The sequence below is a fragment of the Pseudomonas sp. AD21 genome, from assembly GCF_002878485.1.
Taxonomy (GTDB): Bacteria; Pseudomonadota; Gammaproteobacteria; order Pseudomonadales; family Pseudomonadaceae; genus Aquipseudomonas.
In genome coordinates this window covers 369-56,716 of sequence record NZ_NQYG01000029.1, presented here as the reverse complement: position 1 = coordinate 56,716, position 56,348 = coordinate 369, and the positions used below count along the sequence as shown (strand labels likewise).

54 protein-coding genes, 1 pseudogene and 1 riboswitch (1 of these 56 only partly in view) are annotated in these 56,348 nt (G+C 60.4%); of the genes and pseudogenes, 39 read left to right on the top strand and 16 right to left on the bottom strand.

Features of this window, described 5'->3' with window-relative positions:
* The 8 genes from PseAD21_RS17805 to PseAD21_RS17770 form a co-directional block, all read left to right on the top strand.
* Positions 1–1,025, top strand: the end of a protein-coding gene (locus PseAD21_RS17805) for a 2-oxoglutarate dehydrogenase E1 component (protein WP_064117362.1). Its footprint begins 1,807 nt before the window's first position; 1,025 of the gene's 2,832 nt are visible here — the last part of the coding sequence; the start codon falls outside the window, past its left edge; it ends in the stop codon at positions 1,023–1,025.
* Positions 1,026–1,067: 42 nt separating this feature from the next.
* A complete protein-coding gene (gene odhB, locus PseAD21_RS17800) occupies positions 1,068–2,288 on the top strand; it encodes a 2-oxoglutarate dehydrogenase complex dihydrolipoyllysine-residue succinyltransferase (protein ID WP_102356808.1) in 1,221 nt (406 codons plus the stop codon).
* Between the two features lie 97 nt (positions 2,289–2,385).
* Positions 2,386–3,822, top strand: a complete 1,437-nt coding sequence (gene lpdA / locus PseAD21_RS17795) for a dihydrolipoyl dehydrogenase (protein ID WP_102356807.1) — start codon at positions 2,386–2,388, stop codon at positions 3,820–3,822.
* A 182-nt stretch (positions 3,823–4,004) separates the two neighbouring features.
* Entirely contained in the window at positions 4,005–5,171 is a 1,167-nt protein-coding gene (sucC, locus tag PseAD21_RS17790) for an ADP-forming succinate--CoA ligase subunit beta (protein ID WP_007919879.1), read from the top strand.
* Complete coding sequence (sucD, locus tag PseAD21_RS17785; protein WP_003172813.1) at positions 5,171–6,052, top strand: succinate--CoA ligase subunit alpha; 882 nt, start codon at positions 5,171–5,173, stop codon at positions 6,050–6,052. Before sucC ends, sucD begins: the two co-directional genes overlap by 1 nt.
* Before the next feature lie 454 nt (positions 6,053–6,506).
* Complete coding sequence (gene brnQ / locus PseAD21_RS17780) at positions 6,507–7,820, top strand: branched-chain amino acid transport system II carrier protein (protein ID WP_102356806.1); 1,314 nt, start codon at positions 6,507–6,509, stop codon at positions 7,818–7,820.
* A gap of 260 nt (positions 7,821–8,080) precedes the next feature.
* Entirely contained in the window at positions 8,081–8,818 is a 738-nt protein-coding gene (locus tag PseAD21_RS17775) for a DUF599 domain-containing protein (protein ID WP_102356805.1), read from the top strand.
* Positions 8,818–9,219: an MAPEG family protein gene (locus PseAD21_RS17770; RefSeq protein WP_102356804.1), complete on the top strand. Its 402-nt coding sequence runs from the start codon at positions 8,818–8,820 to the stop codon at positions 9,217–9,219. The genes PseAD21_RS17775 and PseAD21_RS17770 overlap by 1 nt, the downstream gene beginning before the upstream one ends.
* Before the next feature lie 90 nt (positions 9,220–9,309).
* Here PseAD21_RS17770 and PseAD21_RS17765 read toward each other — a convergent pair whose 3' ends face one another.
* Positions 9,310–9,546, bottom strand: coding sequence for a hypothetical protein (locus tag PseAD21_RS17765; protein ID WP_102356803.1), 237 nt, complete (start codon positions 9,544–9,546; stop codon positions 9,310–9,312).
* Positions 9,547–9,704: 158 nt separating this feature from the next.
* On the opposite strand from PseAD21_RS17765, the gene PseAD21_RS17760 reads away from it, so the two are divergent.
* From PseAD21_RS17760 to PseAD21_RS17745, 4 genes are all read left to right on the top strand, one after another.
* Positions 9,705–10,181, top strand: coding sequence for a PaaI family thioesterase (locus tag PseAD21_RS17760; protein WP_102356802.1), 477 nt, complete (start codon positions 9,705–9,707; stop codon positions 10,179–10,181).
* On the top strand, positions 10,178–10,630 hold the full coding sequence (locus PseAD21_RS17755) for a PaaI family thioesterase (RefSeq protein WP_102356801.1): 453 nt from the start codon (positions 10,178–10,180) through the stop codon (positions 10,628–10,630). The genes PseAD21_RS17760 and PseAD21_RS17755 overlap by 4 nt, the downstream gene beginning before the upstream one ends.
* A gap of 81 nt (positions 10,631–10,711) precedes the next feature.
* Positions 10,712–12,616, top strand: a complete 1,905-nt coding sequence (gene htpG, locus PseAD21_RS17750) for a molecular chaperone HtpG (RefSeq protein ID WP_102356809.1) — start codon at positions 10,712–10,714, stop codon at positions 12,614–12,616.
* A gap of 67 nt (positions 12,617–12,683) precedes the next feature.
* Positions 12,684–13,412 carry a dienelactone hydrolase family protein gene (locus tag PseAD21_RS17745; RefSeq protein WP_102356800.1) on the top strand — a complete coding sequence of 243 codons (729 nt, stop codon included), beginning with the start codon at positions 12,684–12,686 and terminating at the stop codon, positions 13,410–13,412.
* A gap of 230 nt (positions 13,413–13,642) precedes the next feature.
* Here PseAD21_RS17745 and PseAD21_RS17740 read toward each other — a convergent pair whose 3' ends face one another.
* Complete coding sequence (locus PseAD21_RS17740; protein ID WP_102356799.1) at positions 13,643–14,509, bottom strand: pirin family protein; 867 nt, start codon at positions 14,507–14,509, stop codon at positions 13,643–13,645.
* Between the two features lie 61 nt (positions 14,510–14,570).
* Complete coding sequence (locus tag PseAD21_RS17735; RefSeq protein WP_102356798.1) at positions 14,571–14,987, bottom strand: OsmC family protein; 417 nt, start codon at positions 14,985–14,987, stop codon at positions 14,571–14,573.
* Positions 14,988–15,081: 94 nt separating this feature from the next.
* Here PseAD21_RS17735 and PseAD21_RS17730 point away from each other — a divergent pair.
* Positions 15,082–15,366: pseudogene (locus PseAD21_RS17730) on the top strand (hypothetical protein); the annotation flags it as partial.
* A gap of 98 nt (positions 15,367–15,464) precedes the next feature.
* The gene (locus PseAD21_RS17725; protein WP_102356797.1) at positions 15,465–17,090 is read left to right on the top strand and encodes a methyl-accepting chemotaxis protein; all 1,626 of its coding nucleotides are present in this window, start codon (positions 15,465–15,467) and stop codon (positions 17,088–17,090) included.
* A 182-nt stretch (positions 17,091–17,272) separates the two neighbouring features.
* Here the strand turns inward: PseAD21_RS17725 and PseAD21_RS17720 are convergent, their stop codons facing one another.
* The 3 genes from PseAD21_RS17720 to purM are packed head-to-tail and all read right to left on the bottom strand — an operon-like array spanning position 17,273 to position 19,703.
* Complete coding sequence (locus PseAD21_RS17720; RefSeq protein WP_102356796.1) at positions 17,273–17,986, bottom strand: DUF3108 domain-containing protein; 714 nt, start codon at positions 17,984–17,986, stop codon at positions 17,273–17,275.
* Between the two features lie 8 nt (positions 17,987–17,994).
* Complete coding sequence (purN, locus tag PseAD21_RS17715; RefSeq protein ID WP_102356795.1) at positions 17,995–18,645, bottom strand: phosphoribosylglycinamide formyltransferase; 651 nt, start codon at positions 18,643–18,645, stop codon at positions 17,995–17,997.
* Positions 18,645–19,703: a phosphoribosylformylglycinamidine cyclo-ligase gene (gene purM, locus PseAD21_RS17710; protein ID WP_102356794.1), complete on the bottom strand. Its 1,059-nt coding sequence runs from the start codon at positions 19,701–19,703 to the stop codon at positions 18,645–18,647. Before purM ends, purN begins: the two co-directional genes overlap by 1 nt.
* A gap of 374 nt (positions 19,704–20,077) precedes the next feature.
* Here purM and PseAD21_RS17705 point away from each other — a divergent pair, with 374 nt between their 5' ends.
* The 5 genes from PseAD21_RS17705 (at position 20,078) to PseAD21_RS17685 (ending at position 24,770) form a co-directional block, all read left to right on the top strand.
* Positions 20,078–21,136: a DUF2066 domain-containing protein gene (locus PseAD21_RS17705; protein ID WP_102356793.1), complete on the top strand. Its 1,059-nt coding sequence runs from the start codon at positions 20,078–20,080 to the stop codon at positions 21,134–21,136.
* A 34-nt stretch (positions 21,137–21,170) separates the two neighbouring features.
* The gene (locus PseAD21_RS17700) at positions 21,171–22,244 is read left to right on the top strand and encodes an AI-2E family transporter (RefSeq protein ID WP_102356792.1); all 1,074 of its coding nucleotides are present in this window, start codon (positions 21,171–21,173) and stop codon (positions 22,242–22,244) included.
* Positions 22,245–22,463: 219 nt separating this feature from the next.
* Positions 22,464–23,168: a DnaA regulatory inactivator Hda gene (gene hda / locus PseAD21_RS17695; protein ID WP_025111852.1), complete on the top strand. Its 705-nt coding sequence runs from the start codon at positions 22,464–22,466 to the stop codon at positions 23,166–23,168.
* A gap of 226 nt (positions 23,169–23,394) precedes the next feature.
* Entirely contained in the window at positions 23,395–24,012 is a 618-nt protein-coding gene (locus tag PseAD21_RS17690; RefSeq protein WP_003223044.1) for a C40 family peptidase, read from the top strand.
* 221 nt (positions 24,013–24,233) lie between these two features.
* Entirely contained in the window at positions 24,234–24,770 is a 537-nt protein-coding gene (locus PseAD21_RS17685) for a C40 family peptidase (RefSeq protein ID WP_025111851.1), read from the top strand.
* Between the two features lie 126 nt (positions 24,771–24,896).
* Here PseAD21_RS17685 and PseAD21_RS17680 read toward each other — a convergent pair whose 3' ends face one another.
* Positions 24,897–26,210, bottom strand: coding sequence for a sorbosone dehydrogenase family protein (locus tag PseAD21_RS17680; protein WP_102356791.1), 1,314 nt, complete (start codon positions 26,208–26,210; stop codon positions 24,897–24,899).
* Positions 26,211–26,276: 66 nt separating this feature from the next.
* Positions 26,277–26,861, bottom strand: coding sequence for a hypothetical protein (locus PseAD21_RS17675; protein WP_102356790.1), 585 nt, complete (start codon positions 26,859–26,861; stop codon positions 26,277–26,279).
* A 163-nt stretch (positions 26,862–27,024) separates the two neighbouring features.
* A riboswitch (cobalamin riboswitch) is annotated at positions 27,025–27,256 on the top strand.
* Positions 27,257–27,336: 80 nt separating this feature from the next.
* Here PseAD21_RS17675 and cobO point away from each other — a divergent pair.
* The 14 genes from cobO to PseAD21_RS17610 all read left to right on the top strand — a co-directional run bounded on the left by cobO (position 27,337) and on the right by PseAD21_RS17610 (position 38,911).
* Entirely contained in the window at positions 27,337–27,948 is a 612-nt protein-coding gene (cobO, locus tag PseAD21_RS17670) for a cob(I)yrinic acid a,c-diamide adenosyltransferase (protein ID WP_003223053.1), read from the top strand.
* The gene (locus PseAD21_RS17665) at positions 27,945–29,348 is read left to right on the top strand and encodes a cobyrinate a,c-diamide synthase (protein ID WP_102356789.1); all 1,404 of its coding nucleotides are present in this window, start codon (positions 27,945–27,947) and stop codon (positions 29,346–29,348) included. Before cobO ends, PseAD21_RS17665 begins: the two co-directional genes overlap by 4 nt.
* Positions 29,345–29,995: a 5,6-dimethylbenzimidazole synthase gene (bluB, locus tag PseAD21_RS17660; protein ID WP_102356788.1), complete on the top strand. Its 651-nt coding sequence runs from the start codon at positions 29,345–29,347 to the stop codon at positions 29,993–29,995. Before PseAD21_RS17665 ends, bluB begins: the two co-directional genes overlap by 4 nt.
* Complete coding sequence (cbiB, locus tag PseAD21_RS17655; RefSeq protein ID WP_102356787.1) at positions 29,992–30,900, top strand: adenosylcobinamide-phosphate synthase CbiB; 909 nt, start codon at positions 29,992–29,994, stop codon at positions 30,898–30,900. The genes bluB and cbiB overlap by 4 nt, the downstream gene beginning before the upstream one ends.
* The gene (cobD, locus tag PseAD21_RS17650; RefSeq protein ID WP_102356786.1) at positions 30,893–31,885 is read left to right on the top strand and encodes a threonine-phosphate decarboxylase CobD; all 993 of its coding nucleotides are present in this window, start codon (positions 30,893–30,895) and stop codon (positions 31,883–31,885) included. Before cbiB ends, cobD begins: the two co-directional genes overlap by 8 nt.
* Positions 31,882–33,333 carry a cobyric acid synthase gene (locus PseAD21_RS17645; RefSeq protein WP_102356785.1) on the top strand — a complete coding sequence of 484 codons (1,452 nt, stop codon included), beginning with the start codon at positions 31,882–31,884 and terminating at the stop codon, positions 33,331–33,333. The genes cobD and PseAD21_RS17645 overlap by 4 nt, the downstream gene beginning before the upstream one ends.
* A gap of 122 nt (positions 33,334–33,455) precedes the next feature.
* On the top strand, positions 33,456–33,977 hold the full coding sequence (gene cobU, locus PseAD21_RS17640; RefSeq protein WP_102356784.1) for a bifunctional adenosylcobinamide kinase/adenosylcobinamide-phosphate guanylyltransferase: 522 nt from the start codon (positions 33,456–33,458) through the stop codon (positions 33,975–33,977).
* The gene (gene cobT / locus PseAD21_RS17635) at positions 33,974–35,029 is read left to right on the top strand and encodes a nicotinate-nucleotide--dimethylbenzimidazole phosphoribosyltransferase (RefSeq protein WP_102356783.1); all 1,056 of its coding nucleotides are present in this window, start codon (positions 33,974–33,976) and stop codon (positions 35,027–35,029) included. The genes cobU and cobT overlap by 4 nt, the downstream gene beginning before the upstream one ends.
* Complete coding sequence (cobC, locus tag PseAD21_RS17630) at positions 35,026–35,601, top strand: alpha-ribazole phosphatase family protein (RefSeq protein WP_102356782.1); 576 nt, start codon at positions 35,026–35,028, stop codon at positions 35,599–35,601. Before cobT ends, cobC begins: the two co-directional genes overlap by 4 nt.
* A 1-nt stretch (position 35,602) precedes the next feature.
* Positions 35,603–36,334 carry an adenosylcobinamide-GDP ribazoletransferase gene (locus PseAD21_RS17625; RefSeq protein WP_102356781.1) on the top strand — a complete coding sequence of 244 codons (732 nt, stop codon included), beginning with the start codon at positions 35,603–35,605 and terminating at the stop codon, positions 36,332–36,334.
* Positions 36,335–36,509: 175 nt separating this feature from the next.
* The gene (locus PseAD21_RS17620) at positions 36,510–36,914 is read left to right on the top strand and encodes a MarR family winged helix-turn-helix transcriptional regulator (RefSeq protein WP_102356780.1); all 405 of its coding nucleotides are present in this window, start codon (positions 36,510–36,512) and stop codon (positions 36,912–36,914) included.
* A 53-nt stretch (positions 36,915–36,967) separates the two neighbouring features.
* A complete protein-coding gene (locus PseAD21_RS17615) occupies positions 36,968–38,176 on the top strand; it encodes an MFS transporter (RefSeq protein ID WP_102356779.1) in 1,209 nt (402 codons plus the stop codon).
* A complete protein-coding gene (locus tag PseAD21_RS30060; protein ID WP_256214716.1) occupies positions 38,173–38,298 on the top strand; it encodes a hypothetical protein in 126 nt (41 codons plus the stop codon). The genes PseAD21_RS17615 and PseAD21_RS30060 overlap by 4 nt, the downstream gene beginning before the upstream one ends.
* Before the next feature lie 52 nt (positions 38,299–38,350).
* Positions 38,351–38,911, top strand: a complete 561-nt coding sequence (locus PseAD21_RS17610) for a glutathione peroxidase (RefSeq protein WP_102356778.1) — start codon at positions 38,351–38,353, stop codon at positions 38,909–38,911.
* A 193-nt stretch (positions 38,912–39,104) separates the two neighbouring features.
* Here PseAD21_RS17610 and PseAD21_RS17605 read toward each other — a convergent pair whose 3' ends face one another.
* From PseAD21_RS17605 to PseAD21_RS17595, 3 genes are all read right to left on the bottom strand, one after another.
* A complete protein-coding gene (locus PseAD21_RS17605) occupies positions 39,105–40,376 on the bottom strand; it encodes an OmpP1/FadL family transporter (RefSeq protein ID WP_102356777.1) in 1,272 nt (423 codons plus the stop codon).
* 146 nt (positions 40,377–40,522) lie between these two features.
* Complete coding sequence (locus tag PseAD21_RS17600; protein WP_025111983.1) at positions 40,523–41,005, bottom strand: hypothetical protein; 483 nt, start codon at positions 41,003–41,005, stop codon at positions 40,523–40,525.
* Positions 41,006–41,278: 273 nt separating this feature from the next.
* Entirely contained in the window at positions 41,279–41,503 is a 225-nt protein-coding gene (locus PseAD21_RS17595) for a hypothetical protein (protein ID WP_007950419.1), read from the bottom strand.
* Positions 41,504–42,512: 1,009 nt separating this feature from the next.
* On the opposite strand from PseAD21_RS17595, the gene PseAD21_RS17585 reads away from it, so the two are divergent.
* A complete protein-coding gene (locus tag PseAD21_RS17585; protein ID WP_102356776.1) occupies positions 42,513–42,836 on the top strand; it encodes a hypothetical protein in 324 nt (107 codons plus the stop codon).
* A 175-nt stretch (positions 42,837–43,011) separates the two neighbouring features.
* Positions 43,012–44,376 (top strand): DNA recombination protein RmuC, encoded by a 1,365-nt coding sequence (gene rmuC, locus PseAD21_RS17580; RefSeq protein WP_178082140.1) that lies wholly within the window; start codon positions 43,012–43,014, stop codon positions 44,374–44,376.
* Between the two features lie 113 nt (positions 44,377–44,489).
* On the opposite strand, the gene PseAD21_RS17575 is transcribed toward rmuC, so the two are convergent.
* Complete coding sequence (locus tag PseAD21_RS17575; protein WP_102356774.1) at positions 44,490–47,960, bottom strand: PAS domain-containing hybrid sensor histidine kinase/response regulator; 3,471 nt, start codon at positions 47,958–47,960, stop codon at positions 44,490–44,492.
* Between the two features lie 222 nt (positions 47,961–48,182).
* Positions 48,183–48,725: a TetR/AcrR family transcriptional regulator gene (locus tag PseAD21_RS17565; protein ID WP_102356772.1), complete on the bottom strand. Its 543-nt coding sequence runs from the start codon at positions 48,723–48,725 to the stop codon at positions 48,183–48,185.
* 91 nt (positions 48,726–48,816) lie between these two features.
* Here PseAD21_RS17565 and PseAD21_RS17560 point away from each other — a divergent pair, with 91 nt between their 5' ends.
* From PseAD21_RS17560 to PseAD21_RS17545, 4 genes are all read left to right on the top strand, one after another.
* Entirely contained in the window at positions 48,817–50,004 is a 1,188-nt protein-coding gene (locus PseAD21_RS17560; RefSeq protein WP_102356771.1) for an MFS transporter, read from the top strand.
* A gap of 52 nt (positions 50,005–50,056) precedes the next feature.
* Positions 50,057–50,368, top strand: coding sequence for a cupin (locus tag PseAD21_RS17555; RefSeq protein WP_102356770.1), 312 nt, complete (start codon positions 50,057–50,059; stop codon positions 50,366–50,368).
* Positions 50,369–50,473: 105 nt separating this feature from the next.
* Positions 50,474–51,625 carry a TDT family transporter gene (locus tag PseAD21_RS17550; protein ID WP_102356769.1) on the top strand — a complete coding sequence of 384 codons (1,152 nt, stop codon included), beginning with the start codon at positions 50,474–50,476 and terminating at the stop codon, positions 51,623–51,625.
* A gap of 97 nt (positions 51,626–51,722) precedes the next feature.
* The gene (locus tag PseAD21_RS17545; protein WP_102356768.1) at positions 51,723–53,597 is read left to right on the top strand and encodes an MFS transporter; all 1,875 of its coding nucleotides are present in this window, start codon (positions 51,723–51,725) and stop codon (positions 53,595–53,597) included.
* Positions 53,598–53,694: 97 nt separating this feature from the next.
* On the opposite strand, the gene sugE is transcribed toward PseAD21_RS17545, so the two are convergent.
* The 3 genes from sugE to rdgC all read right to left on the bottom strand — a co-directional run bounded on the left by sugE (position 53,695) and on the right by rdgC (position 56,160).
* Entirely contained in the window at positions 53,695–54,009 is a 315-nt protein-coding gene (sugE, locus tag PseAD21_RS17540) for a quaternary ammonium compound efflux SMR transporter SugE (RefSeq protein ID WP_003223093.1), read from the bottom strand.
* 119 nt (positions 54,010–54,128) lie between these two features.
* Entirely contained in the window at positions 54,129–55,094 is a 966-nt protein-coding gene (locus PseAD21_RS17535; protein WP_102356767.1) for a bile acid:sodium symporter family protein, read from the bottom strand.
* 145 nt (positions 55,095–55,239) lie between these two features.
* Positions 55,240–56,160, bottom strand: a complete 921-nt coding sequence (rdgC, locus tag PseAD21_RS17530; RefSeq protein ID WP_003223096.1) for a recombination-associated protein RdgC — start codon at positions 56,158–56,160, stop codon at positions 55,240–55,242.
* Positions 56,161–56,348 lie beyond the last annotated feature (188 nt).

Here is a 56,348-nt window from a genome sequence, read left to right as displayed (position 1 = left end):
ACGCCGAAACCATGGCGTACGCGACCCTGGCGTTCGAAGGTCACCCGATCCGCATGACCGGTCAGGACATCGGCCGCGGTACGTTCTCGCACCGTCACGCTGTGTTGCACAACCAGAAAGACGCGGGCACCTACATTCCGCTGCAGCACCTGTACGACGGTCAGCCACGCTTTGACCTGTACGACTCGTTCCTGTCGGAAGAAGCGGTACTGGCATTCGAATACGGTTACTCGACCACTACGCCGGATGCGCTGGTGATCTGGGAAGCCCAGTTCGGTGACTTCGCCAACGGTGCACAGGTTGTAATCGACCAGTTCATCACCAGCGGCGAGCACAAGTGGGGCCGTCTCTGCGGTCTGACCATGTTGCTGCCACACGGTTACGAAGGTCAGGGCCCTGAGCACAGCTCGGCACGTCTTGAGCGTTACCTGCAACTGTGCGCCGAGCACAATATTCAGGTTGCCGTACCGACCACGCCAGCACAGATCTACCATTTGCTGCGTCGTCAGGTGATTCGCCCGCTGCGCAAGCCGTTGATCGTTCTGACTCCAAAGTCGCTGCTGCGCCACAAGCTGGCCATCTCGACCCTGGAAGATCTGGCCGAAGGTTCGTTCCAGACCGTGATCCCGGAAATCGATACTCTGGACCCGAAAAAGGTCGAGCGTGTTGTTCTGTGTAGCGGCAAGGTCTACTACGACCTGCTGGAAAAACGCCGTGCCGAAGGCCGTGAAGATATTGCCATCGTGCGTATCGAGCAGCTGTACCCATTCCCTGAGGACGACTTGAAAGAAGTCCTGGCTCCGTACACCAACGTCAAAAATGCCGTTTGGTGTCAGGAAGAGCCGATGAACCAGGGCGCCTGGTACTGCAGCCAGCACCACTTGCGTCGCAGCATCGGGAACCTCGACAAGTCTCTCGTACTTGAGTACGCGGGCCGTGAGGCTTCTGCTGCCCCAGCTTGTGGTTACGCATCGATGCACGCCGAGCAGCAGGAAAAACTCCTGCAAGACGCGTTTACCATTTAACGCCTTCGCGCACCTGAAACCGAATTTAAGGAACCACAGATAATGGCTATCGAGATCAAAGCCCCCACTTTCCCGGAATCGGTTGCCGATGGCACCGTTGCCACCTGGCACAAGCAACCGGGCGACGCCGTCAAGCGCGACGAACTGATCGTTGACATCGAAACTGACAAAGTCGTACTGGAAGTTCTGGCTACCGCCGACGGCGTGCTGGGTGCAATCGTCAAGGGCGAGGGCGAAACCGTCCTGTCCGACGAAGTCCTGGGCTCCATCGTTGAAGGCGGCGCGGCTGCTGCTCCAGCCGCCGCTGCTGCTCCGGCCGCTGCTGCCGCTGCACCAGCTGCTGGCGAAGGCGAAGACGATCCTGTTGCTGCTCCGGCTGCGCGCAAGCTGGCTGAAGAAAACGGCATCAACATCGCTTCCGTTGCCGGCACCGGCAAAGGCGGTCGTGTGACCAAGGAAGACGTGGTGGCTGCTGTTGCCGCGAAGAAAGCCGCTCCGGCTGCCGCACCTGCCAAGGCTGCTGCTCCGGCTGCCGCTGCTCCTGTGTTCGCCGCTGGCGACCGCATCGAGAAGCGCGTGCCGATGACCCGCGTTCGTGCCACCGTCGCCAAGCGTCTGGTTGAAGCTCAGTCGAACATGGCGATGCTGACCACTTTCAACGAAGTCGACATGACCGAAGTCATGGCGCTGCGTTCGAAGTACAAGGATCTGTTCGAGAAGTCCCACAACGGCGTACGCCTGGGCTTCATGTCGTTCTTCGTGAAAGCAGCTACCGAAGCGCTGAAGCGTTTCCCTGCTGTCAACGCGTCGATCGACGGCGGCGACATCGTTTACCACGGCTACGCTGACATCGGCGTTGCCGTTTCCAGCGACCGTGGCCTGGTTGTACCGGTCCTGCGTAACGCCGAGCTGATGAGCCTGGCTGAAATCGAAGGCGGCATCGCCACTTTCGGCAAGAAAGCCCGTGACGGCAAACTGTCGATGGACGAGATGACCGGTGGTACCTTCACCATCACCAACGGTGGTACCTTCGGTTCGATGATGTCGACCCCGATCGTCAACCCGCCGCAGGCAGCGATTCTGGGCATGCACAACATCATCCAGCGTCCAATGGCCATCAACGGTCAGGTCGTGATTCGTCCGATGATGTACCTGGCACTGTCCTACGATCACCGTCTGATCGATGGCAAAGAAGCTGTGACCTTCCTGGTGACCATCAAGAACCTGCTGGAAGATCCGGCTCGTCTGTTGCTGGATATCTGATAGAAGCAGCTGCGAGCTTCAAGTTTCAAGCTGCAGGAAAAGGCAGCTTGGCTTGGAGCGCGCGGCTTGAAGCTTTTCGCTAAAGAGGATTTTTTGAATGTCGCAGAAATTTGACGTAGTAGTGATCGGTGCCGGCCCTGGCGGCTATGTGGCTGCCATCAAGGCCGCGCAGCTGGGTCTCACCACTGCCTGCATCGAGAAGTACACCGACGCTGAAGGCAAGCAAGCCCTCGGCGGTACTTGCCTGAACGTCGGCTGCATTCCGTCCAAGGCGCTGCTGGACAGCTCCTGGAAGTACAAGGAAGCCAAAGAGAGCTTCAACGTTCACGGTATCTCGACCGGCGAAGTCAAAATGGACGTCGCTGCGATGGTTGGCCGCAAGGCTGGCATCGTCAAGAACCTGACCGGCGGCGTTGCTACCCTGTTCAAGGCCAACGGCGTTACTTCGATCCAGGGTCACGGCAAACTGCTGGCTGGCAAGAAAGTCGAAGTCACCAAGCCGGACGGCTCGGTTGAAGTCATCGAAGCTGAAAACGTCATCCTGGCTCCAGGTTCGCGTCCGATCGACATTCCACCGGCTCCGGTCGACCAGAAAGTCATCGTTGATTCGACTGGTGCACTGGAATTCCAGACCGTACCCAAGCGTCTGGGCGTGATCGGCGCTGGCGTGATCGGTCTGGAACTGGGTTCGGTGTGGTCGCGTCTGGGCTCCGAAGTGGTTGTCCTGGAAGCACTGGACACCTTCCTGATGGCAGCGGACACCGCTGTTTCCAAGGAAGCGCTGAAAACCCTGACCAAACAAGGTCTGGACATCAAACTGGGCGCTCGCGTGACCGGTTCGAAAGTCAACGGCGACGAAGTCGTTGTTAACTACACCGATGCCAACGGCGAACAGACCATCACTTTCGACAAGCTGATCGTAGCCGTTGGTCGCCGTCCGGTGACCACTGATCTGCTGGCTGCCGACAGCGGCGTGACCCTCGACGAGCGCGGTTTCGTGCACGTTGACGATCACTGCGCGACCACCGTACCGGGCGTTTTCGCCATCGGTGACGTGGTTCGCGGCATGATGCTGGCTCACAAGGCTTCGGAAGAAGGCATCATGGTTGTCGAGCGCATCAAGGGCCACAAGGCTCAGATGAACTATGACCTGATCCCTTCGGTTATTTATACTCACCCGGAAATCGCGTGGGTTGGCAAAACCGAGCAGGCCTTGAAAGCCGAAGGCGTTGAAGTTAACGTCGGCACCTTCCCGTTCGCCGCTTCCGGCCGTGCCATGGCTGCCAACGATACCGGTGGTTTCGTCAAGGTCATCGCTGATGCCAAGACTGACCGCGTATTGGGCGTGCACGTGATTGGCCCGAGCGCTGCAGAACTGGTTCAGCAGGGCGCGATCGGTATGGAATTCGGCACCAGCGCTGAAGATCTGGGCATGATGGTTTTCTCCCATCCGACCCTGTCTGAAGCCTTGCACGAAGCCGCTCTGGCTGTGAATGGCGGCGCCATCCACATTGCCAACCGCAAGAAGCGTTAAGACATAATAAGAAACCACGGCGGTAACGGCCCGTCGTGAGCCTTGCGAGCAAGTCTCACCGCGGAATGTCCGCTGGACGCAGTCTTGCGTAGCTCAGCTACGCAAGCAGCAGTCACAGGTGGCGCGGCACTCAAACGAGCGCAGCGCCGAATGCGCAGTACCTAACGAAGACGGTAAAAAGCATGAATCTTCACGAGTATCAGGGTAAGCAGCTGTTCGCTGAATACGGCCTGCCAGTTTCCACTGGTTACGCAGTAGACACCCCGGAAGCAGCAGCAGAAGCTTGCGACAAAATCGGCGGCAGTGAGTGGGTTGTCAAAGCCCAGGTCCACGCTGGTGGTCGCGGTAAAGCGGGCGGCGTCAAGCTGGTTCGCAGCAAAGAAGACGCCAAAGCCTTCGCACAGCAGTGGCTGGGCAAGCGTCTGGTGACTTACCAGACTGACGCCAATGGCCAGCCAGTCACCAAGATCCTGGTTGAATCGTGCACTGATATCGCTAAAGAGCTGTACCTGGGCGCTGTCGTTGACCGTTCGAGCCGTCGCATCGTGTTCATGGCTTCCACCGAAGGTGGCGTGGACATCGAGAAAATCGCTCACGACACTCCAGAAAAAATTCTGAAAGCCACTATCGATCCACTGGTTGGCGCTCAGCCATTCCAGGGTCGCGAGCTGGCATTCCAGCTGGGTCTGGAAGGCAAGCAGGTTGCTCAGTTCGCCAAGATCTTCGTAGGTCTGGCCAAGCTGTTCAAGGATCACGACCTGGCTCTGCTGGAAGTGAACCCGCTGGTGATCAAGGCTGACGGCGATCTGCACTGCCTGGACGCCAAGATCAACATCGACGCCAACGCAATGTACCGTCAGCCTAAGCTGAAGACTTTCCACGATCCGTCGCAAGACGATCCGCGCGAAGCGCACGCTGCCAAGTTCGAACTGAACTACGTGGCACTGGAAGGCAACATCGGCTGCATGGTCAACGGTGCTGGCCTGGCCATGGGTACCATGGACATCGTCAACCTGCATGGCGGCAAGCCAGCCAACTTCCTCGACGTAGGTGGTGGCGCTACCAAAGAACGCGTAACTGAAGCGTTCAAGATCATTCTGTCCGACACCAACGTCGCTGCAGTACTGGTCAACATCTTCGGCGGCATCGTTCGCTGCGACATGATTGCCGAAGGCATCATCGGCGCTGTGAAAGAAGTCGGCGTGAAAATCCCGGTTGTTGTTCGCCTTGAAGGCAACAACGCTGAGCTGGGCGCTAAAGTACTGGCAGAAAGCGGTTTGAACATCATCGCTGCTACCAGCCTGACCGACGCTGCTCAACAAGTTGTCAAAGCTGCGGAGGGCAAATAATGAGCGTCCTGATCAATAAAGACACCAAAGTTATCTGCCAGGGTATTACCGGTTCGCAAGGTAGTTTCCACACTCAGCAAGCCATCGAATACGGCACCAAGATGGTGGGTGGCGTTACTCCTGGCAAAGGCGGTACCGAGCACCTGGGTCTGCCAGTGTTCAACACCGTCAAAGACGCAGTAGCCGCCACTGGCGCTACCGCCAGCGTGATCTACGTTCCGGCTCCTTTCTGCAAAGATTCGATCCTGGAAGCGGCATTCGGCGGCATCAAGCTGATCGTTTGCATCACCGAAGGCATTCCTACCCTGGACATGCTGGACGCTAAAGTTAAGTGCGACGAGCTGGGCGTAGTCCTGATCGGCCCTAACTGCCCAGGCGTGATCACCCCAGGCGAATGCAAGATCGGCATCATGCCAGGTCACATTCACTTGCCAGGCAAGGTCGGTATCGTTTCGCGTTCCGGCACCCTGACCTACGAAGCTGTGAAGCAGACCACTGACGCCGGTTTCGGTCAGTCGACTTGCGTCGGCATCGGTGGTGACCCGATCCCGGGTTCGAACTTCATCGACATCCTGAAACTGTTCCAGGAAGACCCGAAGACCGAAGCGATCGTAATGATCGGCGAGATCGGCGGTTCGGCTGAAGAAGAAGCGGCTGCCTACATCAAGGCACACGTGACCAAGCCGGTTGTTTCCTACATCGCTGGTGTGACTGCTCCTGCGGGCAAGCGCATGGGCCATGCTGGCGCAATCATCTCTGGCGGCAAAGGCACTGCAGACGAGAAATTCGCTGCTCTGCAAGACGCAGGCGTTAAAACCGTGCGTTCGCTGGCAGACATCGGCAAGGCCCTGGCCGAGCTGACCGGTTGGGCTGTCAAGTAAGCCTCGCGCTTAGCTGACGCTATACCAAACAAAGGCCACCTTCGGGTGGCCTTTGTCGTTTCTGGTGTTCGGTTGGCTTTTGTGGTGAGGGGATTTATCCCCGATGGGCTGCGAAGCGACCCCAAAGCCATTCAATGGGGCATGTCTGAACAATTGCGTTGACTGATAGGGGCCGCTCCGCGCCCCATCGGGGATAAATCCCCTCATCACAGGGTTCTCTGTAGGAAAAATTGATGCGTAAACGCGACACAGACACGTCGCGTATCGGATAGTTCGCCCTCAAACAGTGCGTTTGTCAGACAAATTCGTTAGGCTAGCAGCCATTTTTGCGTCTGCCGCCCACAAGGTATGCGACGCGCTAAACGGGTCAGTCTCATACGGACTGACAGCATTTCCCTAACCCCACAGGGAAATCCCCCTCTAAATTCCGATTCAGTAGTGTGGTATTTCCTTAATGAAAGTTTTGAAAGGTCAGGACATCCTGGCACTTGGTTTTATGACATTTGCCCTGTTCGTCGGGGCCGGTAACATTATCTTCCCGCCTATCGTCGGTTTGCAGGCCGGACCTCATGTCTGGATGGCGGCGCTGGGTTTTCTGATCACGGCGGTTGGTCTGCCGGTGATCACCGTCGTTGCCCTGGCCAAGGTCGGCGGCGCGATGGATACGCTGAGCAGCCCGATCGGCAAGATCGCCGGCGGTGTGCTCGCCGCGGCCTGCTACCTGGCGGTCGGCCCATTGTTCGCCACTCCACGTACCGCGACCGTATCGTTCGAAGTGGGTCTGGCACCACTGACTGGCGAAAGCCCGCTGGCGCTGTTCCTGTATAGCTCGGTGTACTTCCTGCTGGTGTTCTTCATCTCGCTGTATCCGGGGCGGCTGCTGGACACCGTGGGGCGTTTCCTCGCGCCGTTGAAGATCATCGCACTGGCGGTGCTCGGTATCGCTGCATTCGCCTTGCCGGCGGGGGACATTGGTCAGGGCACGCCGGAATACGTGGCGGCACCGTTCTCCCAGGGTTTCATCAATGGTTACCTGACCATGGATACCCTCGGCGCTCTGGTGTTCGGCATCGTCATCGTCAACGCAATCCGTTCCCGTGGCGTCGATTCGCCTGCGCTGATCACCCGTTACGCGATCATTGCCGGTCTTATCGCCGGTGTCGGTCTGGCGCTGGTCTATATCAGCCTGTTCCGCCTCGGTTCCGGCAGCCATGAAGTGGCGGTCGGTGCCACCAACGGCGCGGCGGTGCTGCACGCTTACGTGCAACACACCTTCGGTTCGCTGGGCAGCGGTTTCCTCGCGGTGCTGATCTCGTTGGCATGCCTGGTGACGGCGGTCGGTCTGACCTGCGCTTGCGCTGAATACTTCAGCCGCGTGCTGCCACTGTCCTACAAGACGCTGGTGATCATTCTGGCGGCGTTCTCGCTGCTGGTGTCGAACCTGGGCCTGACCAAGCTGATTGCCTTCTCGATTCCGGTACTGACCGCGATCTACCCACCGTGCATCGTGCTGGTCGGTCTGAGCTTCTGCAAAGACTTCTGGCATGAACACGGCCGCATCCTCGGCCCGGTGATGCTGGTGTCCTTCGTGTTCGGCAGCATCGACGCCCTCAAGGGCGCCGGTCTGGCCGACTGGATGCCGTCGCAGCTGTCCCACCTGCCGCTGAGCGAGCAGGGCCTGGCGTGGCTGGTGCCGTGCGTCATGACCCTGGTGGTCGCAGTGGTCTGCGATCGCCTGCTGGGCAAGCGCAGCGAAGCAGTTGCCTGACGTTGTCTGACCCGCCAAAAGCGGGTCTTCAACGCTTAAACAGAAATGCCCCGTATCAATCGATACGGGGCATTTTTTATGCGCGTCAGGCAGTGTCTTTTTCCTTACGCTAACGTCGAAGGGGTGCGTCGCTTTTAAGTAGGAGTGAGCCTGCTCGCGATAGCAATTTGTCAGCCGACTTCTCAATGGCCACTGACACTACGCTATCGCGAGCAGGCTCACTCCTGCAGGTACTGTGCTCACTGCTCACAAGGAACCGCATGTCGTTCATCCAAGCCAACCTGATCCACCTGCTGGCCGCGCTCTGGTTTGTCATCTGCTGGGGCGGCTATACCCGTTATGCGTCCTGGAAGGCCCGCGACACCGCGTGCCTGGCCAGTGTGCTGCACCTGTACCGCGAAGACTGGATGCGCCGCATGCTGCTGCGCGACAACCGCATCGCCGATGCCAGCGTGATCGGCAATCTGGAGCGTAACGCCTCGTTCTTCGCCTCCAGCACCCTGATCATTCTCGCCGGCATTCTGACCGTGCTGGGCGCGTCCGAGCGCGCCGTGTCGTTGCTGGCGGACATTCCGATGGTCCAGCAGGCGTCGCAGGGCATGTCGGAGATCAAGTTGCTGTGCCTGGCGCTGGTGTTCGTCTATGCCTTCTTCACATTCAGCTGGTGCATGCGCCAGTACAACTTTGCCGCAGTACTGGTCGGTTCGGCGCCGATGATCGGCGAGCGCCAGGTTTCCGAGCAGGAGCGCAAGGCATTCGCGCTGCGGGCGGCACGGGTGATTTCGATGGCGGCCAACCAGTTCAACTTCGGTTTGCGTTCTTATTACTTCGGCATGACCATGCTGGCGTGGTTTGTCAGCCCATGGCTGTTCATGTTGATGAGTGCTGGCGTGGTGCTGGTGTTGTATCGCCGCGAGTTTCATTCCGACGTGCTCGATGTGATGGTCTATACCCCTACCGAGGCGACGTTGCCCGAAACCAATAAAGAGGCCGCTTGATGAGTATTCCGTTCTGGTGTGTGTTTATCAGTGCATTGTTGATTTACATCGCGCGTATGCCGGTGGGTAAAGCCATGAAAGAGCAGGGCGATTACAACAACCACCTGCCGCGCCAACAACAGGCGCAACTCACCGGTTATGGCGCGCGGGCACTGGCGGCGCACCAGAACAGCATTGAAGCGTTCATCCTGTTTGCGGTGGGCGTGCTGATGGCGCACACCACGCAAACACAAGGCTGGTTGATCGATGCATTGGCGATCATCTTCGTGATCGCGCGGATTCTCTACTTGTGGTTGTACCTGGCTGATAAGCCATCCCTGCGCAGCCTGGTGTGGCTGGTCGGCCTGATCTGTAGTTTGCTGCTGATGATTAGTCCGACTTTTAGAACCCTTCTGCTCTAGAAACAGCCTCTAAGCCGACATTGCCAAAAAATCCCAGGCAAAAGAAAACCCGCACTTGGCGGGTTTTCTTTTTTCTGCATCAAGTCGCAATTATTGCTTCTTGGCAGCTTCGTCTTGAGCAGCCTGATTCGATTCAGCCTGATCTTTGGCGGCTTCAGCGTTTTCTTTCGCTGCGTCGTTCACTTTATCCTGAGCTTCATTCATTTTCTGCTGAGCTTGTTCAGCATGTTGGTTGGCATCTTGAGCTTTGTCCTCGGATTTTTTATCGCAGGCAGCGAGACCGAGGGAAGCGGTCAACATCAAGGCAATAGCTAAAGTCTTACGCATGGGGTGTTTCTCCTTATGGAAAATAACTACTGGCCTTAAGAACGCTGGCCTCAAGGTTAAGTTCCTCATTTCGTTCAGATATATAAGTTTGTTTTTAAATGGAACTTTTGCCGTTCCGTCTGCTACCGAAAACAGACACTAACAAGAGTAATTATCAAATGGTCGAAAACCCCGTTTTTGAGCGTGCGACGCGATTTCTTACGGCGTTGCGCCACTGTCAGGTGCTCGGTTTGACGGTGCACAGCGCCAGCACTGAAGGGCTGACGGTAAAGTTGCCGTACAGCGCGAAAATAGTCGGCAATCCGCAGACTGGCGTGATCCATGGCGGGGCAATTACTTCGTTGATGGACACCGCATGCGGCATGTCGACACTGTGCGTGCTGCCGGAATTCGAAGTCTGCCCGACGCTGGATCTGCGCATCGACTACATGCACGCTGCTGAACCGAACAAGGACGTCTACGGCTTCGCCCAGTGTTATCGGGTCACCACCGACGTGATCTTCGCGCGCGGCTTTGCCTATCAGGACGACCCGCAGCAGCCGATCGCCCATGTCGTTGGCACATTCATGCGCATGGGCAAGGGCCTGAAGGGCACTCAGGGATTTGGCGGCAAGATCAAAGGAGAGCGTCCATGAGTGATGACTGGAAGCAACAGTTGCAGCAGGCTCACGCTCAGGGCGATTACGCGCCGCTGCTGCAGATAATTCCCTACGCCGGGCTGATCGGCATCGAATGCTCGCGAGTCGGCGATGAATTGCTGTTCAAGCTGCCGGCGAACAAGGACAACATTGGTAACCCTTTATTGCCGGCCATCCATGGCGGGGTGATTGCCGGGTTCATGGAGCTGGCGGCCGCGTTGCATTTATTGATCTTCACCGGGGCGCCCGGGGTGCCGAAGATCATCGACTTCTCCCTTGATTACCTGCGTGCCGGGCAGTTTCGCGACACTTGGGCCAAGTGTCAGGTCTGTCGTCAGGGCCGCCGCGTCGCCAACGTTGCGATCACTGCCTGGCAAAGCACCGAGAGCGAGCCGATTGCCACCGCCCGTGCACACTTCAAAATCGATGAGCCCTTGAAATCCTGAACGCTGCCCCCAACTCAGTGAACAACCCGCCGCAGACCATCTGGGTCGCGGCCAATGCCATCTGATTGGAGTTTGATGACCATGAGTGTGGAAACTCAAAAGGAAACCCTGGGCTTCCAGACCGAGGTAAAGCAGCTGCTGCACCTCATGATCCATTCGCTGTATTCCAACAAGGAAATTTTCCTTCGCGAATTGATCTCGAACGCCTCTGACGCTGTCGACAAGCTGCGCTTCGAAGCCCTGGCCAAGCCTGAGTTGCTCGAAGGTGGCGCTGAGCTGAAAATCCGTGTGAGCTTCGACAAGGACGCCAAAACCGTCACCCTCGAAGACAACGGTATCGGCATGAACCGTGACGATGTGATCACCCACCTGGGGACCATCGCCAAATCGGGCACCGCCGATTTCATGAAGAATCTCTCGGGCGATCAGAAGAAAGATTCGCACCTGATCGGCCAGTTCGGTGTGGGCTTCTACTCTGCCTTCATCGTTGCCGACCAGGTTGACGTGTACAGCCGTCGCGCCGGCACTCCAGCCAGCGAAGGCGTGCACTGGTCGTCGAAAGGCGAGGGCGAGTTCGAAGTCGCCACCATCGACAAGCCAGAGCGCGGTACCCGCATCGTCCTGCACCTGAAAGCGGCTGAAGACGAGTTCGCCGATGGCTGGCGTCTGCGCAACATCATCAAGAAGTACTCCGACCACATCGCTTTGCCGATCGAGCTGCCGAAAGAAGCGGCTGCTGCCGAAGGCGAAGAGGCCCCTGCCGTTGAATGGGAAACCGTCAACCGCGCCAGCGCCCTGTGGACCCGTCCGCGCACTGAAGTGAAGGACGAGGAATACCAGGAGTTCTACAAACACATTGCTCACGACTTTGAAAACCCGCTGGCCTGGAGCCACAACAAGGTCGAAGGCAAGCTCGAGTACAGCTCACTGCTGTACGTGCCGGCCCGTGCACCGTTCGACCTGTACCAGCGTGAAGCGCCGAAAGGCCTGAAGCTGTACGTGCAGCGTGTGTTCGTGATGGACCAGGCAGAGTCGTTCCTGCCGCTGTACCTGCGCTTCATTAAAGGCGTGGTCGATTCCAACGACCTGTCGCTGAACGTGTCGCGGGAAATCCTGCAGAAAGACCCGATCATCGACTCGATGAAGTCGGCGCTGACCAAGCGTGTGCTGGACATGCTGGAAAAACTGGCGAAGAACGAGCCTGAGCAATACAAGGGCTTCTGGAAAAACTTCGGTCAGGTCATGAAAGAAGGCCCGGCAGAAGATTTCGCCAACAAAGAAAAAATTGCCGGTCTGCTGCGCTTCGCATCGACCCAGGGCGATGACGGCGAGCAGATCGTCGGTCTGGCTGACTACCTGGCCCGCGCCAAGGAAGGTCAGGACAAGATCTACTACCTCACCGGCGAAACCTACGCGCAGGTCAAGAACAGCCCGCACCTGGAAGTCTTCCGCAAGAAAGGCATCGAAGTGCTGCTGCTGACCGATCGCATCGACGAGTGGCTGATGAGCTACCTCAGCGAATTCGACGGCAAGACCTTTGTCGACGTGGCACGCGGTGACCTCGATCTGGGCAACCTGGACTCGGAAGAGGACAAGAAGGCTGCGCAAGAAGTCGCCAAGTCCAAAGAAGGTCTGGTTGAGCGTCTGAAAACCGCGCTGGGCGATTCGGTTGCCGAGGTTCGCGTATCCCATCGCCTGACCGACTCGCCAGCCATTCTGGCCATCGGAGAACAGGATCTGGGTCTGCAAATGCGCCAGATCCTCGAAGCCAGCGGCCAGAAAGTGCCGGATTCGAAGCCGATCTTCGAATTCAATCCAAGCCACCCGCTGATCGAGAAACTCGACGGCGAGCAGAGCGAAGAGCGTTTTGGCGACCTGTCGCACATTCTCTTCGATCAGGCAGCCCTGGCTGCCGGCGACAGCTTGAAGGATCCGGCCGCGTACGTGCGCCGTCTGAACAAGCTGCTGGTTGAACTGTCGGTTTAATCACGTTGTATAAAAACCCGCTTCGGCGGGTTTTTTCATTCTGGTGTTTACCCTTCAGGAGTCAGAAATGAGCCAAGTCACTGTACGTTCCGTGGTCTATCAGCTTGATGGCCAGCCTTATGAAGGTCGTCTGGCGTTCGACGCCGAGCACAAGGGCGCACGCCCGGGCCTGTTAATGGCGCCGAACTGGATGGGCGTCAGCGCCGGTGCCGAGGAGATCGCCAAGTCGGTCGCGGCCAAGGGCTACGTGGTGTTGATCGCTGACGTTTACGGCCAGGCTGTGCGCCCGCAGAACGCGGACCAGGCCGGCGCGGCGATGATGCCACTGAAGAACGACCGTGCATTGCTGCGCAAGCGCATGCAGGCAGCGTTCGAGCAGTTGCAGAAGCAGGGCGAAGCGGCGGTCGATACGTCGAAACTGGCAGTGTTCGGTTTCTGCTTCGGCGGTTGCTGTGCACTGGATCTGGCCCGTACTGGCGCCCCGGTGAAGGCTGCCGTGTCGTTCCACGGCACGCTGGATTCGCCGAACCCGGCGGACGCGAAGAACATCAAGGGCTCGGTGCTGGTGCTGCATGGCGCTGCCGATCCATTGGTGCCGAAAGAGCAGTTGCCGGCATTTGAAGACGAGATGAATGCGGCGAATGTGGATTGGCAGTTGCTGAGCTACGGTGGTGCGGTGCATTCGTTCACCGATCCGCATGCCAATGTACCGGGCAAGATGATGTACGACGCCAAGACCGCGAAGCGCGCGTTCAAGTCGATGCATGATTTGCTGGATGAAGTGTTCAAGGGCTAAAGCCTGAAAAGCAAAAGCCCCTCACCCTAACCCTCCCGAAACGTCGGACCGCCCGGAGGGAGAGGGGACTGATTGGGGGATGCTTGAGGGTTACGCCGACCTGAAAGTGTCTTGGTGAATCCATAATCGCCAAGATTTTTCAGGTCGATGTATGACGCAAGACACCTCGGTCGGCGCCCTCTCCCTCCGGGCGGTCCGACGTTTCGGGAGGGCTGGGGTGAGGGTGCTTTTCAGCGCGGCAACTCGATCCGTTCAACTTCCCCCGGCACCGTCGGCCAATCCCCGGCCGCCCATTTGCGTCGCGCTTCATCGATCACCGCCGGATCGCTCGCGACAAAATTCCAGTTGATCCGCCGTGGCCCGTCCAGCGGCGCGCCGCCGAACACCACTGCATGCACATCACTCTCGGCAAACAGGCTCATCTCTTCCCCGGCCGGCAACACCATCAGCGCATGCGGCTCGATCGTTTCGCCGTTCAACTGGGCATCACCACTGAGCACATAAATCGCCCGTTCCTCGTGCTCGGTCGGGATCAGCAGTGTCGTTGCTGTCTGCATCTTCACTTCGGCGTACAGCGTTGGAGAAAGCACTGGCACCGGCGATTCCAGACAAAAGCCTGAACCGGCAATCATGCGAATCTGCACGCCGAGGTTATCGCTGACCGGTAGCGTTGCCGCGGGGTGATGGCTGTAATGACCCGGGCCTTGCTCGTGGTCCTTGGGCGAAGCCAGCCAGATCTGCAAGCCGTGCATCGTGAAGCTCTGCTCCCACAACGGCTCGGGCGTGCGCTCGACGTGGGCGATGGCGCTGCCCGCAGTCATCCAGCTGACATCACCGGCGCTGACCACTTGATCGGAGCCGAGGCTGTCCTTGTGCTGGATCTGTCCTTGGAACAGGTAGGTGAGGGTCGACAGACCAATGTGCGGATGCTGTCGGATGTTCATGCCTTTGCCCGTCGGATAAACCGTCTCGAGCATGTGGTCGAAAAACACGAAAGGCCCGACGCTGCGGCATTTGGCTGACGGCAGCGGGCGCAGGATCGGCTGGCCTTCGACGTCTTCGGCGCGCGGGCGGATGATCAGAGGTTGCGTGTCCATGGTGCATTCCAGACTGAGCGGGTGATGCCAGAAGCATAACCCGCCGCTGGCGCGAGGGGGATTACTGGCTATCGAAGCCTTGCGGGGCGTGGGTTTCGATGCTGACGTCGGTCGTGGTCATCAGTTTGTGGATCGGGCAGCGGTCGGCCACTCGTAGCAACTCTTCGCGTTGCGCGTCAGTCAGCACGCCCTTGAGCGTGAGGGTGACGTGTAGCACGTATTTGCCTTTCTGTTCCTCGCTACTGTCACGTTTGACCTCGACACCGACGCCGGTCAGCGGGATGTCTTTCTTCTTCGCGTACATCTTCAAGGTCAGGGCCTTGCAAGCGCCAAGGGCCGCGTCGAAGTAGTCGTGCGGCTCAGGCGCGGTGCCTTCGCCACCGGCCGACTTCGGTACGTCGGCAAACAATTCGTGCTCGTCGATCTTTACGGTGTGACGAAAACCTTCGGCGGAGACGGTGTTGACGGTAACAGTCATGGCAACCTCACTGGCAGTAGGAAAAGTCGTGTGATCAAAAAAGACCTTGCAGTTATAGAGCATTCCCACAAGCACGCGTTCCACTTTCTCACGCCCTAATCTGTTGGACGAGTTGGGCAAGCCGCGCCAGGAATGACTGGCATAGGTGGAGAAATACCCGGAGCGCTTCATGATCGGCTCGGATGTTGTAGGCCAATTCAACAAACTTGGTCAGGAAATGCACAGCTTCACGCCGTTTTTCGATGCCTTGCCCGAAGACGTCGCGCGTAAAGTCGCCCGGGACAACTTCCTGGCGATATTGCCGCGAACAGCGCTCAAGTCCTGGAAAAGCCCCGCTGAATCGTTAATGCCAAGGGTTAGAAGTATCAAGGCCTTTTGATATCACCTTTTCGTCTTACGCAAATTTACGCTGGGCCGATACCTTCTAAGGCAACCAGCTGCAGGGTTGATGCAGCGCTTTTGGAAGGAACCAGAGTAATGAGTATCCGTAGTCTCAATATCGCGCCGCGTGCCGGCCTGGGTTTTGGTGTGCTGGCGCTGATGGTGTTTGCCCTGGGGGCGTTCGCCCTGCAGCAGATGTCGAACATGCGCGCGCAGTCTGATGAGGTTGATAACAACTGGCTGCCGAGCGTGATGGCGGTTGGCGAGATGAGTCAGGACATGCTGCGCCTGCGGGCGCTGACCATGCGCCTGCTGCTCAATCGCGATCCGCAGGCTCTGGAGCAGAATGTCACCAAGCTCAACGAGCTGCGCAGTGTGTTGAGTGAGGCCCAGCAACGCTATGACGTGTTGATTGTGTTGCCCGAGGAGCGAAGTCTGTTTGATCGCTTCAAGGTCGCCGAGCACAAGTATCTGGAGCTGCAGGCGCAGGTCATGACGTTGTCGGCGCAGAACCGGGTGGAGGAGGCGGCGGCAATTCTCAACGGCCAGATGAGTCCGTTGGCGGACGACATCGCTGTGACCTTGCGCGACCTGGTCGAGCTGAACAAGCACAACGCTAATCTCGCGACCGAAGCAGCGCGGTTGGTGTTTATCAATTCGCGGGTGTGGGTCGGTGTGATGATCGGCATCACCGCGCTGATCACCATCGGTCTGGCGCTGCTGCTGACCCGCAGCATTGTCCTGCCGCTGGCGCAATCGCTGGGTGTGGCGCAAGTGGTGGCCGGTGGCGATCTGACGGGCGATATCAGTATTTCCGGCAAGGACGAACCGGCGCGGCTGCTGCAGGCGCTGAAAAGCATGCAACACAATTTACGCGACACTATCCGTCAGATTTCCGAGTCGTCCAGTCAACTGGCGTCGGCCTCGGAGGAACTCAGTTGCGTCACCGAAGACGCCACGCGCGGGCTGCATCAGCAGAGCCTGGAGATCGAGCAGGCCGCGACAGCGGTCAATCAGATGACCGCTGCAGTGGAAGAGGTGGCGAGCAATGCGGTGGCGACTTCCGAGGCATCGCGCGAGTCTGACCGCATTGCCCAGCATGGGCGCGAGCAGGTCAAGCAGACCGTGACGTCAATCGAATCCCTGGCCGAGGATGTCACGTCCAACGCCACGCAGGTGGAAGACCTGGCGCAGAAGGTTCATGGCATCAGCAAGGTGCTGGACGTGATCCGTTCGATTGCCGAACAGACCAATCTGCTGGCGCTGAACGCCGCGATTGAAGCGGCGCGTGCCGGGGATGCGGGGCGTGGTTTTGCGGTGGTGGCCGATGAGGTGCGGGCGCTGGCGCATCGTACCCAGCAGTCGACCCAGGAAATCGAGCAGATGATCGGCGGCATTCGGCAGGGTACTGATTCGGCGGTGAGCTCGATGCAGCAGAGCAACATTCGTGCGCATTCGACCCTGGAGTTGGCGAAGGCAGCGGGTATGGCGCTGGAGGAGATCGCCTCGGCGTTCACCTTGATCAACGAGCGCAACCTGGTGATCGCCAGCGCCTCGGAGGAGCAGGCGGCGGTGGCGCGGGAGGTGGACCGCAATCTGATGAACATCCGCGATCTGGCGATGCAGACGTCGGCGGGGGCCAATCAGACCAGCGCGGCGAGTCAGGAACTGTCGCGGCTGGCGGTGGATTTGAACAATATGGTGGCGAAGTTTTCGGTCTGAGCGGTGCTATACCCTGTAGGAGTGAGCCTGCTCGCGATTGCTGTCTGACATTCACTGCATGTGTTGTCTGACAGTCCGCTATCGCGAGCAGGCTCACTCCTACAGGTCTTGCATCCATTTCCGGTTGGATTGCAGGCACAAAAAAGCCCCGCATTGGCGGGGCTTTTCGTTGTTGCGTCGGATCAGCTGCCTTTAACGGTTTTGCCGTTGACCGTGCCGTCCTGGAGCATGATGTTGTACTCCTTGCCGTCGGTTTCAACTTGTTGCAGGCGAACCAGCAGGTAATCCCAGTCCTTGGCGAACCACAGGACGGTGATGCGCTTGCTTTGTGTCGGATCGCGCACGCGCTCGACTTTGATCGCGTCGATCTTGCCGGCTTTCGTTTCGACTTTTTCGGTACCCAGTACGCGGAAGTCGTAGGTATCGACATCGCCGCCGTCGACCACTTGATAGCTCATGGTCTTCTTGCCGGACGCCAGGTCGTGTTGCAGTGCCAGTTGATACGTGGACTTGTCGACCATGCCGCGGTTGAGTGGAACCTTGACCGCGTCACCACGATCGATACCGGTGACCATCTTGGCGTTCCAGTCGAAATCCAGGTCAGACTTCTTGGCCTTGCCCAAACCACCCCGTTCGAAGTGGTAGGACTGTGGCAGCAACGTGTCCTTGTCGACGGTCAGGGTGCTTTCTTCGGTCAGGTTGGCGATCATCATCGACGCCTTGAAGCTGAGTTTCCAGACGCCGTTGGCTTCCTTGGTCAGGCTGCGTTCGGCGGTGCCGCTCATGGGCAACTGCTTCCAGTCGGCGGTGTAGCTGGCGGAGAACGGTTGAAGGTCTGCCGCCTGCGCGAAGGGCAGGGCGAGCAAGGCGCAAGCGAAAAGCAGGGCGCGACGCATAAAATCTCCTAGTGTCGAATCAAGTGGCCGCTGGCCGCGAGTAACTGGCCATCCAGTAAAGCACCTTGCTCACCGAGTGCCAGTCGCCCTTCGGCAAACCAGCGTACAGCCATCGGGTAGATCAGGTGTTCCTGAACATGGACTCGCTGCGCCAGACTCTGCGGCGTGTCGTGCAACTCTACCGGTAATACTGCCTGTACGACCAGTGGTCCGCCATCGAGTTCCTCGGTGACGAAGTGCACTGAGCAGCCGTGCTCGGCGTCGCCGGCCTCCAGCGCGCGCTGATGAGTGTGTAACCCTTTGTATTTGGGCAGCAGCGACGGGTGGATATTGAGCAGGCGACCCTGGTAGTGGCGAACGAAATCAGCGCTGAGAATGCGCATGAAGCCGGCCAGTACCACGAGTTTCGGTTTGAATTCGTCGATCAGTTCGATCAGGGCAGCATCGAAGGCCTCGCGACCTTCGAATGCCTTGTGATCCAGCGAGCGGGTGGCGATACCCGCGTCACTGGCGCGTTGCAGGCCGTAGGCGTCGACGCGGTTGGAAATCACCGCAGCGATGCGGACCGGGCTGTCGCCGGTCCGCGTGCTGTCGATCAGAGCCTGCAAGTTACTGCCGGTGCCGGACAACAGCACCACGACATCACAGGTTGCGGACATTAATGAGCCTTAAGGTTCTGCAGATCAACCTGAGCTGCACCTTCGGCGGCAGCGGCGATCTGGCCGATGACCCAAGGCTGTTCGCCAGCGTCGCGCAGGGTCTTCAGAGCAACGTCTACGTGCTCCTGAGCCACGCAGATCACCATGCCGACGCCGCAGTTCAGCACGCGGTGCATTTCGGTTTCGTCGACGTTGCCTTGCTCTTGCAGCCAGTCGAAGACGGCCGGGCGAGTCCAGCTGGCCACGTCAACCACGGCCTGAGCACCTTTTGGCAGAACGCGCGGGATGTTGTCCAGCAGGCCGCCACCGGTGATGTGGGCCATGGCTTTGACCGCGCCGGTGTCTTTGATCAGCTTGAGCAGCGGCTTCACGTAGATGCGGGTCGGGGCCATCAGCAGGTCGGTCAGTGGTTTGCCGTCGAGCTGGATGTTTTCGATGTCGGCGCCGGACACTTCGATGATCTTGCGGATCAGCGAGTAGCCGTTGGAGTGCGGGCCGGACGATGGCAGGGCGATCAGCGCGTCACCGGTGGCGACTTTCGAGCCGTCGATGATTTCAGCCTTTTCCACCACGCCGACGCAGAAACCGGCCAGGTCGTAGTCTTCGCCTTCGTACATGCCAGGCATTTCAGCGGTTTCACCGCCGACCAGCGAGCAACCGGACAGTTCGCAGCCGGCGCCGATGCCGGTTACAACCTGGGCTGCGGTGTCGACATTCAGTTTGCCGGTGGCGTAGTAATCGAGGAAGAACAGTGGCTCTGCGCCGCAAACGACGAGGTCGTTGACGCACATGGCAACCAGGTCGATGCCGATGCTGTCGTGCTTGTTCAGGTTCAGCGCCAGGCGCAGCTTGGTGCCGACGCCGTCGGTACCGGAAACCAGCACAGGCTGCTTGTAGCCGGCCGGGATTTCGCAGAGGGCGCCGAAACCGCCCAGGCCGCCCATGACTTCCGGGCGCGCAGTGCGCTTGGCGACGCTCTTGATGCGTTCGACCAATGCTTCACCGGCGTCGATGTCTACACCGGCGTCCTTGTAGCTCAGGGAGGGTTGCTTGCTCATGATCCAGGCCTTTAGGGGAGGGGATTCAGGGGTAACGACCGAGTTCAGCGGGAACGCCAAAACCGGTGGGGCGATAGCCTCACGCGAATTTCGGGGTGCCCGGCTGTTGCCGGTCTGCGAAGGCGCGCGATTTTATCAGGCTTGAGGGGCAGCGGCCATCCTTGCGCCGACGGGCAGAGACATAATCGACCGAATTTTTTTGCAATTGTGCTGACTGGGTGCCTGTATAAGGTGTGCCGATTAACCGTCTATCGTTATCACTGTGCAAAAACTTACCGCTACCGTGTGAATGTTTTGCGATGGCAGATTGTCACAGCCTTGCTTAACCGGTTCACGCGGCCTGTTCCAGCCGCTCCTGTCGACGGGAATTTTCCATGCGTTTTTGTAAATTGTTGGTTGTGGGTTGTTTGTCTGTGGTCAGCCTGGCGAGTCACGCCGAAAACCTCAAAGGTCTCTATCAAGTACGCCAGCCGGTCAGCAGCCAGGCACCCGAAGAGCGTGATCGCGCCACACAGGCTGCGCTGGATACGCTGGTGTTGCGTCTGACCGGCGACCCGAAGGCGCCGCAGAGCCCGGGTCTGGCGGCGATTCGCAAGGATCCGCAACAGATCATCAGCCAGTTCGGTTTCGATGCCGGGCCGCCGGAAGTGCTGAAAGTCGATTTCGATCCGGCCACCACCGAGCAGGCGCTGCGTCGCGCGGGGCTGTCGTTGTGGGGCGCGAGTCGACCGTCGATCCTGAGCTGGTGGCTGAACGATTCGACTGAAGGTTCGAGCCTGGTCGGTGACGGTCAGGCCGCTGCTGCGCCGTTGCGTGCGGCGGCCCAGCATCGTGGTCTGCCGTTGCGCTTGCCTCTGGCGGATCTGAGTGAACAACTGGTGGCCACCGCGCCGGTGCTGGACGGCACCGATCCTGCGCCGTTGCACGGGGCTTCGGAGCGTTACGGCGCGGATGCCTTGCTGGCGGTGCATGCGCACGAAGAAGGTGGGCAGTGGCAGGCCAAATGGCATCTGTGGCTGGGCGATCAAAAAGAGGCCGGCAGCGTGCAGGGCGCTGATCAGGCTGCAGTGGCCGATGCGGTGATGCTGGCGGTGGCCGAGCGTCTGGCGCCGAGGTTTGTTGCCAAGCCTGGGGTGTCGGGTCAACAGACCCTGGAAGTGCAGGGCATGAATCTTGAGCATTATGCCGCGCTGCTGCGGTTACTCGAACCATTCGGTGTGCGTCTGCAAAGTGTCGAGGGTGATCGCATCGTGTATCGGGTCAGCGGCAGCGCCGATCAGTTGCGCGCGCAATTGTCGCTGGCGAAGTTGCAGGAGTTGCCGGCTGAAGCGCCGGCACTGGTGGCGCCACCACAACCGGCCGTTGCCGGTTCTGCGCCGGTTGTCGCTGCGGCCCCGGCACCTGTGGCGCCATCGTTGCGGTTTCGCTGGTAAGTCTTTCTTTATATATAAGCAACAGGAGTGGTACATGGCCGATTCGCGGCGTTGGTTCTGGCTCGGTGGGGTAGTCCTGCTTTGCGCGTTTGTCTGGTTGCTGCACCCGATCCTCACGCCGTTTCTGGTGGCGTTGCTGCTGGCGTATCTGTTCGATCCGCTGGTGGATCGCCTTGAGCGACTCGGCCTGTCGCGCACTTGGGGCGTGATCGCGGTGTTTGCCTTGTTCACGTTGATCGTCACGACCCTGTTGCTGGTGTTGGTGCCGATGCTCGCCAAGCAGTTGCTGCGTTTGTATGAACTGGCGCCGCAGATGCTCGACTGGCTGCAGCACACCGCATTGCCGTGGGCGCAGTCGAAACTGGGCTTGTCGGACGGCTTCTGGAAGTTCGACAAGGTCAAGTCAGCGATCAGCGAGCACATGGGCCAGACCACCGACATCGTCAGTGTGGTGTTGAGTCAGGCGACAGCTTCAAGCCTGGCGCTGATTGGCTGGCTGGCGAACCTGGTGCTGATTCCTGTGGTGAGCTTTTACCTGCTGCGCGACTGGGACGTGATGATGGCCAAGATTCGCAGCCTGTTGCCGCGCGATCGCGAAGAAACCATCGTCTCATTGGCTGGCGAATGTCACGAGGTGCTAGGTGCGTTCGTGCGCGGGCAATTGCTGGTCATGCTGGCGCTGGGTGTGATCTACGCCGCAGGCCTGATGATCGTCGGTCTGGAGTTGGGGCTGTTGATCGGCCTGATCGCGGGACTGGCAGCGATCGTGCCGTACATGGGCTTCGTGATCGGGATTGGCGCGGCACTGATTGCCGGGTTGTTCCAGTTCGGTGGCGATCTGTATCCGATGATCGGGATTGTCGCGGTGTTCATGGTGGGGCAGGCCCTGGAAGGCATGGTGCTGACGCCACTGCTGGTGGGCGACCGGATCGGTCTGCATCCGGTGGCGGTGATCTTCGCGATTCTGGCCGGTGGCGAGCTGTTCGGTTTCACCGGTGTCTTGCTGGCATTGCCGGTGGCGGCGGTAATCATGGTGCTGGTGCGTCACGTGCACGATTTGTACAAGGACTCTGATATCTACAGCGGGGTCGACGACCCCGAGTTGTAGCCTCATCGCGGGCGGCCCGGTATTGCACCGGGTTGGCCCGTGTTTTGCGGTGAGTTTGTTCGGCGCCGCGTCAGAGAAACTGTCATAAAACCAGCGCGTTAACGCAAACCTTTGATTTTGCTTGGGGTCTGTCGCATTGTGCGCTCAGCTTCACGGGTATAAACTTCGCAAACTTTACACAGAGGCCACTAACGGTTCCTTGAGAACTGTTCAGTCAGCATGAAACCGATTCAGCTGCCCCTAGGTGTGCGTCTGCGTGACGACGCCACCTTCATCAACTACTACCCAGGCGCCAATGCCGCTGCACTCGGCTATGTCGAGCGCCTATGCGAAGCCGACGCTGGCTGGACCGAAAGCCTGATCTATCTGTGGGGCAAGCATGGCGTAGGACGTACGCATCTGTTGCAGGCTGCGTGTCTGCGTTTCGAGCAGATGGGTGAGCCGGCAGTGTATCTGCCGTTGGCCGAGTTGATGGATCGCGGCATCGAAATTCTCGACAACCTTGAACAGTACGAGCTGGTCTGCCTGGATGACTTGCAGGTGATTGCCGGCAAGCCGGACTGGGAAGAGGCGATGTTTCATCTGTTTAACCGTCTGCGTGACAGCGGTCGGCGCCTGCTGATCGCCGCGTCCACCTCGCCGCGCGAGCTGCCGGTCAAACTGGCCGACCTCAAATCACGCCTGACCCTGGCGCTGATCTTCCAGATGCGACCGCTTTCTGATGAAGACAAATTGCGCGCGCTGCAGTTGCGCGCTTCGCGTCGCGGTCTGCACCTGACCGATGAGGTCGGTCATTTTATTTTGACCCGCGGTACCCGCAGCATGAGTGCATTGTTCGACTTGCTCGAACAACTGGATCAGGCCTCGTTGCAGGCGCAGCGCAAGCTCACAATTCCGTTCCTCAAAGAAACTCTCGGTTGGTAGTCCAGCCCTTGAAATACGCGGCTTGCAGCCGGTTTCGACATATTTCAGGCGCCAGAAAATCCGCTTTTCCGCACCGTGTGCAGACCGCGTATCGATTCAAATGGGCTTAAGCGCTTAGATGTAAACGAGAAACCGGGAAGTCACAAAAAGATCGATTGAATTTGCAAATGAGGCTGATAGCGGGCATAGTCTCGGCTTCTTTACAACTTCAGCCACGGTCGTGCCCATGCTAAATCGCTTCGCACCCCTCGTGCCTCTCGCACTCGTCACCCTGTTGTTCGGTTGCGCTGCTCATTCTCCAGTTCAAGAGCAGCCTCAACAGGTTAAAAATTCTGCTACTGCCCAGTCTTCCGTTATTTATCAGGAAGAGCTGGCTACTGAAAAAGAACTCGCCGATTTCAACGGCAAGAAGCCTTACGAGCTTCCGGTTCTGGCCGACAGCATCCTCGAACGCGGCATGTCCCTGATCGGTACCCGTTACCGTTTCGGCGGTACCTCTGAAGCCGGTTTCGACTGCAGCGGTTTCATCGGTTACCTGTTCCGCGAAGAAGCCGGCATGAATCTGCCGCGCTCCACCCGCGAAATGATCAATGTGGATGCCCCGCTGGTCTCGCGCAGCAATCTGGAGCCGGGTGATCTGCTGTTCTTCGCCACCAATGGTCGTCGCGGTCGTGTAAGTCACGCCGGGATCTACCTGGGCGACAACCAGTTCATTCACTCCAGCAGTCGTCGCAGCGGCGGTGTTCGCATCGACAGCCTGGGTGACAGCTACTGGAGCAAGACCTTCATCGAAGCCAAGCGCGCCCTCGCGATGGCGCCGACCGTGGTCACCGCTCGCAAGTGATTCCCCCGTTGTCGCCACGTCCGTGGCGACCAAAACGGCCCTCGGCAACGGAGTAGACCTAGACTTTACAAGGTGAAGTTAAAGTCTTACTTGAAGTTTGTCGTATAGCCGCTAGAATCCTGTATCTATATTGATGGCAAACCGCCTGCGTGCTCCGCAGGCGGTTTTGTTTTCTGTCCATTCGGCAGAGAAAGCCGCAGCCAGATCAGGATGTTCTGCTTATGACGATGTCGGCCCGCCTTGCTTTGATCTTCTTCGCAGCGCTGCTCAGCGCCTGCGCCAGTCGCACACCGCCGCCTGCGCCCGTCGTACGCGCCCCGGTGGTGTTCGGACCTTCCCAATCATTCTCCCCCGCTGCTGAAGACGTGCTGTTTCGCGCGCTCGGCCTGGTTGGTACACCTTACCGCTGGGGTGGCAACACGCCTGATTCGGGGTTCGACTGCAGTGGTCTGATCGGTTTTGTTTACCGCGACGCGGCCGGTATCAATCTGCCTCGCTCGACGCGTGAGCTGATCGTGATGCAGGCGCCGAACGTTGGCAAAGAAGGCTTGCAGACCGGAGATCTGATCTTCTTCGCCACCAATGGCGGCTCGCAAGTCAGCCATGCAGGGATCTACGTCGGGGAAGGGCGCTTCGTGCATGCGCCGGCAACCGGCGGCACGGTGAAGCTCGATAGTCTGTCGAAGGCGTATTGGCAGAAAGCCTATCTGAGTGCCAAGCGGGTGTTGCAGCCTGAGCATCTGGCGCATAACCCTTAGTCGCTGAAATCCAATGTGGGAGCGGGCTTGCTCGCGAATGCGGTGTGTCATTCAACTACGATGTTGATGACCTGACGCTTTCGCGAGCAAGCCCGCTCCCACATTTGTTATGTGTTGGGCGCTAAATTATTTGGCGGACGACACCCGCCACACCTTGTTGCCCACATCATCGGCCACCAGCAAGCCACCTTGCTGGTCGATCACCACGCCCACCGGGCGACCCAACGCGTTCTCATCCTTGTCGAGGAAGCCGGTCAGCACATCCACCGGTGCCCCGTTTGGCTTGCCTGCCGCGAACGGTACGAAAATCACTTTATAGCCACTGTGCGGTTTGCGGTTCCATGAACCGTGCTGGCCGATGAACGCGCCTTGCTGGAATTGCGCCGGCAAGCTGTTGCCTTCGGCGAAAGTCAGGCCCAGGGAGGCGGTGTGTGGGCCTACGGCGTAGTCCGGCGCGATGGCCTTGGCCACCAGGTCTAGGTTTTGCGGTTTGACGCGCACATCCACGTGTTGGCCGTAATAGCTGAACGGCCAGCCATAGAAGCCGCCGTCCTTGACCGACGTGATGTAGTCCGGCACCAGGTCGCTGCCGATTTCGTCGCGCTCGTTGACCGCCGTCCACAGTGCGCCGGTGGTAGGTTCCCACGCGAGACCGTTGGGGTTGCGAATGCCCGAGGCGAAGATCCGGTGGTTGCCGGTGGCGCGATCCACTTCCCAGATCGCCGCGCGACCTTCCTCTTTATCCAGCCCGTTTTCGCCAACGTTGCTGTTCGAGCCGACGGTGACGTACAACTTGCTGCCGTCCTTGCTGGCGATGACGTTCTTGGTCCAGTGATGGTTCAGAGTGCCGCCTGGCAGGTCGGTGACTTTGATCGGCTGGGTCTTGATCTCGGTAGCGCCCGGCTCGTAGTGGAAGCGCAGCAGGCGATCGGTGTCAGCGACGTACAAATCGTTGCCGACCAGGGTCATGCCGAACGGCGAATTGAGATTCTGCAGAAACACCGTGCGGGTCTCGGCCACGCCGTCGTGGTCGGCATCGCGCAGCAGAGTGATGCGATTCGGGCTCGGCACACCAGCGCCGGCCTTGCCCATGACTTTCTTCATCACCCAGCCGCGAATGCCGCTGCTGTCGTCAGGCTTGGGCGGGGCGTTGGTTTCCGCCACCAGCACGTCGCCGTTGGGCAGCACGTAGAGCCAGCGCGGATGGTCGAGGCCTTCGGCAAACGCTGCGACTTGCGTACCGGCCGCTGCGGTCGGTTTGCCGCCCGCAGGCCAGCCGACCGCCGGTGCGATATTCACTGTCGGGATCAGAGTGTTGTTGGGTTCGGGCAGTTTCGGTGACGGACCGGTGCCGTCGGAAACTTGCAGGCTGGAGGACTCACCGCAGGCGGCGAGTCCTCCGGCGAGGGCGATGACGAGAGCGAGTTGGGTTTTGCGCATTACTGATCTTCCCTATGAATGCATGCCTAATCATAGAGGAGCCTGCGCACCCGATGGTTCAACCGCTCAGCCACGGGCCTCTTTGAACAGCACGGCAATGCCGGGATGGTAGTTGCCCGCTTCGCTGCGCAACTTGCGGTAGGCGTAGGGGAAATACCAGGCGACCGCGCAGCAGTGTTCCTTTTGCAGGTCGTCGACCATGTCTTGCAGCTCTTCGGGGCTGGCGCTGTGCTGGGCCTTTTGCGGGGCGACGAACAGGCAGCCGAGCTTGAGGTCGCTGGCAAAGCTGATGCGTTTGGCATCGCTGGTGATGTCCTGCAAGGCCTGGGTCAGGTTGAGGTTGTTGACTCGCGGCCAGCGCTGGGTGGCCTGGAGGTAGGCGCGGTCTTCGGCGCCGGCGAGGAACAGGTCGGCGCGGGCATTGCGCTCGCCGTCCTCGTTCTGCTTGCGGGTGGTGGTGTCGCAAAGGGTCACCAGCTCGGCCATCCATGCCGCAGCGGAGAGCAATCCGAGATTGGCTTTCTCGTCATGCCAGTAAGGCGTGTCGTTGTCGCCGCGCACGGCGTTGTAGCGGTCGATACAGTCAAACCAGCGTTCAAGCATCGGGCGCAGGAATTCCAGGCGCGGGTTGCTGATGATCATGCCTTGCATCGTAATCATCCTTATTGTTGTGATGGGCTTTTTCGAGAAAAGCATGGCTCTTTGATATCATTTGTAACAGTGTGGCACAAGATTGGCGCCAGATAATTGATCGGCGGCAGTTATTCGCCCGACGGCCGCCTCTTTAATTGACGCTCCACCCCCAACCCTCTAACCTTCGCGGCTTGTTTCAGGTGCTCTGTGACGTGTGTCGACAGAGTGAAACAGGGAAGCCGGTGAGGGTTGTCTTCAGGCGAAGAACGATCACGATCCCGGCGCTGCCCCCGCAACGGTAAATGAGTAAAAGCTGCACATTCAGCCACTGCCTCGAAAGATGCGGGAAGGCGTGCAGCCAGGCGATGCGCCGCTCATGAGCCCGGAGACCGGCCTGATCCATCCAGCGGCATCACGGTGGGCGATGCCAGGCTTTTTGCCGTCTATTCTTGTGCCCGCCCGCCGTTACCCAGCCTCAACGGAGAGCTCCCCCATGACCGATTCCCCCGAGCGTGACGAACGCCATCTGGCGCGTATGCAGCGCAAAAAAGCCGTGATCGACGAACGCATCGCCAACTCGCCTGACGAGTGCGGCCTGGTGCTGGTGCTGACCGGCAATGGCAAAGGCAAAAGCAGCTCGGCGTTCGGCATGCTCGCTCGCGCCATGGGCCACGGCATGCAGTGCGGCGTGGTGCAGTTCATCAAGGGCCGCAACAGCACCGGCGAAGAACTGTTCTTCCGCCGTTTCCCGGAGCAAGTGCGCTTTCACGTGATGGGCGAGGGCTTCACCTGGGAAACCCAGGATCGTCAGCGCGACATCGCCGCCGCCGAAGCCGCGTGGGCAGTGTCCCGTGAGCTGTTGCGCGATCCGTCGATCGGCCTGGTGGTGCTGGATGAACTGAACATCGCCCTCAAGCATGGCTACCTCGACCTGGATCAGGTGCTCAGCGATTTGCAGGCGCGTCCGCCGATGCAGCACGTGATCGTCACCGGTCGCGCGGCCAAGCCGGAAATGATCGAGATGGGTGACACCGTCACCGAAATGGGCATGCTCAAACACGCCTTCCAGGCCGGCATCAAAGCGCAGAAAGGCGTCGAACTTTGAATCAACCACGTCACTGCCCGGCGGTGCTGATTGCCGCGCCGGCCTCCGGTCAGGGCAAGACCACGGTCACTGCCGCGCTTGCTCGATTACATCGCAATCAGGGACGTAAAGTGCGCGTCTTCAAGTGCGGCCCGGACTTTCTCGACCCGATGATTCTCGAACGCGCCAGCGGTGCGCCGGTGTATCAACTGGACATGTGGATGGTCGGCGAACAGGAAAGTCGACGCCTGCTGTGGGAAGCCGCCGCCGAGGCCGATCTGATCCTGATCGAAGGCGTGATGGGCCTGTTCGACGGCACGCCATCGAGCGCCGATCTGGCGCGGCATTTTGGTGTGCCGGTACTCGGTGTGATCGACGGCACGGCGATGGCGCAGACCTTTGGTGCGTTGGCGCTGGGTTTGGCGAAGTATCAGCCGGACCTGCCGTTTGCCGGCGTGCTGGCCAATCGTGTCGGCACCTTGCGCCATGCGCAATTGCTGGAAGGCAGTCTCACGGAAGGTCTGCGCTGGTACGGCGCGTTGTCGCGCGAGACTGGCATCGAACTGCCGAGCCGCCATCTCGGCCTGGTGCAGGCCAGCGAACTGAATGACCTCGATGTGCGTCTCAACGCCGCTGCCGACGCACTGGCCAGTAGTTGCGAGGTAGCGCTGCCGCCAGCGGTTGAGTTCGCCGCGCCTGACGTCATCGCTGTCGAGCCGCTGCTGAAGGATGTGCGCATTGCCGTTGCGCGTGATGAGGCGTTTGCCTTCACCTATGGCGCGAGTCTCGATCTGTTGCGGGCGATGGGCGCCGAGTTGAGTTTCTTCTCGCCGATTCGCGATATGCAATTACCTGAAGCGGACAGCTTGTATCTGCCCGGTGGTTATCCGGAATTGCATCACCTTGCGTTGTCGCAAAACACCGAGATGCTCGATGCGATTCGTGCCCATCATGCGGCAGGGAAACCGTTGCTCGCTGAGTGTGGCGGGATGCTGTATTTGCTCGATTCGTTGACGGATGTTGAAGGCGCGCGTGCTGAACTGGTCGGGTTGCTCAAGGGCGACGCGGTGATGCAAAAGCGTCTGGCGGCGTTGGCGTTGCAGGCGGTGGATCTGCCGGAAGGTTCGTTGCGTGGGCACACTTATCATCATTCGCTGACCACCACCGAGCTGACGCCGATTGCTCGAGGGCTGAGCCCGAATGGTGGGCGCGGCGCCGAGGCGGTTTATCGGGAAGGGCGGATGACGGCTTCTTATGTGCACTTCTATTTTCCGTCGAATCCTGCGGCTGTCGCTGCACTGTTTGCGCCGCCCCTTGAGGACGCTATCGCGAGCAGGCTCACTCCTACATTAGTGGGCGATGGTGTGCCTGACGAAACGCAATCCCCTGTAGGAGCGAGCCTGCTCGCGATGGGGCCATGACCGACAACGCATTCTCCGAAGCCGAGCGCCAAGCGGTCTATAAAGCCATCGCCGAACGCCGCGACATGCGCCACTTCATCGGTGGGGTGGTTGAGCCCGAGTTGCTGCGCCGACTTCTGGAAGCCGCGCATCAGGCCCCAAGCGTCGGCCTGATGCAGCCCTGGCGCTTCATTCGTATCAGCGACCGAGCTTTACGTGGCCAGATCCAGAACCTCGTCGAAGAAGAACGCATCCGCACCGCTGAAGCGCTCGGCGAGCGCAGCGACGAGTTCATGAAGCTCAAGGTTGAAGGCATCAATGATTGCGCCGAAGTGCTGGTCGCGGCGCTGATGGACGATCGTGAAAAACACATTTTCGGTCGTCGCACATTGCCGGAAATGGACATGGCGTCGTTGTCCTGCGCGATCCAGAACCTGTGGCTGGCGTCCCGTGCCGAAGGACTGGGCATGGGCTGGGTCTCGCTGTTCGACCCGCAGGCACTGGCCGATCTGCTGCAACTGCCGGCCGGGGCCAAGCCGTTGGCGGTGTTGTGCCTGGGCCCGGTCAAGGAATTCTATCCGGCGCCGATGCTGGTACTCGAAGGGTGGGCGCAAGCGCGTCCGCTCAATGAGTTGCTGTATGAAAATTATTGGGGAGTGAGTCAATGAGTGTGGCGTTGTTGAGTGTCGCCGCAGTCGCGCTGGATGCGCTGCTGGGTGAACCGAAACGCTGGCATCCGCTGGTGGCGTTCGGCAATTTTGCCGGACGCATCGAGCGACGTTTCAATGCGGGCGGCCGTGGCTGGCGCAGTCACGGGGTCACCGCGTGGGTGATTGCGGTGCTGCCGCTGACCTTGCTCGCCACCGCGTTTTCCTGGGCGCCCTACGTGGGCTGGATTGTCGAGATTCTTGCGCTGTATTGCGCCCTCGGCATGCGCAGCCTTGGCGAGCACGTCGAGCCTGTGGCCAAAGCCCTGCGCAGTGATGATCTGGAAGAGGCGCGCAAGCGCGTCGGTTATCTGGTCAGCCGTCAGACCAGTGAACTGGACAGCACCGCCGTCGCACGCGCCGCCACCGAATCGGTGCTGGAAAACGGCAGTGATGCAGTGTTCGCCGCGCTGTTCTGGTTTGTCGTGGCCGGTGCGCCAGGCGTGGTGCTCTATCGCTTGAGCAATACACTCGACGCAATGTGGGGTTATCGCAACGAACGCTTCGAGCGGTTCGGCTGGTGCGCGGCAAAAATCGACGACGTGCTCAACTACATTCCTGCACGACTGGTGGCGCTGACCTACGCGCTGCTGGGCAACACCCGGCTCGCCTGGAAATGCTGGCGCACCCAGGCGCCGCAATGGGACAGCCCCAACGCAGGTCCAGTGATGGCCGCTGGTGCCGGTGCGTTGAATGTCGAGTTGGGCGGTCCGGCGATCTATCACGGTGAACTGCACGAGCGTCCGCAACTGGGCGCAGGCGCGCCGGCGGATGCCGATTCGATTGATCGCGGCTGGCAATTGGTCCAGCGCGGGGTATGGTTATGGCTGCTGATTCTCTGCGTGGGGGCTGAATTCTATGCTTGAGCACGGTGGCCGGCTGCGCAAGGCGGCACTCGAATACGGGATTGCCGAGGCCGACTGGCTCGACCTGTCCAGTGGCCTGGCGCCGTGGCCATTTGCGGTGCCGGAGATTCCGTTGCGTGCCTGGGCACGGTTGCCGGAAACCGACGACGGACTGGAGCAGGCCGCGTGCGATTACTACGGCGCCTCCCAGGTGCTGCCGGTAGCCGGTTCGCAGATGGCGATCCAGTTGCTGCCGCGTCTGCGCCGCGCCGGCAAGGTCGGCGTTTTGTCGCCGTGTTATGCCGAGCACGCCGAAGCCTGGCGCCGCAGCGGCTACATCGTGCGCGAAGTGCTGGAGCAGGAAGTCGAATTCTTTCTCGACAGCCTCGACGTGCTGGTGGTGGTCAACCCGAACAATCCCACCGGCCTGAGCCTGACGCCGGCGCGGCTGCTCGACTGGCACGCGCGGCTGGCCCAGCGTGGCGGCTGGCTGGTGGTCGATGAAGCGTTCATGGACAACACGCCGCACCTGAGTCTGGCGTCGTACACCCATCAGGTCGGCTTGGTCGTGTTGCGCTCGTTTGGCAAGTTTTTCGGTCTGGCCGGCGTGCGCCTGGGCTTTGTGCTGGCCGAACGCAAGCTGCTCAGATTGCTCGCCGAACAGGTCGGGCCATGGGCGGTCAGCGGGCCGACACGGGTGCTCGGGCAAACCTGCCTGCAAGACACCGAAGCGCACACCCGCCAGCGCATTCGCAGCGACGAGGCCAGTGAACGCCTGGCACGGCTGCTGGAGCGCTACGGCTTCAAACCCCAGGGCGGTTGCGCGCTGTTTCAGTGGCTGATCACCGAACACGCGCCTGCGTTGCACGAATTCATGGCCCGACGCGGCATCCTCCTGCGCATCTTCACCCACAACAGCAGTCTGCGTTTTGGCCTGCCCGCCAACGCGGCTGAAGAAGCGCGTCTCGAACAAGCGCTGCAAGCCTTTGCCAAGGAATCGACATGACCACCCTGATGGTGCAGGGCACCACTTCCGACGCCGGTAAAAGCACGCTGGTGACGGCGCTGTGCCGCTGGGCCACCCGTCAGGGCGTGGCGGTGGTGCCGTTCAAACCACAGAACATGGCGCTCAACAGCGCAGTGACCGCTGACGGCGGCGAGATCGGTCGCGCGCAAGCGGTGCAGGCGCAAGCTGCGCACCTCGAACCGCACACCGACATGAACCCGGTGCTGCTCAAGCCCAACAGTGACACCGGCGCACAAGTGATCATCCATGGCCGTGCCGTCACCAGCATGAACGCCGTGGCTTATCACGACTACAAAGCCATCGCCATGCAAGCGGTGCTGGCTTCGCACGAGCGGCTCAGCGCGGCGTATCCATTGGTGATGGTCGAAGGCGCAGGTTCGCCAGCGGAGATCAATCTGCGTGTCGGGGACATCGCCAACATGGGCTTTGCCGAGGCGGTGGATTGCCCGGTGCTGCTGATCGCCGACATCAATCGCGGCGGGGTATTTGCGCATCTGGTCGGCACCCTTGAGTTGCTGTCGCCGAGCGAACAGGCACGGGTCAAAGGTTTCATCATCAACCGTTTTCGCGGCGACATCGCTTTGCTGCAACCGGGCCTCGACTGGCTGGAACAGCGCACCGGCAAACCGGTGGTGGGCGTGCTGCCGTACGTGATGGATCTGCACCTGGAAGCCGAGGACGGTATCGACCAGCGCCAGACCGACAAGGCCGAGCAAGTGCTCAAAGTAGTCGTGCCGGTGCTGCCGCGCATCAGCAACCACACCGATTTCGATCCGCTGCGTTTGCACCCGCAAGTGGACCTGCAATTCATCGGCCCGGGGCAGGCGATTCCTGCCGCCGATCTGATCATCCTGCCGGGCTCGAAAAGCGTGCGCAGCGATCTGGCGTATCTGCGTGCCAATGGCTGGGACGCGGCGATCAATCGGCACCTGCGTTACGGCGGCAAACTGTTGGGGATCTGCGGTGGTCTGCAAATGCTCGGCGAGCAGGTGCATGACCCGCTGGGGCTGGAAGGCGCGCCCGGTTCGAGTGCCGGGCTCGGTTTGCTGGCGTTCGAAACGACGCTGGAAGCCGAGAAGCAATTGCGCAACGTGCGCGGGCATCTGGCGCTGGAAGAGGCCGAGGTCAGTGGTTATGAAATCCATGCCGGGGTCACGGTGGGGCCGGCGCTGGAGAATGCGGCGGTGCATCTGGAAGACGGTCGTTGCGACGGCGCGCAGAGTCCGGATGGGCAGGTGTTCGGCACATATCTGCATGGCTTGTTCGAATCGCCGGCGGCGAGTGCGGCGTTGCTGCGTTGGGCCGGGTTGAGCGATGTGCAGGACGTGGATTACCACGGCTTGCGCGAGCGCGATATCGAACGTTTGGCGGATCTGGTGGAGAAGCATCTGGATACCGGTCTGTTGCGCCGGCTCTGTGGGATTTGAATCGTCTGTGCGGACCTCTTCGCGAGCAAGCCCTCCCACATTGGATCACCTAACCCCTGTGGGAGCGGGCTTGCTCGCGAAAGCGTCAGCCGCCCCAACACACAAAATTCAGGATGTCTCCCATGCTCCAACTGATCCTCGGCGGCGCCCGCTCCGGCAAAAGTCGCCTCGCGGAAAAACTCGCCAGCGACAGCCAACTGGCCGTCACCTACATCGCCACCAGCCAACCGCTGGACGGCGAAATGAACGACCGCGTCGCGCATCACCGCGCCCGTCGCCCGGCCGAATGGGCGTTGATCGAAGAGCCGCTGGAACTGGCTCGCGTCCTGCGTGAAAACGCCAGCGCCGAGCGTTGCTTGCTGGTGGATTGCCTGACCCTGTGGCTGACCAATCTGCTGATGCTCGATGACGCCGAACGTCTCGCCGCTGAGCGCGAAGCCTTGCTGGACTGCCTGGCGTTATTGCCGGGGGAAACCATTTTTGTCAGCAACGAGACCGGAATGGGTGTCGTGCCGCTGGGCGAATTGACTCGCCGCTACGTCGATGAAGCCGGTTGGCTGCATCAAGCTCTGGCTGAGCGCTGTCAGCGTGTCGTCTTGACCGTCGCCGGCCTGCCCCTGACCCTGAAAGGACCTGCGTTATGACTCAAGCGTGGTGGTTGAACCCGTGCAAACCGGTGAATGCCGAGATCGTTGAACAAGCGGCGGCGCGCCAACAGCAACTGACCAAACCGGCCGGGTCTCTCGGTCGCCTCGAAACGGTGGCGGTGCAGTTGGCGGGATTGCAGGGCCAGGTCAAACCGAGCGTTGATCAGTTGTGGATCGCGATTTTCGCCGGTGATCATGGCGTGGTCGCGGAAGGTGTTTCGGCGTTCCCGCAGGAAGTCACCGGGCAGATGCTGCTCAACTTCGTCAGCGGTGGCGCGGCGATCAGCGTGCTGGCGCGCCAGCTCGATGCACAACTGGAAGTGGTGGATCTGGGCACCGTGACACCGTCGCTGAACCTGCCCGGCGTACGGCACTTGAAGGTCGGCCCGGGCACGGCGAATTTCGCCAAGGGCGCGGCGATGACCCGGGCGCAGGGCGAGCTCGCTTTGCAGGCCGGTCGCGACAGTGTGCTGCGTGCCAAGGCAGCAGGCGCGCAGTTGTTTATCGGTGGCGAAATGGGCATCGGCAACACCACCGCCGCCAGTGCGCTGGCCTGCGCCTTGCTCGATTGCCCGGTGGTGCACCTGACCGGCCCTGGCACGGGTTTGAATGCCGAAGGCGTCAGCCATAAGGCGCAAGTGATCGAGCGCGCGCTGGCCCTGCATGCGGCGCAACGGGGTGATGCGTTGCAAACCCTGCTCAATCTTGGCGGTTTTGAAATCGCCGCACTGGTCGGCGCGTATCTGGCCTGTGCCCAGGAAGGCGTCGCGGTGCTGGTCGACGGATTTATCTGCACGGTCGCCGCGTTGGTCGCGGTGCGGCTGAATCCGGCCTGTCGCGAGTGGCTATTGTTCGGCCACCGTGGCGCCGAACCGGGCCATCGTCATGTGCTCGAAGCCCTCAATGCCGAGCCGTTGCTGGAGCTCGGTTTGCGTCTGGGCGAGGGCAGTGGAGCGGCGTTGGCCGTACCGCTGTTGCGTCTGGCGTGCGACCTGCACGGGCAGATGGCGACGTTCGCTGAAGCCGCAGTGGCGGATCGTCCGGCATGACTTTGCGCCTGGACCTGTTGCGTCACGGCGAGACTGAACTGGGCGGTGGTTTGCGCGGCAGCCTCGATGATGCGCTGACGGAAAACGGTTGGGCGCAGATGCGTGCGGCGGTGATCGCGGGCGGGCCCTGGGATCGGCTGGTCAGTTCGCCGCTGCAGCGTTGTGCGCGGTTCGCCGCGGAGCTGGGTGAGCAACTGAATTTGCCGGTGAATCTGGACAAGGATCTGCAGGAGCTGCATTTCGGCGCCTGGGAAGGGCAGAGCGCTGCGGCGTTGATGGAGACTGACGCCGAGGCGCTGGGGCTGTTCTGGGCTGACCCGTATGCCTTTACGCCGCCGCAGGGTGAACCGGTCAGCGATTTTGCTGCGCGTGTGCTGGGCGCGGTTGCGCGGTTGCATCAGGCGTACGTCGGCGAGCGTGTGTTGCTGATCAGTCACGGCGGCGTGATGCGCCTGTTGCTGGCGCAAGCGCGTGGTTTGCCCCGTCAGCAGTTGCTCAATGTCGAAGTCGCGCATGCTTCGTTGTTTTCCCTGACCGTAGAGGCCGATGGCTCGCTCAAGGAAGGTCACTGACATGCTGCCACTGTGGATCGCCCTGCAATTTCTCAGCAGTTTGCCGATTCGTCTGCCGGGGATGCCTCAGCCGGAGCAACTCGGGCGCTCGTTGCTGTTTTATCCGCTGGTGGGGTTGCTGTTCGGGGTGATCCTCTGGGCATTCAACCTGGCGTTGGCCGGCGCACCATTGTTGCTGCATGCGGCGCTGTTGCTGACGGTGTGGGTGCTGCTCAGCGGCGCGCTGCATCTCGACGGTCTGGCTGACAGCGCTGACGCCTGGCTCGGTGGTTTCGGTGATCGCGAACGCACGCTGACGATCATGAAGGATCCGCGCAGCGGGCCGATCGCGGTGGTGACGCTGGTGCTGGTGTTGTTGCTCAAGTTCTGCGCGTTGCTGGCGCTGATCGAGCAAGGGCATGGGCTGGCGCTGATCATCGTGCCGCTGCTGGGGCGTGCGGCGTTGTTAGGATTGTTTCTGACCACACCGTATGTGCGGGCGGGTGGGTTGGGGCAGGCGCTGGCCGATCATCTGCCGCGCAGGGCGGGGTGGTGGGTGCTTGGGTTCAGTGCGCTGGGCTGTGTGCTGATCGCAGGGGCTAAAGCGATTGTTGCGCTGGCTGTCGCGTTAGGGGTGTTTGTCTGGCTGCGGCAGGTGATGATGCGGCGGCTGGGCGGGGCCACGGGCGATACGGCGGGGGCGTTGCTCGAATTGCTGGAGATGGCGGTGTTGATTGGGGTGGTGTTGGTCTGAGATATCTTTATAACCGTGCTGGCCCCGTCGCGAGCAAGCCCGCTCCCACAGGGGGAGCGCATTCCAAGGGTGGGAGCGGGCTTGCTCGCGAAGGCGGTGTGTCAGACGCCACAAACCTTATTGATAAACTCACGTGTAACTTGATTTAACACAGTCCCGGGTATATACACGCATCATGCTTCCTTCTCAGTGTTTGTGCACCAACCTGCGTCGCGCCGCTCGTGGCGTCAGCAGGCATTACGACGGCGCTCTCGACGGCTTCGGGATCAACGTTGCCCAGTATTCTTTGCTGTGCAACCTGCAGCGCCTGGATCAACCAAGCATTTCCGAACTGGCCGAAGCCATGGGTCTGGATCGCAGTACCCTGGGACGCAATCTGCGGGTGCTGGAAGGCGAGGGCCTGGTGGCGCTGGCCGAGGGCAAAGACATGCGCAACCGCATCGTCAGGCTCACCGAGGCCGGTGTGCAGCGCTTGGCGGCGGCCCTGCCAGCCTGGGAAGCGGCGCAACAGCGATTGATTGATCGCCTGGGCGCCGAGAAGCGTGAAACCTTGCTCAGATTGCTGGATGAACTGGCCTGAGGCCGGTTTTTTCCAAACTCAAGCGGGTATATACCCGCAAGCGGAGAATAACAATGACATCGATGTGGCGTACGTGCGGTTGGGTGTTGCTGGGAAGTGCGCTGATTCTGGCGTTGTCATTGGGCGTGCGGCACGGCTTCGGTCTGTTCCTGTCGCCGATGAGCGCACAGTTCGGCTGGGGGCGCGAAGTGTTTGCCTTCGCCATCGCCTTGCAGAACTTGATCTGGGGGCTGGCACAGCCGTTCACCGGGGCTTTGGCTGACCGTTTCGGTGCGGCCAAAGTGGTGCTGGTCGGCGGTGTGTTCTACGCCTTGGGCCTGGTGTTCATGGGGCTGTCCGATTCGGCACTGAGCCTGTCGTTGAGCGCCGGTCTGTTGATCGGCATCGGCCTCTCCGGTACGTCGTTCTCGGTGATCCTCGGCGTGGTCGGGCGTGCCGTGCCGCCGGAAAAACGCAGCATGGGCATGGGTATCGCCAGCGCCGCCGGCTCGTTCGGCCAGTTCGCCATGCTGCCCGGCACCCTGGGTTTGATCGGCTGGCTCGGCTGGTCGGCTGCGCTGTTGGTGCTCGGCCTGCTGGTGGCGCTGATCGTGCCGCTGGTGAGCATGCTCAAGGACAAACCGCTGCCGGTGCTGGGTCATGAACAGACCCTGCCTGAAGCGTTGCGTGAAGCCTGTTCGCATTCCGGCTTTTGGTTGCTGGCGTTCGGCTTTTTCGTCTGCGGTTTTCAGGTGGTATTCATCGGTGTGCATCTGCCGGCCTATCTGGTCGATCAGCATCTGCCGGCCACGGTCGGCACCACGGTGCTGGCGTTGATCGGGTTGTTCAACATCTTCGGAACCTACACCGCCGGCTGGCTCGGCGGGCGCATGTCCAAACCGCGTCTGCTGACCGCGTTGTACCTGCTGCGCGCAGTGGTGATTGTGCTGTTCCTGTGGCTGCCGGTGACGACCACTTCGGCCTATCTGTTCGGCATGGCCATGGGCTTCTTGTGGTTATCGACGGTGCCGTTGACCAACGGCACGGTGGCGACCTTGTTTGGCGTGCGCAATCTGTCCATGCTCGGCGGTATCGTGTTCCTGTTCCACCAGCTCGGCTCGTTCCTCGGCGGCTGGCTGGGCGGGGTGGTGTATGACCGTACCGGGAGTTATGACTTGATCTGGCAAGTGGCGATTCTCTTGAGCCTGCTGGCGGCTGCGCTGAACTGGCCGGTGCGTGAGCGTCCGGTGGCGCGCCTGCAACCGGGTGTGAGCGCCGCATGAAGCGTTCCTGGCCGCGATTCGCCTTCGCCGCACTCGGCGCCCTGTTGCTGGCGCTGGTGTGGTGGGGCTGGCATCAGGGCGGCCTGGCGCTGATGCAACTGGGTATGGGCGCTTGCCTGTAGGCTTTGATGGCGAGTAACGTCGGGGTCTGATGACTGCTCAAGGATGCCCGACATGCTCATGCGCTGGTGTGTTGTACCCGCGTTGCTGATGGCGTTGACCGGATTGGCCCAGGCCGCTGATTGTCCGGATGCGCTGCAAGGTTCGCTGCCGAAGTTGCGCGCCAAGGAATCCATCGACCTCTGTCAGCGCTACGCCGGCAAGCCGCTGGTGGTGGTCAATACCGCGAGCTTCTGTGGCTTCGCTCCGCAGTTCGAGGGCCTCGAAGCGCTTAATCAGCGCTACAAGGCACAAGGTCTGGAGATGCTCGGCGTGCCGTCCAACGACTTCAAGCAAGAGTCCAAGGACAGCGCTGAGACCGCCAAGGTCTGCTATGCCAGCTACGGCGTGACGTTCACCATGACCGAGCCGCAGAAGGTCCGTGGCGATGGCGCTACCCACCTGTTCAAGGTGCTGGCGGAGCAGAGCAGCGCGCCGAAGTGGAATTTCTACAAGTACGTGATCGACCGTCAGGGCAAGGTGATTGCGAATTTTTCCAGCCTGACCAAGCCGGATGATCCGGAATTTATCGCCGCCATCGAGAAAGCCATAGCCTCAAACCCCCTGGCTGACTGAAACACGGTCTTTTTGTGGGAGCGAGCCTGCTCGCGAAGACGGTCTGACCCGCGACATAATGTTTGTCTGATCCAGCGCTTTCGCGAGCAGGCGCGCTCCCATATTGATGTTCATGCAGGCACAAAAAAGCCCCGCTTTCTGTAAAGAAAACGGGGCTTTTTTGTGGGCGAGGGATCAGCCTCGCCGTGCAGCATCAGAAGCGATAGGTCGCGCCGACACCGAAACCGTTTGCCGAGTTTTCATACTTGGCGTCGTAGGTCTGGCCACGATCGTTTTGGTTGTGGACTTTGACCGACTCTTCCTTCAAGTACGAGTAAGCCACGTCGATGGTCAGGTCTTCGGTCGGGCTCCAGCCGGCACCGAGGCTGAAGATGGTCCGGTCGCCGGTCGGGATGCGTGGCGAACGGTCGACGTTGTTGGTCGGCGACTGGTCGAAAGTCAGACCGGTGCGCAGTACCCATTCCTTGTTCAACTGGTACGAAGTACCCACGGCGTAAGCCCAGGAGTCGTGCCAGTTCTGGTCTTCGGTGATCTCGCCGAACTGACCGGCCAGCAGCGGCTGGACACCCGAGTTTTCGACGGTGATCTTCTTCAGCTGGCTCCAGCGGGTCCAGGTCGAACCGGCATAGACGTTCCAGCGGTCGTTGATCGCTTGAGTGACCGAGAAGTCCACGGATTCAGGCGTGGTGATCTTCAGCGAAGCGTCGTACTTCTGCTCGGCACCCAGGCCGACTGCGCCCAGCACACCGTAGTTGACCTTGGTGTTGCCTTCGAGCTTGTAGTCGACTTTCGAGTGGTAGGTCAGACCCAGGCGAGTGGTGTCAGTGGCCTGTACCAGCACGCCAATGTTGTAACCCAGCGCGGTGTCGTCACCCTTGATCTTGACCTTGCCATCCGGAGCGGCCTGGGTGATCGACAGGTTGGATTCCAGCGTACCGTCGATACGGTTGATGGTCGGACCGAAACCGACCGACACCACGTCGTTGAACTTGTAGCTGACAGTCGGCTGGAAGGTGATGACTTGCACTTCGGACTTGCTGCCGAAGTAACGGCCGCCAAAGCCTTTTTCGTAGTCGGTAATCAGGCCGAACGGCACGTATACGCCGAGGCCGAATGCCCAATGCTCATCGATCGGTTTGACGTAGAAGCCCATAGGTACGGAGGTGAAGGGCACCATGTCGCCTTTGTTGCTGCCGCCGTTAGGGCTGGAGCTGGCGTCTTTGATATCGGTCTTGGCATCGAGGAATGCAACACCGCCAGTGACTTGTTCGCGCGTGATGCGCGACATGCCGGCAGGGTTGCCATAAACAGTGCTTGCGTCGTCGGCAGAAGAAGATCGCCCAGCGTAACCAGTACCCATCCCGCTGATGCTGTGTTCGTTGATGGCAAAGCCAGCTGCGAAGATCTGGGTGGATGCCATGGTCACGGCGAGGCTAAGGGTGGTTTTGAGCATTACTTTTTTCATTATTAGAACTCCTGGTGATCACCGGGGCGAAAATTACCAACATTTTCGTTCCAGCGCTATAGTCCCTATGGCTTGAGTTAGAGCGGTTTTGTAGGACAATCCGACCAGATTCGCGACCTGTTGGGCGATTTTGTGAAACCGCTTGGTCAGCACGCGACCTGATTCACCGGTGAAACACAAGTTTGCCAGGCGTAAGTGAAGTCGCGCAGACGCCCTTGCGGCTGGAAGGTCTGACGCCAGATTCGCGCCATGCCCAACAGATCATTCGGGTCGGGGAGGGTGGGGTTTTGTTCTTCGACCAGCAGCCAGGCGATGGCGGTGGCGTAACGCAGGTTGACGGTCAGTTCCAGGTGCGGGCCACTGAGAAAAGCATGCTGACTGGCGAGGCCGCGAACCAGGCTGGCACGCTCCGGATCAAGCGCCAGATAGTGATCCCAGAGGGCCTGGTGGCGATGTTCGGCGATCCGGTAGAGGCCGTGGCCACGGCGGTCATGCAGGGCGGAACCGAGGGCGGACTGGCTGGCGGCGATCCCCAGCAGCAGGGATTCGGCGGTTGCGCAGTGACGTCCCAGATAAATCAATGTGGGACGGATCACGTAGCGACACAGTTCGCTGGCAGCGATACCCATAATGCCCTCGATTCTTGTAATGGGCGGCGATACCTGAAGGGGCCTTGGCAGCGGTGGATCGACTCAGGCTCGCCGGAAGCGGATCAAGCCGCTTGAGTTGAAGTGTAGTGTCATATTCACGACGTAAAGGCCTGTTTTTAAAATATTTCCGGCTGCGAGCCAAAAGCGTTATATCCGATGGTGCTTAGGCGCGCAGGGCTAAAAGCGAAACATCGGGCAATAAAAAGCCCCGCATTTTGTGCGGGGCTTGTGCTTTTGCGGCCTTTTCGGCTCTCAGGCAATCAATGCCTGACGTGTACGGTCGATCACGGCCTGCAGCGGCTCGGCGCTGGAGTATTGATCGGGGTACAGACGCTCGCTGTGGCGGGCGATTCCGTGTTCATTGACCACGGTGAAGCTGAAGCAGCCTTTGCGAGCGGCCATGATCAGGCAGTTCATTGGGGCAAAAGCGTTGGTTAGGGTGCGAATGGCATCCTGAGTCTGGATTTGAGTAGACATAGTTATTAGGTGTTCCTACAAATGACACGGATAAGAACCGTGCAACGTTAAAACGTTCCAGTAACGTCGACCACCATTGGTCGTACGAAGAACCCGACTGGAACAAAGCAGCCAGTTTGAAGCGCTATTAAGTTGGCGCGCTTGGGCTGGCAGGTAGGTACTTAGGAGGGCAGGCAACACATCAAGGGCAGAGGTTCTGGGCCCGGGGTGAAGATCCTGATCAATTTGCAGGTTGGTTCGGTCAGAGTAAGTGTGCTTGGCAACACCCTTTGCATTCATTCAAAGGCTGTGTTGACGCAAGTTTTACCTGGAAACCATCGAGGGGTCGTTCCCGCTTTTTCGGTGGAAGGCTTCTGTGAAGAAGGCTGACCGTGGGGATGTGTTCGACCGGAATTGACTTTCAGCTTGGTACTAACGCCGCGGATACTAACGGATCGTCCTGGGCAATGCAAACCCTGCGGCAAAAAAGATTACGACCGGTAGCAGAGTCATAGGCTGGCATTGCCGGCCCCATCGCGAGCAGGCTCACTCCTGCAGGGGATCGTGGACTCCTGTGGGAACGAGCCTGCTCGCGAAGGAACCATCCATCGCCACAAAAGCGTGCAGTCATCCCCCTCGCCAAGCCGCTTATCCCCAGCCCGAGGCGCAAAACGACCCGAAAAAGCGCATCGATATAACCGGGTAACAGGTACTTGTGCACATTAGTTGCGCAGGCCGTAACGCGACTGTCATATCAATCCTGACCCCAGCGGCTGCCTGCATCAAAAGTTTAAGTCAATGAAAAACATCGGTTTTTTTTGTTGGTGAAAAAATCGTCAGTTTGACTGCGGGCCCCATTCCACAAGGCTTTGCGCGGGTTCGGGAGCGGTTGTCCACTGAGTTATCCACAGCTTCTGTGGATTGTCCCTAGCGCTTGCTCTAGGACGGGCGTGCCGGGTTTTTTTCGGGCTTTACCTGTACGAAAAAGAGAGTAGAGTGGCGCGCCTTCCGATCTGCCCCACAGTGTTTTATGAAGTTTCGCTCAGTATCAGACTCTGTTACCTCCGAACACCCTCGTGTTACCTCTCCCAAACGATTTTCCGTGCGTGTGGCCGAATGGCTGCTCGACAGTCCGCGTCTGGGCGACAGCCACAATGCCAAGCACCTGGCGGGGCGTCTGCTCAAGCAACCGGCACGCGAAGGCGTGGTCGCGGCGCAGAGCCGTCTCGGTCAGTTGATGTGCCGTGAGTGCGGCAACGCCCGGGATCGCCGTATCGGACAGGATCTGCTGCGTCAGGCCGCGCGTGCCGGTGATCGCCGTGCGCAACAGGAACTCGGCCTGCTCGAAGACTGAGCTGTCCAACGTCCCACGCCTTGGTTAACCTTCAGGCTTTATCGAATCGGCAGGAGTGGCTATGGCTATGGACTTGACCAGCGTGTTGCTCGGTCTGGCAGGTGCGGGGTTGCCGCTGCTGGCGCTGGCCTGGCAACTGCAGCGCCGGGCGAGCAACGGACAAGCCGAGGTCGCCTTGCTCGAAGAGCGACTGGCCATGGCGCAACTGGCGCAGGACGGGCTCAACGCGCAGTTGGAAGCCAGTCGCGATGAAACGGTTGATCTGGCGCAGGCCAACGCCGCGAAACAGGCTGAACTGGCCGCCCTGCGCCGTGAAGTCGAGTTGCTGCAGATCGAGCGCGATGACGCCCGCGACGCCTCCCACGCCTGGAACATCGAGCGCGCCAACAAGGAAGCCGAACTACGCCGTCTGGACGCCCAGGCAGCGTCGCTGAACGCCGAGTTGCGCGAGCAACAGGAAAGCCATCAACAACGCCTCAACGACCTGCAAGGCTCGCGCGATGAACTGCGGGCGCAGTTCGCCGAGCTGGCCGGCAAGATTTTCGATGAGCGCGAGCAGCGCTTCGCCGAGACCAGCCAGCAGCGCCTCGGCCAACTGCTCGACCCGTTGAAAGAACGCATCCAGTCCTTCGAAAAACGCGTGGAAGAAAGCTATCAGGCCGAAGCCCGCGAGCGCTTCTCGCTGGCCAAGGAACTGGAGCGTCTGCAGCAGTTGAACCTGCGCCTGAGCGACGAAGCGACCAACCTGACCCGCGCCCTCAAAGGCCAGAAGACCCAAGGCAACTGGGGCGAACTGATTCTTGAGCGAGTGCTGGAACACGCAGGCCTGGAGAAGGGCCGTGAGTACCAGACGCAGGTCAACCTCAAGGGCCCGGACGGCGAGCGCTTCCAGCCCGACGTGATCATTTATCTGCCGGGCGACAAGCAGGTGGTGGTCGATTCCAAGGTCAGCCTCACCGCCTATCAGCAGTACGTCGCCGCCGAAGACGACAGCATCGGCCAAGTCGCGATCAAGCAGCACGTGCTGTCGCTGCGCAGCCACGTCAAAGGCCTCGCCGGCAAGGACTACAAGCGCCTGGAGGGGCTGCACAGCCTCGATTTCGTCTTGCTGTTCGTGCCGATCGAGGCGGCATTTTCCGCCGCCCTGCAAGCCGAGCCGACGCTGTTTCAGGAGGCGTTCGACCGCAACATTGTGATCGTCAGCCCGACCACGTTGCTGGCGACCCTGCGGGTGATCGACAGTCTGTGGAAGCAGGAGCGGCAAAGCCAGAACGCCCGGGAAATCGCCGAGCGTGCCGGCTGGCTGTACGACAAGTTCGTGCTGTTCATTCAAGATCTGGATGAGGTCGGCAATCGCCTGCAACAGCTGGACAAGGCCTACAGTTCGGCGCGCAACAAACTCACGGAAGGACGCGGCAACCTGGTCAGCCGCAGCGAGCAGCTCAAACTGCTGGGCGCGCGGGCGAGCAAAAGTCTGCCGGCGGATCTGTTGGAGCGGGCGATGACTGATGTCGATGGTCTGGTCGAGCTACCTGAATAGCCCCAAAAGCTTCGCGAGCAGGCTCGCTCCCACAGGAAAATGCATTTCAAAGGTGGGAGCGGGCTTGCTCGCGAAGGCGTCAGCAGTAGCGCTGCAACACTCAAGTCGAACGGTTAGAGCGGCACATACCGACTCAACAACGCCCGCAACGCCGCCGGTTTCACCGGTTTGGCCAGATAATCCAGCCCAGCCGCATGCACCTGCGCCACGGTTTCCGGGCGACCATCGGCGCTGATCACCACCCCCGGCACCGGCTCTCCCAGCGTAGTGCGCAGCCACGCCATCAGCTCGGTCCCGGTATCGCCGTGGTCGAGGTGATAGTCGACCAACGCCAGTTGCGGCCGCACGCCATCGCTGAGCAACGCCGCGCATTCCTCGCGGTTGCGCGCCGTCCACACCTGACAGCCCCAACGGCTCAGCAGGCTGTTCATGCCGATCAGAATGCTGTCTTCATTGTCGATGCACAGTACCTGTGCGCCGCTGAGCAACTTGCCGTTCAACTCGACCGCAGCGTGCGCCGGCACCGACTGCGGCCGGGCCAGCGGCACGCTGACGCTGAACACACTGCCGCGTCCTGGCCATGAGCGTACGCGCAGCGTATGGCCCAGCACTCGACACAAACCATCGGCGATCGCCAGGCCGAGCCCGAGGCCTTTTTCGGCGCGGGTCTGATGGCTGTCGAGGCGTTTGAACTCCTCGAAAATCACCTGTTGCTTGTCTTCCGGAATACCTGGCCCGCGATCCCACACTTCCAGGCACAGTTCACCGCGGCGTCGCCGCACGCCCAGCAGCACCGGACCCTTGGCGTAGCGGAAAGCGTTGGTCAGGAAGTTCTGCAGAATCCGCCGCAGCAACTTGATGTCGCTGTCGATGCGCAAGTGGCTGCCGCGCACGCGGAAGGTCAGGCCTTGCTCGTGAGCCAGCGCCTTGAATTCGGCGCCGAGGGTATCGAACAGCTCATTGAGCGCAAACGGCTTGCGATCGGGGTTGATCTTGCCGTTTTCCAGGCGGGAAATATCCAGCAGGTCGCTGATCAAGTCTTCCGCCGAGCGCAGCGAACTGTCGAGGTGTTGCACCAGTTGCTGCGCCTCGTTGCTCAAGCCGTCGTCCTGGTGAGAGAGGGCGGCGGAGAACAGTCGCGCGGCGTTCAGCGGCTGCATCAGGTCATGACTGACCGCCGCGAGGAAACGGGTTTTCGATTGGTTGGCGGCCTCGGCGTTGCCCTTGGCTTCGGTCAGCGCGACGTTGAGCTGCGAGAGTTCCTGGGTGCGCTCGCTGACGCGCTGCTCCAGCCCTTCGTTGGCCTCGGTCAGCGCCTGCTCGGCCTCACGGAACGCGGTGATGTCGGTGAAACTCATGACGAAACCGCCGCCGGGCATCGGGTTGCCGATCAACTCGATCACCCGGCCGTTGGGGAACAAGCGCTCCGAGGTGTGTGCACGGCCCTGACGCATCCAGTGCAGGCGTCGGGCAACGTGGACTTCAGCCTCACCGGGGCCGCACAGGCCGCGTTCGGCGTTGTAGCGAATGATGTCGGCAATCGGCCGGCCGACGCTGATCAAACCGTCCGGGTAGTTGAACAGCTCCAGATAACGCCGGTTCCAGGCCACCAGTTTCAGCGACTGGTCGACCACGCTGATGCCCTGGGTGATGTTCTCGATCGCGCCTTGCAGCAAGGCGCGGTTGAACTGCAAGACTTCCGAGGCTTCGTCAGCGATACGCACCACGTCCTCGAGCTGCATTTCTCGACCTTCGATGGCGGCTTTTACCACTGCGCGCGTCGAAGAGGCGCCGAGCACGCCGGCGAGCAAGCGTTCGGTGTGGGCGATCCATTCGCCGTCGGCGTTCTGGTTCGGGTTGAAGCCTTTGCCCTGACGGTAGGCGAAACGGATGAAGCTCTGTCGCGCACGTTCTTCACCGACAAACCGCGCCGCCAGTTGCAGCAAGTCGTCGATCTGCACCGCAAGCATCGAGCGCGCACTCGGACGGGCGCTGATTTCCTGGCCGATGAAGCGTCCGGCCTGCCAGTGTTCCGAAACCCGTGTGCGCGACAGCACCGAGACCCAGGCGAACAGGGTGAAGTTGCCCGCCAGCGACAGCACCACGCCTTGGGTCAGCGGGGTGATCGGCAGGTTCAGCGGGTTGCTGTGCAGCCACGCCAGCCCCGGGAAAGTGCTCAGCGACCAGCCAAGGCTGTGGGCGGCAATCGGCAGGATCAGCGTGTAGAACCAGAGGAATGTGCCGGCGGCGAGGCCCGCGAAAACCCCACGGCGGTTGGCCTGTTTCCAGTACAGCGCGCCGAGCATCGCCGGGGCCAGTTGGGTCACGGCGGCGAAGGCGATCTGGCCGATGGTCGCCAGACTCGCAGTGGAGCCGAGCAAGCGATAGCTGACGTAAGCCAGCAGCAGGATCAGCACGATGCTCACGCGGCGCACCGAGAGCATCCACTGGCGGAACACTTCGAACGGGCGCTCGGCGTTGTTGCGCCGCAGCAGCCACGGCAACAACATGTCGTTGGAGACCATGGTCGACAGCGCCACACTGGCGACGATCACCATGCCGGTGGCCGCCGACGCACCGCCGATAAATGCCAGCAGTGCCAATGCCGGATGGGCCTGAGCCAGTGGCAGGCTGATCACGAACGAGTCGGGCAGCACGTGACTCGGCAGCAGCATCTGCCCGGCGAGGGCAATCGGCACGACGAACAGCGCGGCCAGCGCCAGATAAGCCGGGAACACCCATTTGGCAAGGCGCAGGTCCTGCGGGTCGATGTTCTCCACCACCGTGACATGAAACTGCCGAGGCAGGCAGATGATTGCCATCATCGCCACCCCGGTCTGCACCACCATCGACGGCCAGTTGATGGTTTCTTTCCAGTATTCCTCAAGCCGTGGTGCGAGCATCGCCTGATTGAACAAGTCGTCGAAACCGTCGTAGAGACCAAAGGTGACGAACGCGCCGACGGCGAGAAAGGCGAACAGTTTGACCAGCGATTCGAAGGCAATCGCCAGCACCATGCCCCGGTGGTGTTCGGTGGCGTCGAGGTTGCGCGTACCGAAGACGATGGTGAACAGCGCCAGTACCAGCGACACGATCAGCGCGGTGTCCTGGGCGCGGGTGCCCATGGCGTCGGCACCGGCGCCGATCAGCAGGTTCACACCGAGGACGATGCCTTTGAGTTGCAGGGCGATGTAGGGCAGGACGCCGACCAGACAGATCAGCGCGACCACCACCGCCAGCGATTGCGATTTGCCGTAACGCGCGGCGATGAAGTCGGCAATCGAGGTGATGTTCTCCTGCTTGCTGATCATCACCATTTTCTGCAGGACCCACGGCGCGCCCAGCAGCAACAGGATCGGCCCGAGGTAGATCGGCAGGAATGACCACAGCTGTTCCGCGGCCTGGCCGACCGCGCCAAAGAATGTCCAACTGGTGCAATAAACCGCCAGCGACAGGCTGTACACCCACGCACGCATCCGCGGCGGCAACGGCGCGCTGCGACGGTCGCCGTAAAAGGCGATGGCGAACATGATGGCCATATAGGCGAGGGCGACGGCGGCGATCAGCCCGGTGGACAACGACATGCAACACTCCCGACAGAAGACTCCCCGGCAATCCTGCCCGGGCGGACAGTCTCGCATGAGTGCGGCGGTTAGTCAGTGTCGACCAAGGTCGTGGCGTGGCGGGGGGTCGCAGGTTTGAAACCGGGTGGTTTCTGAGTTGACTGGTCGGGCTTCTTCGCGAGCAGGCTCGCTCCCACATTTGGTATGCAATCCCCTGTGGGAGCGAGCCTGCTCGCGATGGCATCAGCCCTGCTGCAGCGCGATATCAATCAACCGATGCAACTCTTCGACCTCCAGTGCCGCCGCCGAAAACAGAATCCGGAACACCACCGGCGCCACCACCAGATTGATCAACCGGTCAACGCTCGGCGCCGTTTCATCCGGGTGGCGGTCAATGATGATCTGCAACTGCGCACCGAGGATCGTCACGCAATACCCCGGCGTGGCGCTGGCCTGCACGTCGCGCATCATGTTGCGCCCGGGCTCGGAACTCATCTCGTCGAGATACTGCTCGGCCCAGGCGCGGATATCACCGCGCAGATCACCAGTCACGGCCGGTTCGCTGTCGGGGCGCATGCGGGCGAGGGCGACGTCCGCGAGCAACGCCGCCAGATCACCCCAGCGTCGATAGATCGTCGAGGGCGTCACGCCGGCGCGTGCAGCGATTTGCGGCACAGTCACGGTGCTGCGCTCCTGTTCTTGCAGAAGTGCGCGGACTGCCGAATGAATCGACTCTTGCACCCGGGCGCTACGGCCGCCGGGGCGTAAACCTTCTTTAATAGCCATGTGTCCGACCTTAACACAAAGAATTTGCTTTAAGCCAAAGCCAAGAGCACACTCCGCAAAAGCAAAAAATTAGCTTTTGCGGAGTGTGCACATGACCAGCCTTGCTTCCAACCGTGGCAGCCTGATTTTTCTGGCGATCACCTTACTGAGTTTTCTCGCCGCTTCCACAGCGCCGACGCCGCTGTATCGCCTGTATCAGGATCAACTGCATTTTTCGGCAGCGGTGCTGACGCTGATTTTCGGCGTGTATGCCTTGAGCCTGCTGGCAGCGCTGCTGACGGTCGGATCGCTGTCCGATCACCTGGGGCGCAAACCGGTGATTTTCACCGCGGTACTGCTCAACGCGCTGGCGATGTTGCTGTTTATCAGCGCCGACAGTGTCGCCTGGCTGATCAGCGCCCGCGTACTGCAGGGTTTTGCCACCGGCATGGCCACCGCTGTTTTGAGCGCGACACTGCTCGACACCGACCGCGAGCAAGGGCCGTTGATCAACAGCGTCGCACCGTTGCTCGGCATGGCGCTGGGCAGCATGGGCTGTGGCTTGCTGGCCGAGTTCGCCCCGGCGCCGTTGCAACTGACCTACTGGCTGCTGCTCGGGTTGTTTGTGCTGCAAGCGGCGTATGTCTGGCGCATGCCAGAAAGCGTGACGCCGCAAGCCGGGGCCTGGGCATCGCTGCGGCCGACCCTGCATGTGCCGGTCCAGGCACGTTCGACTTTGTGGCGCGTACTGCCGCTGAACACCGCGACCTGGGCCCTTGGCGGCTTTTTTGCCTCGCTGGCGCCGTCGTTGGTGCGCACCGCTACCGGTTCGACGTCCAATCTGATCGGTGGCGCGACAGTCTCGGCGTTGACCGTGACCGGCGCGCTGATGATCTTCACCTTGCGTAATCGTCCGGCCAGCAAAGCCCTGCAAATCGGCGCCGGTCTGCTGCCGCTCGGGGTGCTGTTGATTTTGCTCGGCGTGCACAGCGCCAGTCTGGCGCTGTTTTTCCTCGGCACGCTAATCGCCGGTTGCGGCTTTGGCTCGGGGTTCCTTGGCGCGGTGCGCAGCCTGGTGCCGTTGGCGTCGCCCCATGAACGGGCCGGGTTGATGTCGGCGTACTACGCGCTGAGTTATCTGGCGTTCTGCCTGCCGGCGTTGGTGGCCGGGCACTTGACCCGCACGTATGGCCTGCTGGCGACCACCGATGGCTACGGTGTTGCTTTGATCGTACTGGCCTTGAGCGCGCTGTTGCTCAGCCTGCGTCCACGTGCGGCCAAGGTTTGTCGCGCTCCATAAGCGGCGCCGTTTGGGTTAGCCTTGGCCGGCCCTGTATTTCACGGATCGAGACATGAAGATAATCCGCAGCAAGTCGTTCACCGCCGAGCGTGCCTGGGGTGCGCTGGACATCGCCAACATGAATGGCATCACCACGCGCCTGCACTGGACCGACCAGCCGTATAAATGGCACGTCAACGATGGCGAAGAAGTGTTCGTGGTGCTCGACGGCCAGGTGCAGATGCACTACCGCGAACAGGGTGAAGAAAAGCAGGTGCTGCTTGAGATCGGGGACATCTTCTACGCCTCGGTCGGTACCGAGCACGTAGCGCATCCGCAGGGTGCGGCGCGGATTCTGGTGATCGAGAGCGAAGGCAGCGTCTAGAGGCTTATCTATTAAGTAGATAACAGATAGAGAAATTACCCGTTATATAGATATTCGATTCGGTTCTACCATGGACTCAACCTCACCTGAGGACAGGAGTTCATGATGACTTGCCCCAACAGCGCCAAACCCGGCATCAAGCCGTTCAGCCAGCTTCAGCATCCGCGTGAAGTGATCCGTCAATTCACCCCCAACTGGTTCGCCGCGACCATGGGCACCGGCGTGCTGGCCCTGGCGCTGGCGCAACTTCCGGTGGCGATTCCCGGGCTGCACGCGGTGGCCGAAGGGTTGTGGCTGTTCAACATTCTGTTGTTCACCCTGTTTACTTTCGCTTATGCCGCGCGCTGGGTGTTGTTTTTCGATGAAGCGCGGCGGATCTTCGGCCACTCCACCGTATCGATGTTCTTCGGCACCATTCCCATGGGCCTGGCGACCATCATCAACGGCTTTCTGCTGTTCGGTCTGCCACGCTGGGGCGAGGGCGTGATCCATCTGGCCGAGGTGCTGTGGTGGCTCGACGTGGCGATGTCGCTGGCCTGCGGCGTGTTGATCCCCTACATGATGTTTACCCGCCAGGAACACAGCATCGATCAGATGACCGCCGTCTGGCTGTTGCCGGTGGTCGCCGCGGAAGTGGCGGCGGCCAGCGGTGGCTTGCTCGCGCCGCATCTGGCTGATGCTCACGCGCAACTGGTGGTGCTGACCACCAGCTACGTGCTCTGGGCATTTTCCCTGCCGGTGGCGTTCAGCATTCTGACCATCCTGTTGCTGCGCATGGCCCTGCACAAACTGCCTCACGAAAACATGGCGGCCTCGAGCTGGCTGGCTCTAGGCCCGATCGGCACCGGCGCGTTGGGCATGTTGCTGCTGGGCAGTGATGCGCCGGCGATCTTCGCCGCCAACGGTCTGCCGGGCATCGGTGAAATCGCTTCCGGTATTGGCCTGGTCGCCGGCATCACGCTGTGGGGGTTCGGCTTGTGGTGGATGTTGATGGCGCTGTTGATCACCGCTCGCTACTTGCGTGACGGCATCCCGTTCAACCTTGGCTGGTGGGGTTTTACCTTCCCGCTGGGCGTGTATTCGCTGGCGACCCTCAAGCTTGCCAGCACGCTGAACCTCGGATTTTTCAGTGTGGTGGGCTGCGTGCTGGTGACGTTGCTGGCGGTGATGTGGCTGATCGTCGGTAAACGCACCGTGCAAGGCGCGTGGCGCGGTGAACTGTTTGTCTCACCTTGTATTGCAGGTTTGAAGAAATAACCTGAAAAGTTTAGGTAATGTGTGGCCTGGATCGCGGATCGGGATTCCAATATGCAGATCCAGGCCATTCTCTACCGACCTCAGGGAAACACGGAAGATGAGTCACCCCTCACAGTTCAACCTGCTTCGCACCCGGCGCTTCCTGCCGTTTTTCATCACGCAGTCGCTGGGCGCCTTCAACGACAACGTGTTCAAGCAGTCGCTGATTCTCGCCATTCTCTATCGGCTGACCATCGAGGGTGACCGTTCGATCTGGGTCAACCTGTGTGCGCTGCTGTTTATCCTGCCGTTCTTTCTGTTCTCGGCGCTGGCCGGGCAGTTCGGGGAAAAGTTCGCCAAGGACGCGCTGATTCGTCTGATCAAACTCGCAGAAATCGCGATCATGGCCGTAGGATCGATCGGTTTTCTCTTCGATCACCTGTCGCTGATGCTGGTGGCGCTGTTCGCCATGGGCACCCACTCGGCGCTGTTCGGGCCGGTGAAGTATTCGATACTGCCGCAGGCGCTGCGAGAGGATGAGCTGGTCGGCGGCAATGGTCTGGTGGAGATGGGCACGTTCCTGGCGATTCTCGCCGGGACCATTGGCGCCGGGGTCATCATGTCCTCGACGCATTACGCGCCACTGGTGTCGACCGCGATTGTCGGCATTGCCGTGCTGGGTTATCTCGCCAGTCGCAGCATTCCGCGTGCAGCGGCGGCGTCGCCGGAAATGCGCCTGAACTGGAACATCTTCAGCCAGTCCTGGGCCACCCTCAAACTCGGCTTGGGCCAGACGCCAGCGGTGTCGCGCTCGATTGTCGGCAACTCGTGGTTCTGGTTTGTCGGGGCGATTTACCTGACGCAGATCCCGGCCTACGCCAAGGAATGGATGCACGGCGACGAAACCGTGGTCACGCTGATTCTTACCGTGTTCTCGGTCGGCATCGCGCTGGGTTCGATGCTTTGCGAGAAGCTTTCCGGGCGTAAGGTCGAGATCGGCCTGGTGCCGTTCGGCTCGTTCGGTCTGACTGTGTTCGGCCTGCTGCTGTGGTGGCATTCCGGCGGTATCCCGGAAAGTGTCACCGGCCACAGCTGGATTGACGTGCTGGGTTTTGTGCATACCTGGGCCGTGCTGGTCGACATTCTCGGCCTCGGCATTTTTGGCGGCTTCTACATCGTGCCGCTGTACGCCTTGATCCAGTCGCGCACCGCCGAAAACGAGCGGGCGCGGGTGATCGCCGCCAACAACATTCTCAACGCACTGTTTATGGTGGTGTCGGCGATCGTTTCGATTGTGTTGCTCAGTGTGGTCAAACTGTCTATTGCGCAGCTGTTCCTGGTGGTGTCGCTGCTCAATATCGGTGTCAATGCGTACATCTTCAAGATCGTTCCCGAGTTCAGCATGCGCTTCATGATCTGGCTGCTCAGCCATTCCATGTACCGCGTTGAGCACCGCAACCTGGAGGCGATCCCGGACGAAGGCGCGGCGTTGCTGGTGTGCAACCACGTTTCGTTCGTCGATGCCTTGCTGATTGGTGGCGCGGTGCGTCGGCCGATTCGCTTTGTCATGTACTACAAGATCTACAACCTGCCGGTGCTGAACTTTATCTTCCGCACGGCGGGGACGATTCCGATTGCCGGACGCAACGAAGACATCCAGATCTACGAAAAGGCCTTCACCCGGATTGCCCAGTATCTGAAGGACGGCGAACTGGTGTGCATCTTCCCGGAGGGCAAATTGACCACCGACGGTGAGATCAATGAGTTCAAGGGCGGGCTGACGCGGATTCTCGAAGAGACACCGGTGCCGGTGATTCCGCTGGCGCTGCAGGGATTGTGGGGGAGTTTCTTCAGTCGCGACCCGAACAAGGGTTTGTTCAAGCGGTTGTGGTCGCGGGTGACGTTGGTGGCGGGTTCGGCGGTAGCGGTTGAAGCCGCGGAACCGGCGAAGTTGCAGGGGGTGGTGGGGGAGTTGCGTGGGGCAGTCAGATAATCGCTGACTTTAAGGGCCTCATCACGAGCAGGCTCACTCCTGCATTTGAAACGCGTTGCCCTGTAGGAGTGAGCCTGCTCGCGAAAGCGGTAGTGGCCTAGGCGCTGACCTTGAGGCCGATCAACCCGGTAATGATCAACGCCACACTGGCCAGGCGAATCAACGCCATCGACTCGCCAAACAGAATGATCCCGGCAATCACCGTACCCACGGCGCCCACGCCGGTCCAGATCGCATAAGCCGTACCCAACGGCAATTCCTTCATCGCCAGACCCAGCAGACCAAGGCTGATGGCCATGGCCGCAACGGTCAGTACGGTGGGAAGCGGGCGGGTGAAGCCGTCGGTATATTTCAGGCCGACGGCCCAGCCGACTTCGAACAGGCCGGCGAAAAACAGAATGATCCAGGACATGAGAGACCTCCATCGATTGACGGGGTCGTCCCCAGATTAATAACTCGATCGAGCCGCAGGGTCGTCCCCGCGTTGCGCAACATATTGACGAGCATTCATCCGGGGATCAAGGTTTGAGGTCAGTCGGCGGCCTGTTGAGCTGCCGTTTCACGATCTTCTTTTTCGCTCATGCGCCGGAAGCAGGTCGAAAGCAGCGCCCCGGAAATGTTGTGCCAGACGCTGAACAGCGCGCTCGGCACCGCCGCCAGTGGCGAGAAGTGCGCACTGGCCAACGCGGCGCCCAGTCCCGAGTTCTGCATGCCGACTTCCAGCGCCAGTGACTTGCGCTGAGCCAGTGGCAACTTGAACAGACGCCCGGTGAAGTAACCCAGCAAGTAGCCGAAGCTGTTGTGCAGCATCACCACGGCCATGATCAGCAGACCGGACTCGGCGATCTTCGCCTGACTGGCGGCAACAACCGCCGTGACGATGATCACGATGCTGACCACCGACACCAGCGGCAACACCTCGACCGCGTGTCGCACCTTGTCACCGAGCAAACGTTGCGCAACCACGCCGAGCACGATTGGCAGCAACACGACTTGCAGGATCGACCAGAACAGCTCCATGAACGACACCGGCAACCACGCCGAAGCCAGCAGCCAGATCAGCGCCGGGGTCAGCAGCGGGGCGAGCAGGGTGGTGACCGCAGCAATCGCCACCGACAGCGCCAGGTCGCCCCGGGCGAGCCAGGTCATCACATTGGAAGAGGTGCCGCTTGGGCAGCAACCGACCAGAATCACCCCGACGGCGATTTCCGGCGGCAGATGAAAGACCTGGCAGAGCAACCACGCCACGCCGGGCATGATCACGAAATGCGCAACCACGCCCAGCGCCACGCGCCACGGATGGCGGGCGACAGCAGCGAAGTCGTCGAGTTTGAGGGTCAGGCCCATGCCGAACATCACCAGCCCCAGCAACGGCACGATGGCGCCTTTGAGACCGAGGAACCACGCCGGCTGCAGGAATGCGATCACGGCGAAAATCAGAACCCAGTAAGCGAAGGTGTTGCCGACAAAGCGGCTGAGTGCAGCCAGTGCGCGCATGGCTTGTTCCTTATTATTGGTTACACACAAAACCAATGTAGGAGTGAGCCTGCTCGCGAAAGCGGAGTGTCAGACACATTAATGTTAACTGTCACTGCGCATTCGCGAGCAGGCTCGCTCCCACAATTTTGAAACTCGCCGGGCGTTAGATCCCCTGCGGCGTCTCTTCACCACCCAGCGCTTCAACCAGTGCCGGCAGGAAGTCGCCGAAGGTCAGCATCATCAAAGTGAAGCTGGCGTCCAGTTGGCCCAGGGCCTCGTCGCCACCGTCCTGTTCGGCCTGATCCTGCAGCAGGTCTTCGAACTTCAGGCGTTTGACGGTCATTTTGTCGTCGAGCATGAACGACAGCTTGTCCTGCCAGGCCAGCGACAGTTGAGTCACGACTTTGCCGGTGCTCAGGTGCAGCTGGATTTCTTCGCTGGTCAGGTCTTGACGCTTGCAGCGCACGATGCCGCCGTCTTCGTGGGTGTCGCGCAGTTCGCACTCGTCCAGGACAAAGAAGTCCGGGGCGGCTTGCTGGGTGGTGACCCATTCGGTCATCACGGCGGTCGGCGCGGTTTTCACGGTCAGCGGACGGACGGGCAGGGTGCCGAGCACTTCGCGCATTGTGGAGAGCAGGTCTTCGGCGCGTTTCGGGCTGGCCGAGTTGACCAGAATCAGCCCCTGTTTCGGCGCGATGGCGGCGAAGGTCGACGAGCGACGGATAAAGGCGCGCGGCAGGAAGGCCTGGATGATTTCATCCTTGATCTGATCGCGTTCCTTCTTATAGACCTTGCGCATCTGCTCGGCTTCGATCTCTTCGACCTTTTCCTTGACCGCGTCGCGCACGACGCTGCCCGGCAGAATACGTTCTTCTTTACGAGCGGCGATCAGCAGGAAGTCACCGCTGACGTGCACCAGTGGAGCATCTTCGCCCTTGCCGAACGGCGCGACGAAACCGTAGGTGGTCAACTCCTGGCTTGCACATGGACGCGCCAGTTTGGTGGCCAGTGCAGTTTCCAGCGCCTCGGCATCGACAGGCAGGTCTTGGGTCAGGCGATAGATAAGCAGGTTTTTGAACCACATGGGGTGAGTCTCTCCTTTATACAAAGGGGGGCATTATTGTCTTCGCCGTGGCATAGGCCAACCCTTCTCTAAGCCTTTGGAAGGCCTGAGAAAATTATTTAAAAAAGTGCTTGCCAGAGGTTGGGTCGCTCCGTAGAATGCGCGCCACACCGAAGCGAAGGGTGATTAGCTCAGCTGGGAGAGCGTCT

Coding starts and splice junctions, on each gene's coding strand:
- odhB (WP_102356808.1), top strand. CDS start 1,068: ATGGCTATCGAGATCAAAGCCCCCACTTTCCCGGAATCGGTTGCCGAT.
- PseAD21_RS17595 (WP_007950419.1), bottom strand. CDS start 41,503: ATGTCTACTCAAATCCAGACTCAGGATGCCATTCGCACCCTAACCAAC.
- PseAD21_RS17565 (WP_102356772.1), bottom strand. CDS start 48,725: ATGGCTATTAAAGAAGGTTTACGCCCCGGCGGCCGTAGCGCCCGGGTG.
- PseAD21_RS17705 (WP_102356793.1), top strand. CDS start 20,078: ATGCGTTTTTGTAAATTGTTGGTTGTGGGTTGTTTGTCTGTGGTCAGC.
- PseAD21_RS17720 (WP_102356796.1), bottom strand. CDS start 17,986: ATGCGTCGCGCCCTGCTTTTCGCTTGCGCCTTGCTCGCCCTGCCCTTC.
- cbiB (WP_102356787.1), top strand. CDS start 29,992: ATGAGTGTGGCGTTGTTGAGTGTCGCCGCAGTCGCGCTGGATGCGCTG.
- cobT (WP_102356783.1), top strand. CDS start 33,974: ATGACTCAAGCGTGGTGGTTGAACCCGTGCAAACCGGTGAATGCCGAG.
- PseAD21_RS17560 (WP_102356771.1), top strand. CDS start 48,817: ATGACCAGCCTTGCTTCCAACCGTGGCAGCCTGATTTTTCTGGCGATC.
- hda (WP_025111852.1), top strand. CDS start 22,464: ATGAAACCGATTCAGCTGCCCCTAGGTGTGCGTCTGCGTGACGACGCC.
- PseAD21_RS17680 (WP_102356791.1), bottom strand. CDS start 26,210: ATGCGCAAAACCCAACTCGCTCTCGTCATCGCCCTCGCCGGAGGACTC.
- rdgC (WP_003223096.1), bottom strand. CDS start 56,160: ATGTGGTTCAAAAACCTGCTTATCTATCGCCTGACCCAAGACCTGCCT.
- lpdA (WP_102356807.1), top strand. CDS start 2,386: ATGTCGCAGAAATTTGACGTAGTAGTGATCGGTGCCGGCCCTGGCGGC.
- PseAD21_RS17685 (WP_025111851.1), top strand. CDS start 24,234: ATGACGATGTCGGCCCGCCTTGCTTTGATCTTCTTCGCAGCGCTGCTC.
- sucC (WP_007919879.1), top strand. CDS start 4,005: ATGAATCTTCACGAGTATCAGGGTAAGCAGCTGTTCGCTGAATACGGC.
- PseAD21_RS17760 (WP_102356802.1), top strand. CDS start 9,705: ATGGTCGAAAACCCCGTTTTTGAGCGTGCGACGCGATTTCTTACGGCG.
- PseAD21_RS17725 (WP_102356797.1), top strand. CDS start 15,465: ATGAGTATCCGTAGTCTCAATATCGCGCCGCGTGCCGGCCTGGGTTTT.
- PseAD21_RS17610 (WP_102356778.1), top strand. CDS start 38,351: ATGCTCATGCGCTGGTGTGTTGTACCCGCGTTGCTGATGGCGTTGACC.
- purN (WP_102356795.1), bottom strand. CDS start 18,645: ATGTCCGCAACCTGTGATGTCGTGGTGCTGTTGTCCGGCACCGGCAGT.
- PseAD21_RS17550 (WP_102356769.1), top strand. CDS start 50,474: ATGACTTGCCCCAACAGCGCCAAACCCGGCATCAAGCCGTTCAGCCAG.
- PseAD21_RS30060 (WP_256214716.1), top strand. CDS start 38,173: ATGAAGCGTTCCTGGCCGCGATTCGCCTTCGCCGCACTCGGCGCCCTG.
- sugE (WP_003223093.1), bottom strand. CDS start 54,009: ATGTCCTGGATCATTCTGTTTTTCGCCGGCCTGTTCGAAGTCGGCTGG.
- PseAD21_RS17645 (WP_102356785.1), top strand. CDS start 31,882: ATGACCACCCTGATGGTGCAGGGCACCACTTCCGACGCCGGTAAAAGC.
- PseAD21_RS17575 (WP_102356774.1), bottom strand. CDS start 47,960: ATGTCGTTGTCCACCGGGCTGATCGCCGCCGTCGCCCTCGCCTATATG.
- PseAD21_RS17585 (WP_102356776.1), top strand. CDS start 42,513: ATGAAGTTTCGCTCAGTATCAGACTCTGTTACCTCCGAACACCCTCGT.
- PseAD21_RS17600 (WP_025111983.1), bottom strand. CDS start 41,005: ATGGGTATCGCTGCCAGCGAACTGTGTCGCTACGTGATCCGTCCCACA.
- htpG (WP_102356809.1), top strand. CDS start 10,712: ATGAGTGTGGAAACTCAAAAGGAAACCCTGGGCTTCCAGACCGAGGTA.
- cobD (WP_102356786.1), top strand. CDS start 30,893: ATGCTTGAGCACGGTGGCCGGCTGCGCAAGGCGGCACTCGAATACGGG.
- brnQ (WP_102356806.1), top strand. CDS start 6,507: ATGAAAGTTTTGAAAGGTCAGGACATCCTGGCACTTGGTTTTATGACA.
- PseAD21_RS17700 (WP_102356792.1), top strand. CDS start 21,171: ATGGCCGATTCGCGGCGTTGGTTCTGGCTCGGTGGGGTAGTCCTGCTT.
- cobC (WP_102356782.1), top strand. CDS start 35,026: ATGACTTTGCGCCTGGACCTGTTGCGTCACGGCGAGACTGAACTGGGC.
- bluB (WP_102356788.1), top strand. CDS start 29,345: ATGACCGACAACGCATTCTCCGAAGCCGAGCGCCAAGCGGTCTATAAA.
- cobO (WP_003223053.1), top strand. CDS start 27,337: ATGACCGATTCCCCCGAGCGTGACGAACGCCATCTGGCGCGTATGCAG.
- PseAD21_RS17775 (WP_102356805.1), top strand. CDS start 8,081: ATGTCGTTCATCCAAGCCAACCTGATCCACCTGCTGGCCGCGCTCTGG.
- PseAD21_RS17675 (WP_102356790.1), bottom strand. CDS start 26,861: ATGCAAGGCATGATCATCAGCAACCCGCGCCTGGAATTCCTGCGCCCG.
- PseAD21_RS17745 (WP_102356800.1), top strand. CDS start 12,684: ATGAGCCAAGTCACTGTACGTTCCGTGGTCTATCAGCTTGATGGCCAG.
- PseAD21_RS17545 (WP_102356768.1), top strand. CDS start 51,723: ATGAGTCACCCCTCACAGTTCAACCTGCTTCGCACCCGGCGCTTCCTG.
- PseAD21_RS17620 (WP_102356780.1), top strand. CDS start 36,510: ATGCTTCCTTCTCAGTGTTTGTGCACCAACCTGCGTCGCGCCGCTCGT.
- PseAD21_RS17535 (WP_102356767.1), bottom strand. CDS start 55,094: ATGCGCGCACTGGCTGCACTCAGCCGCTTTGTCGGCAACACCTTCGCT.
- PseAD21_RS17555 (WP_102356770.1), top strand. CDS start 50,057: ATGAAGATAATCCGCAGCAAGTCGTTCACCGCCGAGCGTGCCTGGGGT.
- sucD (WP_003172813.1), top strand. CDS start 5,171: ATGAGCGTCCTGATCAATAAAGACACCAAAGTTATCTGCCAGGGTATT.
- PseAD21_RS17765 (WP_102356803.1), bottom strand. CDS start 9,546: ATGCGTAAGACTTTAGCTATTGCCTTGATGTTGACCGCTTCCCTCGGT.
- PseAD21_RS17755 (WP_102356801.1), top strand. CDS start 10,178: ATGAGTGATGACTGGAAGCAACAGTTGCAGCAGGCTCACGCTCAGGGC.
- PseAD21_RS17605 (WP_102356777.1), bottom strand. CDS start 40,376: ATGAAAAAAGTAATGCTCAAAACCACCCTTAGCCTCGCCGTGACCATG.
- PseAD21_RS17615 (WP_102356779.1), top strand. CDS start 36,968: ATGACATCGATGTGGCGTACGTGCGGTTGGGTGTTGCTGGGAAGTGCG.
- cobU (WP_102356784.1), top strand. CDS start 33,456: ATGCTCCAACTGATCCTCGGCGGCGCCCGCTCCGGCAAAAGTCGCCTC.
- PseAD21_RS17625 (WP_102356781.1), top strand. CDS start 35,603: ATGCTGCCACTGTGGATCGCCCTGCAATTTCTCAGCAGTTTGCCGATT.
- PseAD21_RS17770 (WP_102356804.1), top strand. CDS start 8,818: ATGAGTATTCCGTTCTGGTGTGTGTTTATCAGTGCATTGTTGATTTAC.
- PseAD21_RS17740 (WP_102356799.1), bottom strand. CDS start 14,509: ATGGACACGCAACCTCTGATCATCCGCCCGCGCGCCGAAGACGTCGAA.
- purM (WP_102356794.1), bottom strand. CDS start 19,703: ATGAGCAAGCAACCCTCCCTGAGCTACAAGGACGCCGGTGTAGACATC.
- PseAD21_RS17735 (WP_102356798.1), bottom strand. CDS start 14,987: ATGACTGTTACCGTCAACACCGTCTCCGCCGAAGGTTTTCGTCACACC.
- PseAD21_RS17690 (WP_003223044.1), top strand. CDS start 23,395: ATGCTAAATCGCTTCGCACCCCTCGTGCCTCTCGCACTCGTCACCCTG.